At 71.6% G+C, this 57,671-nt stretch carries 53 protein-coding genes, 1 tRNA gene and 1 pseudogene (1 of these 55 running past the window's edge); 37 read left to right on the forward strand and 18 right to left on the reverse strand.

Annotation, left to right across the window (positions count from 1 at the left end; translation table 11 throughout):
• The 5 genes from AB0K92_RS24155 to AB0K92_RS24175 all read right to left on the reverse strand — a co-directional run.
• The coding region (locus AB0K92_RS24155; protein ID WP_365926024.1) for a hypothetical protein at positions 1-281 on the reverse strand (281 nt) is incomplete at its 3' end.
• A 292-nt stretch (positions 282-573) separates the two neighbouring features.
• On the reverse strand, positions 574-1,683 hold the full coding sequence (locus tag AB0K92_RS24160; protein ID WP_365926026.1) for an ATP-binding protein: 1,110 nt from the start codon (positions 1,681-1,683) through the stop codon (positions 574-576).
• Complete coding sequence (locus tag AB0K92_RS24165; protein WP_043504074.1) at positions 1,680-2,420, reverse strand: response regulator transcription factor; 741 nt, start codon at positions 2,418-2,420, stop codon at positions 1,680-1,682. The genes AB0K92_RS24160 and AB0K92_RS24165 overlap by 4 nt, the downstream gene beginning before the upstream one ends.
• 123 nt (positions 2,421-2,543) lie before the next feature.
• Entirely contained in the window at positions 2,544-3,221 is a 678-nt protein-coding gene (locus AB0K92_RS24170; RefSeq protein ID WP_365926028.1) for a spermidine synthase, read from the reverse strand.
• A 99-nt stretch (positions 3,222-3,320) separates the two neighbouring features.
• Positions 3,321-3,812 (reverse strand): MarR family transcriptional regulator, encoded by a 492-nt coding sequence (locus AB0K92_RS24175; RefSeq protein ID WP_365926030.1) that lies wholly within the window; start codon positions 3,810-3,812, stop codon positions 3,321-3,323.
• Positions 3,813-4,047: 235 nt separating this feature from the next.
• On the opposite strand from AB0K92_RS24175, the gene AB0K92_RS24180 reads away from it, so the two are divergent.
• Complete coding sequence (locus tag AB0K92_RS24180) at positions 4,048-4,869, forward strand: lysozyme (RefSeq protein ID WP_365926032.1); 822 nt, start codon at positions 4,048-4,050, stop codon at positions 4,867-4,869.
• Between the two features lie 63 nt (positions 4,870-4,932).
• On the opposite strand, the gene lon is transcribed toward AB0K92_RS24180, so the two are convergent.
• Positions 4,933-7,392 (reverse strand): endopeptidase La, encoded by a 2,460-nt coding sequence (lon, locus tag AB0K92_RS24185; RefSeq protein ID WP_365926034.1) that lies wholly within the window; start codon positions 7,390-7,392, stop codon positions 4,933-4,935.
• A gap of 410 nt (positions 7,393-7,802) precedes the next feature.
• Positions 7,803-8,591: a hypothetical protein gene (locus tag AB0K92_RS24190; RefSeq protein WP_365926036.1), complete on the reverse strand. Its 789-nt coding sequence runs from the start codon at positions 8,589-8,591 to the stop codon at positions 7,803-7,805.
• Between the two features lie 368 nt (positions 8,592-8,959).
• Between AB0K92_RS24190 and AB0K92_RS24195 the strand changes: the two genes are divergently transcribed.
• From AB0K92_RS24195 to AB0K92_RS24220, 6 genes are all read left to right on the forward strand, one after another.
• On the forward strand, positions 8,960-11,983 hold the full coding sequence (locus tag AB0K92_RS24195) for a nitrate- and nitrite sensing domain-containing protein (protein ID WP_365926038.1): 3,024 nt from the start codon (positions 8,960-8,962) through the stop codon (positions 11,981-11,983).
• The gene (locus tag AB0K92_RS24200; protein ID WP_166002275.1) at positions 11,980-12,483 is read left to right on the forward strand and encodes a roadblock/LC7 domain-containing protein; all 504 of its coding nucleotides are present in this window, start codon (positions 11,980-11,982) and stop codon (positions 12,481-12,483) included. Before AB0K92_RS24195 ends, AB0K92_RS24200 begins: the two co-directional genes overlap by 4 nt.
• Positions 12,480-12,902, forward strand: a complete 423-nt coding sequence (locus tag AB0K92_RS24205; RefSeq protein ID WP_166002276.1) for a DUF742 domain-containing protein — start codon at positions 12,480-12,482, stop codon at positions 12,900-12,902. The genes AB0K92_RS24200 and AB0K92_RS24205 overlap by 4 nt, the downstream gene beginning before the upstream one ends.
• A complete protein-coding gene (locus AB0K92_RS24210) occupies positions 12,883-13,521 on the forward strand; it encodes an ATP/GTP-binding protein (RefSeq protein ID WP_365758006.1) in 639 nt (212 codons plus the stop codon). Before AB0K92_RS24205 ends, AB0K92_RS24210 begins: the two co-directional genes overlap by 20 nt.
• Before the next feature lie 25 nt (positions 13,522-13,546).
• Positions 13,547-14,806 carry a styrene monooxygenase/indole monooxygenase family protein gene (locus tag AB0K92_RS24215; RefSeq protein ID WP_365926039.1) on the forward strand — a complete coding sequence of 420 codons (1,260 nt, stop codon included), beginning with the start codon at positions 13,547-13,549 and terminating at the stop codon, positions 14,804-14,806.
• A gap of 304 nt (positions 14,807-15,110) precedes the next feature.
• A complete protein-coding gene (locus AB0K92_RS24220) occupies positions 15,111-15,371 on the forward strand; it encodes a hypothetical protein (RefSeq protein ID WP_365926041.1) in 261 nt (86 codons plus the stop codon).
• A gap of 12 nt (positions 15,372-15,383) precedes the next feature.
• Here the strand turns inward: AB0K92_RS24220 and AB0K92_RS24225 are convergent, their stop codons facing one another.
• The 4 genes from AB0K92_RS24225 to AB0K92_RS24240 all read right to left on the reverse strand — a co-directional run bounded on the left by AB0K92_RS24225 (position 15,384) and on the right by AB0K92_RS24240 (position 18,575).
• Positions 15,384-16,499: a C40 family peptidase gene (locus tag AB0K92_RS24225; protein WP_365926043.1), complete on the reverse strand. Its 1,116-nt coding sequence runs from the start codon at positions 16,497-16,499 to the stop codon at positions 15,384-15,386.
• Positions 16,500-16,602: 103 nt separating this feature from the next.
• Positions 16,603-16,917 carry a hypothetical protein gene (locus tag AB0K92_RS24230; protein WP_365926045.1) on the reverse strand — a complete coding sequence of 105 codons (315 nt, stop codon included), beginning with the start codon at positions 16,915-16,917 and terminating at the stop codon, positions 16,603-16,605.
• 10 nt (positions 16,918-16,927) lie between these two features.
• Positions 16,928-17,584 (reverse strand): helix-turn-helix domain-containing protein, encoded by a 657-nt coding sequence (locus AB0K92_RS24235; protein ID WP_365926047.1) that lies wholly within the window; start codon positions 17,582-17,584, stop codon positions 16,928-16,930.
• A gap of 52 nt (positions 17,585-17,636) precedes the next feature.
• Positions 17,637-18,575 carry a diiron oxygenase gene (locus AB0K92_RS24240; RefSeq protein ID WP_166002283.1) on the reverse strand — a complete coding sequence of 313 codons (939 nt, stop codon included), beginning with the start codon at positions 18,573-18,575 and terminating at the stop codon, positions 17,637-17,639.
• A 146-nt stretch (positions 18,576-18,721) separates the two neighbouring features.
• Here AB0K92_RS24240 and AB0K92_RS24245 point away from each other — a divergent pair.
• Both AB0K92_RS24245 and AB0K92_RS24250 read left to right on the forward strand, forming a co-directional pair.
• Positions 18,722-19,832 (forward strand): annotated as a pseudogene (locus tag AB0K92_RS24245) (ferritin-like domain-containing protein).
• Between the two features lie 81 nt (positions 19,833-19,913).
• Positions 19,914-20,510, forward strand: a complete 597-nt coding sequence (locus tag AB0K92_RS24250; RefSeq protein ID WP_365926049.1) for a Uma2 family endonuclease — start codon at positions 19,914-19,916, stop codon at positions 20,508-20,510.
• Here AB0K92_RS24250 and AB0K92_RS24255 read toward each other — a convergent pair.
• The 4 genes from AB0K92_RS24255 to AB0K92_RS24270 form a co-directional block, all read right to left on the reverse strand.
• The gene (locus AB0K92_RS24255; RefSeq protein ID WP_365926051.1) at positions 20,488-21,984 is read right to left on the reverse strand and encodes a penicillin-binding transpeptidase domain-containing protein; all 1,497 of its coding nucleotides are present in this window, start codon (positions 21,982-21,984) and stop codon (positions 20,488-20,490) included. The two genes, AB0K92_RS24250 and AB0K92_RS24255, sit on opposite strands and share 23 nt — an antisense overlap.
• Entirely contained in the window at positions 21,981-23,357 is a 1,377-nt protein-coding gene (locus AB0K92_RS24260; protein ID WP_365926053.1) for an FtsW/RodA/SpoVE family cell cycle protein, read from the reverse strand. Before AB0K92_RS24260 ends, AB0K92_RS24255 begins: the two co-directional genes overlap by 4 nt.
• 231 nt (positions 23,358-23,588) lie before the next feature.
• Complete coding sequence (locus AB0K92_RS24265; RefSeq protein ID WP_365926055.1) at positions 23,589-24,863, reverse strand: ATP-binding protein; 1,275 nt, start codon at positions 24,861-24,863, stop codon at positions 23,589-23,591.
• Positions 24,863-25,591: a hypothetical protein gene (locus AB0K92_RS24270; protein ID WP_365926057.1), complete on the reverse strand. Its 729-nt coding sequence runs from the start codon at positions 25,589-25,591 to the stop codon at positions 24,863-24,865. The genes AB0K92_RS24265 and AB0K92_RS24270 overlap by 1 nt, the downstream gene beginning before the upstream one ends.
• A 171-nt stretch (positions 25,592-25,762) precedes the next feature.
• Here AB0K92_RS24270 and AB0K92_RS24275 point away from each other — a divergent pair, with 171 nt between their 5' ends.
• The gene (locus tag AB0K92_RS24275; protein WP_365926059.1) at positions 25,763-26,569 is read left to right on the forward strand and encodes a nuclease-related domain-containing protein; all 807 of its coding nucleotides are present in this window, start codon (positions 25,763-25,765) and stop codon (positions 26,567-26,569) included.
• A gap of 280 nt (positions 26,570-26,849) precedes the next feature.
• On the opposite strand, the gene ligD is transcribed toward AB0K92_RS24275, so the two are convergent.
• Positions 26,850-27,731 (reverse strand): non-homologous end-joining DNA ligase, encoded by an 882-nt coding sequence (ligD, locus tag AB0K92_RS24280; RefSeq protein ID WP_365926061.1) that lies wholly within the window; start codon positions 27,729-27,731, stop codon positions 26,850-26,852.
• A 76-nt stretch (positions 27,732-27,807) separates the two neighbouring features.
• Between ligD and AB0K92_RS24285 the strand changes: the two genes are divergently transcribed.
• Positions 27,808-28,830, forward strand: a complete 1,023-nt coding sequence (locus AB0K92_RS24285; RefSeq protein WP_365926063.1) for a Ku protein — start codon at positions 27,808-27,810, stop codon at positions 28,828-28,830.
• Positions 28,831-28,952: 122 nt separating this feature from the next.
• Here the strand turns inward: AB0K92_RS24285 and AB0K92_RS24290 are convergent.
• Positions 28,953-29,024 (reverse strand) — tRNA-Arg (locus AB0K92_RS24290).
• Between the two features lie 161 nt (positions 29,025-29,185).
• On the opposite strand from AB0K92_RS24290, the gene AB0K92_RS24295 reads away from it, so the two are divergent.
• The 26 genes from AB0K92_RS24295 (at position 29,186) to AB0K92_RS24420 (ending at position 57,324) form a co-directional block, all read left to right on the forward strand.
• On the forward strand, positions 29,186-29,689 hold the full coding sequence (locus AB0K92_RS24295; protein WP_365926065.1) for a response regulator: 504 nt from the start codon (positions 29,186-29,188) through the stop codon (positions 29,687-29,689).
• 91 nt (positions 29,690-29,780) lie between these two features.
• A complete protein-coding gene (gene nrtL / locus AB0K92_RS24300) occupies positions 29,781-30,758 on the forward strand; it encodes an ArgS-related anticodon-binding protein NrtL (RefSeq protein ID WP_365926067.1) in 978 nt (325 codons plus the stop codon).
• 17 nt (positions 30,759-30,775) lie between these two features.
• The gene (lysA, locus tag AB0K92_RS24305; RefSeq protein WP_365926069.1) at positions 30,776-32,167 is read left to right on the forward strand and encodes a diaminopimelate decarboxylase; all 1,392 of its coding nucleotides are present in this window, start codon (positions 30,776-30,778) and stop codon (positions 32,165-32,167) included.
• 150 nt (positions 32,168-32,317) lie between these two features.
• On the forward strand, positions 32,318-33,610 hold the full coding sequence (locus AB0K92_RS24310) for a homoserine dehydrogenase (RefSeq protein ID WP_166002294.1): 1,293 nt from the start codon (positions 32,318-32,320) through the stop codon (positions 33,608-33,610).
• A 6-nt stretch (positions 33,611-33,616) separates the two neighbouring features.
• The gene (gene thrC / locus AB0K92_RS24315; RefSeq protein ID WP_166002295.1) at positions 33,617-34,675 is read left to right on the forward strand and encodes a threonine synthase; all 1,059 of its coding nucleotides are present in this window, start codon (positions 33,617-33,619) and stop codon (positions 34,673-34,675) included.
• 584 nt (positions 34,676-35,259) lie between these two features.
• A complete protein-coding gene (gene thrB / locus AB0K92_RS24320) occupies positions 35,260-36,255 on the forward strand; it encodes a homoserine kinase (RefSeq protein ID WP_365926071.1) in 996 nt (331 codons plus the stop codon).
• A 422-nt stretch (positions 36,256-36,677) separates the two neighbouring features.
• Complete coding sequence (gene rho / locus AB0K92_RS24325) at positions 36,678-38,711, forward strand: transcription termination factor Rho (protein ID WP_365926073.1); 2,034 nt, start codon at positions 36,678-36,680, stop codon at positions 38,709-38,711.
• Between the two features lie 136 nt (positions 38,712-38,847).
• Complete coding sequence (locus AB0K92_RS24330) at positions 38,848-40,668, forward strand: trypsin-like serine protease (RefSeq protein WP_365926075.1); 1,821 nt, start codon at positions 38,848-38,850, stop codon at positions 40,666-40,668.
• Positions 40,669-40,892: 224 nt separating this feature from the next.
• Positions 40,893-42,029 carry an LCP family protein gene (locus AB0K92_RS24335; RefSeq protein ID WP_365926077.1) on the forward strand — a complete coding sequence of 379 codons (1,137 nt, stop codon included), beginning with the start codon at positions 40,893-40,895 and terminating at the stop codon, positions 42,027-42,029.
• Between the two features lie 195 nt (positions 42,030-42,224).
• A complete protein-coding gene (gene rpmE, locus AB0K92_RS24340) occupies positions 42,225-42,449 on the forward strand; it encodes a 50S ribosomal protein L31 (RefSeq protein WP_030944953.1) in 225 nt (74 codons plus the stop codon).
• A gap of 107 nt (positions 42,450-42,556) precedes the next feature.
• Positions 42,557-43,624, forward strand: a complete 1,068-nt coding sequence (prfA, locus tag AB0K92_RS24345) for a peptide chain release factor 1 (RefSeq protein WP_166002299.1) — start codon at positions 42,557-42,559, stop codon at positions 43,622-43,624.
• A 36-nt stretch (positions 43,625-43,660) separates the two neighbouring features.
• Entirely contained in the window at positions 43,661-44,506 is an 846-nt protein-coding gene (prmC, locus tag AB0K92_RS24350; protein WP_166002300.1) for a peptide chain release factor N(5)-glutamine methyltransferase, read from the forward strand.
• A 51-nt stretch (positions 44,507-44,557) separates the two neighbouring features.
• A complete protein-coding gene (locus tag AB0K92_RS24355; RefSeq protein WP_365926079.1) occupies positions 44,558-45,205 on the forward strand; it encodes an L-threonylcarbamoyladenylate synthase in 648 nt (215 codons plus the stop codon).
• Positions 45,202-45,867: a protein-tyrosine-phosphatase gene (locus AB0K92_RS24360; RefSeq protein WP_166002302.1), complete on the forward strand. Its 666-nt coding sequence runs from the start codon at positions 45,202-45,204 to the stop codon at positions 45,865-45,867. Before AB0K92_RS24355 ends, AB0K92_RS24360 begins: the two co-directional genes overlap by 4 nt.
• Before the next feature lie 68 nt (positions 45,868-45,935).
• Positions 45,936-47,174, forward strand: a complete 1,239-nt coding sequence (gene glyA / locus AB0K92_RS24365; protein WP_365926081.1) for a serine hydroxymethyltransferase — start codon at positions 45,936-45,938, stop codon at positions 47,172-47,174.
• A 129-nt stretch (positions 47,175-47,303) separates the two neighbouring features.
• Positions 47,304-48,608 carry an MraY family glycosyltransferase gene (locus tag AB0K92_RS24370; RefSeq protein ID WP_365926083.1) on the forward strand — a complete coding sequence of 435 codons (1,305 nt, stop codon included), beginning with the start codon at positions 47,304-47,306 and terminating at the stop codon, positions 48,606-48,608.
• A 286-nt stretch (positions 48,609-48,894) separates the two neighbouring features.
• Positions 48,895-49,332: a hypothetical protein gene (locus AB0K92_RS24375; protein ID WP_365926085.1), complete on the forward strand. Its 438-nt coding sequence runs from the start codon at positions 48,895-48,897 to the stop codon at positions 49,330-49,332.
• A gap of 225 nt (positions 49,333-49,557) precedes the next feature.
• Positions 49,558-50,379, forward strand: a complete 822-nt coding sequence (atpB, locus tag AB0K92_RS24380) for a F0F1 ATP synthase subunit A (RefSeq protein ID WP_365926087.1) — start codon at positions 49,558-49,560, stop codon at positions 50,377-50,379.
• 76 nt (positions 50,380-50,455) lie between these two features.
• Positions 50,456-50,692, forward strand: a complete 237-nt coding sequence (gene atpE / locus AB0K92_RS24385; RefSeq protein WP_093768138.1) for an ATP synthase F0 subunit C — start codon at positions 50,456-50,458, stop codon at positions 50,690-50,692.
• Between the two features lie 41 nt (positions 50,693-50,733).
• Positions 50,734-51,282, forward strand: a complete 549-nt coding sequence (locus AB0K92_RS24390; protein ID WP_365926089.1) for a F0F1 ATP synthase subunit B — start codon at positions 50,734-50,736, stop codon at positions 51,280-51,282.
• Positions 51,279-52,094, forward strand: coding sequence for a F0F1 ATP synthase subunit delta (locus AB0K92_RS24395; protein WP_365926091.1), 816 nt, complete (start codon positions 51,279-51,281; stop codon positions 52,092-52,094). Before AB0K92_RS24390 ends, AB0K92_RS24395 begins: the two co-directional genes overlap by 4 nt.
• 146 nt (positions 52,095-52,240) lie before the next feature.
• Complete coding sequence (gene atpA / locus AB0K92_RS24400; RefSeq protein WP_365926093.1) at positions 52,241-53,848, forward strand: F0F1 ATP synthase subunit alpha; 1,608 nt, start codon at positions 52,241-52,243, stop codon at positions 53,846-53,848.
• A 21-nt stretch (positions 53,849-53,869) separates the two neighbouring features.
• The gene (locus tag AB0K92_RS24405; RefSeq protein WP_166002310.1) at positions 53,870-54,787 is read left to right on the forward strand and encodes a F0F1 ATP synthase subunit gamma; all 918 of its coding nucleotides are present in this window, start codon (positions 53,870-53,872) and stop codon (positions 54,785-54,787) included.
• Positions 54,787-56,223, forward strand: coding sequence for a F0F1 ATP synthase subunit beta (gene atpD / locus AB0K92_RS24410; RefSeq protein WP_166002311.1), 1,437 nt, complete (start codon positions 54,787-54,789; stop codon positions 56,221-56,223). Before AB0K92_RS24405 ends, atpD begins: the two co-directional genes overlap by 1 nt.
• A 117-nt stretch (positions 56,224-56,340) precedes the next feature.
• Entirely contained in the window at positions 56,341-56,715 is a 375-nt protein-coding gene (locus AB0K92_RS24415) for a F0F1 ATP synthase subunit epsilon (protein ID WP_166002312.1), read from the forward strand.
• Positions 56,716-56,877: 162 nt separating this feature from the next.
• Entirely contained in the window at positions 56,878-57,324 is a 447-nt protein-coding gene (locus AB0K92_RS24420; RefSeq protein ID WP_166002313.1) for a DUF2550 domain-containing protein, read from the forward strand.
• 34 nt (positions 57,325-57,358) lie between these two features.
• Here the strand turns inward: AB0K92_RS24420 and AB0K92_RS24425 are convergent, their stop codons facing one another.
• Positions 57,359-57,671: the end of a glycoside hydrolase family 18 chitinase gene (locus AB0K92_RS24425; RefSeq protein WP_365926096.1), read on the reverse strand. Its footprint extends 1,526 nt past the window's final position; only the last 313 of its 1,839 coding nucleotides appear in the window; its start codon lies off the right edge, out of view — the gene reads right to left on this strand; its stop codon occupies positions 57,359-57,361.

A 57,671-nucleotide genomic window follows, 5' to 3' on the forward strand; every position in this document is an offset into this window, starting at 1 on the left:
GCGGCGGCCGCGGGCGCGGCCGGCGTCTGAGCGGTGGGGGTGGTCTCCGCGGCCCCCGCGGCCGCGGTACCCGCCGGAGCCGGGGCGCCAGCGGCCCCCGGCTTGTAATCGGCGAAGAAGTCCCACCAGGCGCGGTCTACGGAATTCGGGTCCTGGAGGTACTGCTGATAGATCTCGTCGACGAGCCACTCGTTGGCACCGAACGCGGCAGCGGGGTTCTTGCCCGCTTGGTCGGTGTCGGTGGAGATGCTCGATGCGTTACTGGGGGACTGTGGCGACACGGCGGCAACCGCCCTCTTCCGCTTCACAAGGTGATGGACAGCGGGAATAAAGGCTACGCCTCCATGACGGCGAAGGTCAGGCCAGGCCCGTTCATCGTCGCGTAAGTCACATCGGGAAGCGTGTTTCGCGGTTGATAATGGCGGGAAACAAGCGTGGTTCCCGTCTGTGACCAGCCACAACGGGTACGACGAGCCGGACCCGGCGCGGCACGAGGCGCGGGCCCTTGCCTGATCACACGTGTCCGGCAGCGCGAACGTCCGTGGATCTTGTGGCTCCGCTTCGAACTTTACGTCAACTCGGCCCGGATGGCAGTCCCGGAAGAGTGACAAGAATCCGGCAACCCCGCTCGGATTCGGCCACTCCGATCCGCCCGCCGTGCAGATCCACCGCCCAGCGCGCGATCGCCAGACCCAGACCCGTGCCGCCGTCGCTGCCCGGGCCGTGCGGCCGGCTCACCGCACCCCGGTTGAACCGCTCGAACACCCGGTGCCACTCCGAACGCGGGATGCCCGGACCCTCGTCCAGCACCTCCAGCTCCAGCGACTCCGGCTGCGCCCCGCGCCGCGCCTTCACCGTCACCCGGCCGTGCGGCGGGCTGTGCTTGACCGCGTTGTCGATGAGGTTGGCGACGACCTGGTGGATGCGCTCGGGGTCCGCGTGCGCGGTGAGCTCCGGCGGGGAGACGTCGAGGTGCAGATGGACGTCCGTCCGCGTGTGGCTGCCGGAGCCGGAGGCGATGCCCGCGCGGGCGGAGGCCACCATGTTGGCCTCCTTCAGCACGCCCGAGAGATACGGCCACACCTCGAACCGCCGCTTCTTCAGCGGGACCACGCCGTTGTCGAGGCGGGACAGGTCCAGCAGCGTCTCGACCAGCCGCCCCAGCCGCTCGGTCTGCTTCAGCGCCGTCCGCATGGTCTCCGGGTCGGCCTCGGTGACGCCGTCGACGATGTTCTCCAGCACCCCGCGCAGCCCCGCGATGGGGGTGCGCAGCTCGTGCGAGACGTTGGCGACCAGCTCCTTGCGCTGGCGGTCCTGGGCCTCCAGCTCGTCGGCCATGACGTTGATCGTCTGGGCCAGGTCGCCGAGTTCGTCGCGCCGGTTCTCGCTCACCCGGCGGCTGTAGTCGCCGTGCGAGATGGAACGGGCCACCGCGTTCATCTCGTCCAGCGGAGAGGTGAGCGAGTGCGCCACGAACTGCGTGATCAGCAGGGTGGCGATCATCGAGAAGACGGTGATGAAGCGCAGCTCGGTCTCGGTGCGCATGGCCACCATCATCAACCCGGTGGTGATCAGCACCGAGATGACGACCAGCGCCCCCAGCTTGGTCTTGATCGAGAACGGGCGTACGCCGCCCCAGGGTTCGCCGGGGCTCCTCCGTGCGGCTCTCCGCCCGTCGCTCATGGCGTCGGCGTCTCCAGGGCGTAGCCCACGCCGTGCACCGTGCGGATCCGCTCGGCGCCGATCTTCCGGCGCAGCGCCTTGATGTGGCTGTCGACCGTGCGGGTGCCGGAGGCGTCCGCCCAGTCCCACACCTCGGCGAGCAGCTGCTCACGGGAGAGCACCGCGCGCGGGGTGTTCGCCAGGCACACCAGCAGGTCGAACTCGGTGGGCGTGAGGTGCACGTCCTCCGACTTCACCCGGACCCGGCGCTGGGCGTGGTCGATCTCCAGTTCGCCCAGGCGCAGGATGCCGCTGCGCGGGGTGGAGGCGGCCAGCGCGGCCCGCTCCACCCGGCGCAGCAGGACGTGCACCCGGGCCGCCAGCTCCCGCATGGAGAACGGCTTGGTCATGTAGTCGTCGGCGCCCACGCCGAGCCCGACCAGCATGTCGGTCTCGTCGTCGCGCGCGGTGAGCATCAGGACCGGGACGGGCCGCTGGGCCTGGACCCGGCGGCACACCTCCAGGCCGTCGAAGCCCGGCAGCATGATGTCGAGGATCAGCAGGTCGGGCTGCCAGGCCTCCGCCGTGTCGACCGCCGCCGGACCGTCACCGGCCGTTTGCACCAGGAATCCCTCGGCGCGCAGGCGGGCCGCGATGGCGTCGACGATCGTCGCGTCGTCCTCGACCACCAGGACCCGGCGCTGTGCGCCCGGGGTGGTCGTCGCCGTGCCGTTGTGGGAGGTGTGTGTCTGCTCCATCGCCCGCCCCAAAAGTGTGCTTTCCGGAATCAGTGGGGTGATCCCTTGTCTGCGCATGACTGCGATTGACGCTTGAATGATCCGCGTCAGGCATGCAGCGTACGGGGAGTCACCGCGCCTTTGCTATCCAGGTCGGACGCCGAGGTGCACGACGTCCGGAACGCCCCGGGCAACGGGGATCTCTTCGGTACGCACATGCTGGAATCCGGCATTCCGCAAGGTTTCTTCGAATTCCGGGGAGGGCTCGGCGGACCACACCGCGAGCACTCCGCCGGGGCTCAACACCCTTGTGCAGCTTGCCAGTCCGGCCGGTGCGTACAGCCCCTCGTTGCCGTCCGTGACGGTCCATCCTGGCCCGTTGTCGATGTCCAGGCACAGCGCGTCGTACGTGGCGGATGTCTCATTGACGAAGGTGACCAGATCGGCTTCCACGATCTCCGTGCGCGGATCGGCCAGCGCCGCCCGGGACAGTTCGGCGAGCGGGCCGCCGCGGTGCCAGTCGATGACGGCGGGCTCGCGCTCCACCACCGTGATCCGTCCCCAGCGGTCGTTCGCGGCGGCGTGTGCGAGCGAGAAGCCGACCCCCAGCCCGCCGATCAGCACCCGCGGCGCGGGCCGCGCGTCGAGCGCGCCCAGGGCGGCGTCGATCAGCCGCCGCTCCGAACGGCCGTCGGAGGTGTCCATCAGGAAGCAGCCGTTCGCGATGATCTGCAGCAGGTCACCGTGCCGGCGCAGCACGACCTCCCCGTAGGGGCCCTCGCGGCGGTCCAGCACCTCAGGAATCTCGTAAGCGGTGGACATCCGTCCATCCTGGCACTTCGCTGACGGGCCGTCGGCCGAATAACGGCCGGGGCTACGAACGGCCCAGGACCGGGGCCGCGACCGGGGCCACGACCGGGCCTACTTCTCCATGCCCTGGTTCAGCTGCCGCAGCAGCCGGGCCAGCTCCGCCACCTCGCGGCGGTCCCAGTGGGCGAGCTGGCTGACGTAGCGGGCGCGGCGGGCCTCGCGCACCCGCTGGACCCGGCGGCTGCCCTCCTCGGTGAGATGGACCAGCCAGGCGCGGCCGTCGGCGGGGTCCGGCTCGCGGGCCACCAGGCCCAGGTCCTCCAGGGCGCGCAACTGGCGGGACATGGTGGCCTTGCCGACGCCGATGTAGGCCGCCAGCTCGGTGGCGCGCTGCCGGCCGCACTCGTCCAGCCGGACCAGCAGGCCGTACGCCGCGGACTCCAGGTCGGGATGGACCGCGCGGGCCATCTCGCCCTGCTTGGCGCGGGCCCGGCGCATCAGCACCGTCAGCTCCCGCTCCAGGGCCAGGTACTCCTGGTCCACACCACTCGGCGACGTCCCGGATTCGCCCGCGTGTCCGCCGCCGTTTCCGTCCTCGTGCACGTCAGCACCCCTGATCCGGTTTCCCGATCCTGAAAGTTCCTGCCAAAGGCCACCATCGCCGCAGCTCCGTCAGTATTTCGCAGGCGTAGACCAACGGCGGCAACCGGGCCCTCTTCCCTCCCGCACGTCTACGTGCGTAGCTTCTTCAGCGCGCAACTACTGGCATGTGCACGCCAGCCGCATCTCCCTGCACCGAGCACCCCTCGACGAGTTCCCCAGTCCTCGGAGGCACGTCATGCCCGTGCACAGATCCGGAACGACCCGCCGCCGGCGCCGCCTCGTCCTCGCCGGCCTCCTGCTCACCGCCCTCCTCCCGCTCCTCGCCGTCCCCGCGTCCGCCGCCGACGCCCCCGCCCGCGGCACGGCGTACATGGGCATGGGCGTCCCCGCCCACGACGGCGTCCACGGCAGGCCCACCCCCCGCGGCGCCGTCCAGACCGAAGGCGTCGACGTCAGCAGCCACCAGGGCAACGTCGCCTGGACGACCCTGTGGAACAGCGGCGTGAAGTGGGCCTACGTGAAAGCCACGGAGGGCACGTACTACAAGAACCCGTACTTCGCGCAGCAGTACAACGGCTCGTACACCGTGGGCATGATCCGCGGCGCCTACCACTTCGCCACGCCCGACACCACCACCGGCGCCGCCCAGGCCCACTACTTCGTGGACAACGGCGGCGGCTGGTCCCGCGACGGCAGGACCCTCCCCGGCGCCCTCGACATCGAGTGGAACCCCTACGGCGCCGCCTGCTACGGCAAGTCCCAGACCGCGATGGTCTCCTGGATCCGCGACTTCCTGAACACCTACAAGGCCCGCACCGGCCGCGACGCCGTCATCTACACCGCCACCAGCTGGTGGAAGCAGTGCACCGGCAACTACGCGGGCTTCGCCCAGTACAACCCCCTGTGGATCGCGCGGTACGCGTCGACGGTGGGGGAGCTGCCGGCCGGCTGGGCGTACTACACGATGTGGCAGTACACCTCGACCGGGCCGACCGTGGGCGACCACGACTGGTTCAACGGCGCGCTGGACCGCGTGCAGGCGCTCGCGTACGGCTGACGCGCGGCGGAAGGCCCGGACCTCCCTCACGGGGGCCGGGCCCTCCTGGTCCGGTGGCGTCCGTCACGCCGCCACCGGCACCTCTGAACCGGCGGCACCGGCGGAACCGGCGGAACCGGCGGAGCCGGCGGTGCCGGTCGCCGGGGCCAGGGCCAGCTCCAGGACCTGGCGGACGTCCGTGACGGTGTGGACGTCCAGCTTCTCCAGCACCTCGGCCGGGACGTCGTCCAGGTCGGGCTCGTTGCGCTTGGGGATGATCACCGTGGTGACCCCCGCGCGGTGAGCGGCCAGCAGCTTCTGCTTGACGCCGCCGATGGGCAGCACACGGCCGGTCAGGGAGACCTCGCCGGTCATCGCCACGTCGGTGCGGACCAGGCGGCCCGACAGCAGGGACGCCAGGGCCGTCGTCATCGTGATGCCCGCGCTCGGGCCGTCCTTGGGGACCGCGCCCGCCGGGAAGTGGATGTGCACGCCCCGGTCCTTCAGGTCGGCCACCGGCAGTTCCAGCTCGGCGCCGTGGGAGCGCAGGAACGACAGGGCGATCTGCGCGCTCTCCTTCATCACGTCGCCCAGCTGGCCGGTCAGGGTCAGGCCCGCCGCGCCGGTCTCCGGGTCGGCCAGCGACGCCTCCACGTAGAGGACGTCACCGCCCGCGCCGGTCACCGCGAGGCCGGTCGCGACGCCCGGGACGGACGTACGGCGCTCGGCCGGGTCCTGCGCCGACTCCGGCACGTGGTGCGGCCGGCCGATCAGGTCGCGCAGATGGGCGTCGGTGACGGTGAACGGCAGCTCCCGCTCGCCCAGTTCGTGCTGGGCGGCGACCTTGCGCAGCAGCCGGGCGATCGACCGCTCCAGGTTCCGCACGCCCGCCTCGCGGGTGTACTCGCCGGCCAGCTTGCGCAGCGCGCTCTCGTCGATGGTCACCTCGTCCGCGTCGAGCCCGGCGCGCTCCCGCTGCCGCGGTACCAGGTGGTCGCGGGCGATGACGATCTTCTCGTCCTCGGTGTAGCCGTCCAGGCGGACCAGCTCCATGCGGTCGAGCAGGGCCTCCGGGATGGACTCCAGGACGTTGGCCGTCGCCAGGAAGACGACGTCCGACAGATCGAGTTCGACCTCCAGGTAGTGGTCGCGGAAGGTGTGGTTCTGGGCGGGGTCGAGGACTTCGAGGAGCGCCGCGGCCGGGTCGCCGCGGAAGTCGGAGCCCACCTTGTCGATCTCGTCCAGCAGGACGACCGGGTTCATCGAGCCGGCCTCCTTGATGGCGCGGACGATCCGGCCGGGCAGCGCGCCGACGTACGTACGGCGGTGGCCGCGGATCTCCGCCTCGTCACGGACGCCGCCGAGGGCGACCCGGACGAACTTGCGGCCCATGGCGTGCGCCACACTTTCGCCCAGACTGGTCTTTCCGACACCTGGCGGCCCGACCAGGGCGAGCACGGCACCGCCGCGCCGGCCGCCGACGACACCCAGGCCGCGCTCGGCGCGGCGCTTGCGCACCGCCAGGTACTCGGTGATGCGCTCCTTGACGTCCTCCAGACCGGCGTGTTCGGCGTCCAGGACGGCCTTGGCGCCCTGGATGTCGTACGCGTCCTCGGTCCGCTCGTTCCACGGCAGTTCGAGGACGGTGTCCAGCCAGGTGCGGATCCAGGAGCCCTCGGGGGACTGGTCGGAGGCCCGCTCCAGCTTGTCGACCTCCTTGAGGGCGGCCTCACGGACCTTCTCGGGCAGGTCGGCGGCCTCGACGCGGGCGCGGTAGTCGTCGGACTCCTCGCCCTCCTTCTCGCCGTTCAGCTCCCGCAGCTCCTTGCGGACCGCCTCCAGCTGGCGGCGCAGCAGGAACTCGCGCTGCTGCTTGTCGACGCCTTCCTGGACGTCCTTGGCGATGGTCTCGGCGACCTCCTGCTCGGCGAGGTGGTCGCGCAGCTGCTGGGTGGCGAGCTTGAGGCGGGCGACCGGGTCGGCGGTCTCCAGCAGCTCGACCTTCTGCTCGGTGGTGAGGAACGGGGAGTAGCCGGAGTTGTCGGCGAGCGCCGAGACGTCGTCGATGGCCTGCACCCGGTCGACCACCTGCCAGGCGCCGCGCTTCTTCAGCCAGGCGGTGGCGAGGGCCTTGTACTCCTTGACCAGCTCGGTCACGTGCCCCGGCAGCGGGTCCGGCACGCTCTCGTCGATCCGCGTGCCCTCCACCCACAGGGCGGCGCCCGGCCCGGTCGTCCCGGCGCCGATCTTCACCCGGCCCCGGCCGCGGATGAGGGCGCCCGGGTCACCGTCGGCGAGCCGGCCGACCTGTTCCACGGTGCCGAGGACGCCGGTGTTCGCGTAGGTGCCGTCGACGCGGGGGACGAGGAGCACCTTCGGCTTGCCCGGCTCCGACCGCGCGGCCGCCTGAGCGGCCTCCACCGCGGCCCGTACATCCGCGTCGTTGAGGTCCAGCGGAACCACCATCCCGGGCAGCACGACCTCGTCGTCGAGCGGCAGCACAGGCAGGGTGAGCGGCGTGAACGCCGTGGACTCAGCAGCCATGATCTCCCCTTCGGCAGTCAAGTTGAGTTATGCCGACTCAATGCTCGGGGGGGGCGCGAATGTTCCCCGGCGGTTGTTCGCTGTCAGCGATCACCGGACGCGGGTGCGGTTCCCGCTGATCAGGGCGGGTGCGAGTCCCTCCTGTCCCGATTCCCTGGGAGAGCCCGGCAGGGCTCGGCGGGAGAGCGAACGGGCGCGCGGCGCGGCGTCGTCCAGGGAATGGCAGATGTGCGCCGCGGTGGGGTTGTGGGAGGCGCCGACGCCGACCTCGGGGAGGAAGCCGGCGGACGGCGGACGGTGGGCAGGAGCCGGTCGTGCGGCTGCGGCGGACGCTGGAGCCGCCGCCGGCGGTGCGTCCCGGAGGGTGGGGGCCGGAGGGTGGGGGCCGGGCCGGCCGGGGCGGGCGTGGTTCACAGCTCCACGAACGCCACCGTCGCATCGTCGTGACGCTTGCCGCGGATCAGCGGGGCGGGCTGGTCACGGTCCGCGTGCTCCAGCGCCCGCACCCGCTCGACCAGCCACTGGGCGCCGTTCTTGCGGACGGTGGTGTGCAGGTCGGTCCAGTCGCCCTCACGGAACGTCTCCGTCCAGCGGGCCGCGCCGTCGGTGAGGGCGGTCAGGGCGGTGACCGAGGCGCGCGGGGCCGTGCCGGTGACCGCGCGGTCGGCGACGGCCGGGTCCGCGGCGGCGGTGAAGAAGCCGCCCTCCCGGTTGCGCAAGGTGGCGTCGATCACGGTGTCGGAGGCGAGGGCCGCACGGGGAAGGCGGGCGAGACGGTCGTCGAGGACCGCGGTGACCGCCCCGTCCGGCGATTCCAGCAGCAGAACGGAGTCGCAGAGCACCAGATAGTCGACGGCCGTCTCCGTCCAGCGGGCCAGAACCACCGTCGCCTGCGGGGTGCGCGGGTGAGAAAGGTCACAGGTTGAGCCGTGGGCCCGAGAGGTACGGGCGATCGCGCGGGCCAGCACCCCGGACAGCGGAACATCCGGGAGCGAAACGGTCAGTTCGGTCAGCGCCCCGCCGAGGCGCGCGGTGTACCAGGGGACGGAATGCAGACAGCCGGTGCCTCCTCGGGGCGGCGTCACGCCGTCCAGGACCACCAGGCAACCGCCCTGTCCGGACGCGGGAAGGCAGACACCGGCGAAGTCCTCGTTGGGACGCGCCGGATCGCCGGGCACCGTGACAAGTTCCGTACGCATCCCGTCAGTCTGCACGAGCCCTTCACAAGGTCCGCGAAAGAGCGGCATCGGTCGCCGGATACCCGAACCGTCGCAGGTCAGGAGCCGGGTTTGGGAGGGAATGGCGCACTCCGGGAAGACGTGGCGGCGAATACTGCCAAAGCCTGCGGCCGACGTCCAACCGGCCTGCCGCACAGGGCCGTCGCACACGCCAGAGGAACTTGCCCGCCAACTCCCGTCCGATGTTCACTCCTTCGGGTGGCGGGTCAGGCGATGCACGCCCCCTGCCCACCGGCACTGGGAGGGTCGGGAACTGTACCGGGAGTACGCGCCAGTTGACGGCGCGTCACCCGGGTCCACGGGTACACGAGTCAGGAATGCGAGCACCGGTGCAGAAGAAGCGGCCTCGGCGCACAGGCAAGCAGACGGCCCCGCAGGGGGCAGCGGAGCACACCCCCGTCGGGAAGGGTCGCCCCACCCACGTACGCAACCGCCTCATCGTGGCCGTCGCCGTCGTGGCCGCCGCCATCGCCGGCGCGGGCGCCCCGTCGGTGCTCGCGGCGGCCGGACAGGCGAGCGACACCCAGGAGTTGGTGACGCTCTCGGAGCAGACCCGCGACGCCCTCGCGCTCGCCCACGCGCTCGCCGACGAGCGCGACGAGGTCATCGCGTACGTCGCGGCCGGGCGCCCCAAGTCCAAGGCGCCCTCCGAGCAGCGCAGCGCCCGGGTCGACCGGCAGGTCGAGGAGTTGCGCGGCGACACCGACACCCCGGCGCGGCTGCTGAAGGACCTCGACGGCATCGCCGCCGTGCGCAGAGCGGCGCTCACCGGCAAGAGCACCGCTCTCGAAGCGCACCAGGCGTACTCCGACGCGATCGCCGAACTCCACCGGCTCGCCGAGGACCTGGCCCAGCAGCTCCCGCCCCGCGCGGGCGCCGGAGCGTACGCCCTCGCCGAGCTCGACACCGCCGTCCAGCAGGCCGCCGCCACCCGCGGCCTGCTGCTCGCCGCGCTCAGCGTGCCCCGCTCCACCCAGACGGTCATCGACCCCGTCACCGGACTGCCCGCCACGGCCGGCACCTCCTCCGAGGCGGACACCAAGGCGCGCACCGCCCTCACCGCCGCCGCCCAGCAGGCCCGGCTGCGCTCCGACGCGGCCCTCGCCGACTTCCGCGAGACCGCCCCGAAGACCGCCCGCGCCTCCTACGACTCCACGGTCACCGGCCCCGAGGTCAACTCCGCCGAGAAGTACCTCGCGAGCCTCACCGACCAGCCGTCCCTCTCCGACCGCGAGCTGGCCACCGACGCCGCGAAGCTGAACGCCGCGCTCTCCGCCCGCGTCGACGCGATGCGCGGCGTCGAGGCCGCGCTCTACGACCGCCGCGTCAAGGACCTGGAGGCGCTGCGCGACGACGACGTCACCGCGCTGGAGATCCGGATCGGCATCCTCGGCGCGCTGCTGCTGCTCGCCGTCGGCGTCGCCACCGCCATGGCACGCTCCCTCACCCGCCCGCTCGCCGTGCTGCGCATCGGCTCCGCCCGGCTCGCCGAGGCCGCCGACCCGGCCGCCGAGGAGCCCGTGAAGTTCACCGGGCGCAACGACGAGTTCGCCCGCGTCGTCCGCTCCGTCAACGCCCTGCACGCGCAGGCCGTCACCCTGCACGAGCGGGTCGCCACGCTGGAGGCCGACCGCAAGCACCTGGTCGGCCAGCGCCAGAAGATGGCCGACGCCCGCGAGGAACTGCGCGCGGAACTGGAGCAGTCGACGGCCCAGCTGGAGCGGCTGCGCACCAGCATCGGCTCCACCTTCGTCAACCTGGCGCTGCGCACGCTCGGCCTGGTCGAGCGTCAGCTCGCGGTCATCGAGCAGCTGGAGGAGCGCGAGCAGGACCCGGACCGGCTCTCCACCCTGTTCAAGCTCGACCACTTCGCCACCGTGATGCGCCGGCACAGCGAGAACCTGCTCGTCCTGGCCGGCACCGAGCACATCCAGCACCACCCCGGCCCGGTCCCGCTGGTCGACGTCGTCCGCGCCGCCGTCAGCGAGATCGAGCGGTACGAGCGGGTGCGGATCTCCGCGCTGCCGCCGCACGCGCACATCGCCGGGTTCGCCGCCGACGACCTCTCCCACCTGCTGGCCGAGCTGATGGAGAACGCCACCTCGTTCTCCCCGCCCGACGTGCCCGTCGAGGTCTCCGGCTGGCTGCTGGAGAACGGCGAGGTCATGATCTCCGTCCAGGACGGCGGCATCGGCATGACCGAGGACCGCATGTCCCGGCTCAACGCCCGGCTCGCCGACTTCGACCCCGAGGCCGCGTACGACCAGGAGGGCGAGGACGGGCTCGGACTCGGGCTGTACGTCGTGGCCCGGCTCGCCCACCGCCTCGGGGTGCGGGTCCAGCTGCGGGAGCAGAAGCAGGGCGGGGTCGCGGCGGTCGTGGTGCTGCCGCAGCCGCTGCTCGCCGAGGGCGGCCCGGCCGCCGTGCCCAGCGCGTCCCCCTCCATGGAGGGCACCGCCTCCTTCTCCCTGCCCGGCGCCGACGCCGAGGCCAACTCCAACGTCCTGCCCGGCCGCACCCACCAGCACGACCCGCTGGTCGCCCTCGCCGAGAAGGCCGTACGGCAGAAGGCCGCGGCGGAGGGAACGGCCGACGGCACGACCGACGGCACGGCCCGGAAGACCGCCGAGGACTCCGCCGCCGAGCCCGCCGAGCACCTCGCCGCCGAGGCGTCCCGGCCCGAACCGGCCGAGCGGACGCGCCCCGAGGCGGACACGGCCGTACGGCCGGAGGAACCGGCCGGGACCGCCGTACCCGCACAGGAGCAGGGACAGGAGCCGGAGGCCGGGCCGCAGTCGCAGCCGGAGGCCGGGCGCGCGCCCGCCGGCGCCGATACGGCGACGGGGGACCACCCCGCCCCGCAGACCACGTCCGAGACCACCATGGAGCTGCTGCTCCCGGAGACCGCGCCCACGAAGCCCGGCTCCAGGCAGCCCGGTTCCGCGGAGCCCGGCCCCGCGGCCGGGGAGCCGCCGGCCGCGGGCCCGGAACCGGCCGCCCCCGCCGACCCGTACGCCATCGGCCCCGACACCCACGACCGCACCCCCGACGAGGGCGAGGAACAGCTCACCGACAAGGGGCTGCCCAAGCGCACGCCGAGGATCAGCGCGCCCGCGTCGGTGCCCCGGCCGCGGACCGGCGGCGTGGACGCCGAGGCACTGCGCCGCAGGCTGGGCGGCTTCCGTCGGGGGGCGGAAGCCGGTCGCCGCGACGTCGAGGCGGAGATCGCCGAGCAGACGACCGAGACCCGGTCGCCGGACGTACCCGCACAGCACCGCACCAGCTCCACTGGACCCGCACACGCACACGCCGAAGAAGCCACGGGGGGCACAGTCGAGGAGGCAAGCAGTTGACCGCGCCCAGTACCTTCGGACTGAGCAGTGAAGCCCGCAATCTGCACTGGCTGCTGACCAACCTCGTCGAGGAGGTGCCCGGCATCCTCTCCGTCGCGGTGGTCTCCTCCGACGGACTGCTCCTGCTCTCCTCCGACCCGGGCCGCAACGAGGCCGCCCGGGCCGCGCGGGAGGGACGCCCCGCAGGTCCCCGCGGTTCCTCCGCCGACCTGGCCACCATCGTCTCCGGCATCGGCAGCCTGACCGTCGGCGCCGCCCGGCTGATGGACTTCGGCGGGGTGAAGCACACGATGGTGGCGATGGACGAGGGCAGCCTGTTCGTGATGTCGATCAGCGACGGTTCGCTGCTCGGTGTGCACGGCTCCGCGGACTGCGACATGAGCGTCGTGGCGTACCACATGGCGCTCTTCGTCGGCCGCGCCGGCCATGTGCTCACCCCCGAACTCCGTAGCGAACTGCGGAAATCCCTGGAGTCCGAGTCGACGGGGAGTGCCCGATGAGCGCCACACCCAAGCCGCATCTCCCGGTGCGCGGCGGCGACCGCAAACCCGCCCGCGTCCGCCCCTACTCGCTCACCGGCGGCCGGACCCGCTTCGGGCACGTCCTGCTGGTCGAGACCTTCGTGGCCACCACGACCGCGCTGGACGCCGCCGAGGAGCGCAGGGAACTGACGAACGGTTCCCTCACCACCCGGGTGATGCCGGAGATGAGGGCCATCGTCGAACTGTGCCGCCGTATGCGTACGGTGGCCGAGATCGCCGCGCTGCTGAAGATGCCGCTCGGCGTGGTCCGCGTGCTCCTGAGCGACCTCGCGGACCAGGGAAAGATCCGGGTGTACGGAACCGGTACCGGGCACGGCACGGGCCGCCCGAACCGAGCGCTGCTGGAAAGGGTGCTGAGTGGACTCCGCCGTCTCTGATGCCGCTCACGGTGTCTCCCCGCTCCTCGAACCCGAGGGGCCCGAACAGCCCTGGCAGACGGACCGCACCCGCGCCCCGATCGCCACGAAGATCGTGGTGGCGGGCGGTTTCGGCGTCGGCAAGACCACGCTGGTCACCTCCGTCTCGGAGATCACCCCGCTGCAGACCGAGGCCCTGATGACCGAGGCGAGCGAGGAGACCGACGACCTCTCCGCCACGCCCGGCAAGCTGACCACCACCGTGGCCATGGACTTCGGCCGCATCACGCTCGACGACGACCTGGTGCTCTACCTGTTCGGCACGCCGGGCCAGCAGCGGTTCTGGTTCATGTGGGACGACATCGTGCGCGGCGCGATCGGTGCCGTCGTGATGGCCGACACCCGCCGGCTGAAGGACTGCTTCCCGGTCCTGGACTACTTCGAGAGCTCCGGCCTGCCGTACGTCGTCGCCGTCAACCACTTCGACGGCAGCGAGCTGTACGACCCGGAGGACGTTCGCGAGGCCCTCACGATTCCCGCGCACATACCTGTCATGATCATGGATGCGCGCCGCCGGATCTCGGTCATCGAGACCCTTCTGTCCCTCGTGGGCCACGCGCTCGACGAAACCCCCGAGTAGTCCCGAGTAGGAGACGTAACCCCGCATGCGGAAGATACTCGTCGTCGGAGCCGGCCAGTCCGGACTCCAGCTCGCCCTCGGCCTCCAGTCGCACGGGTACGAGGTCACCCTGATGTCCAACCGGACGGCGGACGAGATCCGCTCCGGCCGGGTCATGTCGACGCAGTGCATGTTCCACACGGCACTCCAGCACGAGCGCGACCTCCAGCTGAACTTCTGGGAGTCCCAGGCCCCGAAGATCGAAGGACTCGGCGTCTCGGTGGCCGCCCCCGGCTCGCACGACCCGGGCCCGACCCAGCGGGCGATCGACTGGGTCGGCAAGCTCGACGGTTACGCCCAGTCGGTCGACCAGCGGGTGAAGATGGCCGGCTGGATGGAGACCTTCGCGCAGCGCGGCGGCCAGCTCGTCATCCACGGCGCGGCCGTCGGCGACCTCGACTACTTCTCCCGCGCCTACGACCTGGTGCTCGTCGCGGCCGGCAAGGGCGAGCTGGTGCAGATGTTCGCCCGCGACCCCGAGCGCTCCCCGTACAGCGAGCCGCAGCGCGCCCTCGCGGTGGCCTACGTGCACGGCCTCGGCCCGCGCCCGGAGCACCCGGACTACGACGCGGTCCGCTGCAACCTGGTGCCCGGCGTCGGCGAGCTGTTCGTCATGCCGACGCTCACCACCTCCGGCCGCGCCGACATCCTGTTCTGGGAGGGCATACCCGGCGGCCCGCTGGACGTCTTCCAGGGCGTCAAGGACCCGGCGGAGCACCTCTCCCTGACCCTGGAACTCATGGAGAAGTTCACGCCCTGGGAGTACGCGCGGGCCACCAAGGTCGAGCTGACCGACGCGGGCGGCACCCTGGCCGGCCGCTACGCGCCGACCGTGCGCAACCCCATCGGCCGCCTGCCGGGCGGCGGTCTGGTCCTCGGCGTCGCCGACGTGGTCGTCGCCAACGACCCGATCACCGGGCAGGGTTCCAACTCGGCGTCCAAGTGCGCGGCGGCGTACCTCGCGTCCATCCTGGAGCACGGCGACAAGCCGTTCGACGAGGAGTGGATGCGGGCCACGTTCGACCGCTACTGGGCCACCGCCCAGCACGTCACCAAGTGGACCAACACGATGCTCGCCCCGCCGCCGGAGCACGTCCTGAACCTCATCGGCGCCGCGGGACAGCTCCAGCCGGTGGCCGACCGCTTCGCCAACGGATTCAACAACCCGGCCGACTTCGAGAACTTCTTCTACGAGCCGGAGAAGACCGCCGCCTACCTCGCGGAGGTCACCGGGGCCGGAGCCTGACGAGCGCTCGCGCGCCGTACGGTCCGCCCGCGCCCCGACAGGCGGCGGGGGCGGACCGGAACTGGGCTGGTGGAGTCGGGGCGGGGACTGCGGCTCGTACGGCGGGGCCACCCAGGGGGCGATCCAGCATAGGGACCTGCCGCGGCCGCGCCGCGCCTCGGGCGCGCGGGCGCCCGGCGCAGGGCTCGTGCACGGCGGCAGGCGGGTTCCCCTCACCGGGAGGACGGTGGGAACCATGAACGTGCCGGCGTTTCGCCGAGCGGCGACCGCGGCGGCGTCCGCGTGTGTCGTCGCGATCGGGATCATGACGGCGCCCGAGGCCGCTGCCGCACCGGACACGGCCCCCGCGCAGGGGTGCTACCACCGCGACGGCTACCCGCCCGGCGGCGGCCGCAACATCGGCGGCTCACCGCCCAAGTACAAGTCCGGCGCGCGGGTGAAGTGGGAGATGCCCGCCGGGTACGGGGACTACGACTTCATGGTCCAGGCGTGCAACCGCGGTGGCTCCGGCCAGCGTTCGCACTGCACCAACTGGTCGCCGCAGCTCTACCTCAACGCGCGGTGACGCCCCGCGCCCTCACCGCTCGGCATCCGGACGCACCGCTCCCAGGATCGGGTTGTTCGCGATCGGTGACAGCTTGATCCGCTCGCCGGGTCGCGGCGCGTGGACGACCTGCCCGTCGCCCGCGTACAGCGCCACGTGCGTGGCGTCCGGGTGGTAGACCACCAGGTCGCCGGGGCGCAGCTCGGTGAGCGGGACCCTGGGCAGGCGGGCCCACTGCTCCTGGCTGGTGCGCGGTACGGGGACGCCCGCGGCGGCCCAGGCCTCGGAGGTGAGGCCCGAGCAGTCGTACGTACGCGGCCCCTCCGCGCCCCACTCGTAGGGCTTGCCGAGCTGGCGCAGGGCGTAGTCGAGGGCGCGGTCGCCCCGGCCGGACGGCTTGGCGTCGTCATCGAGGCCGTCACCGAGATCGTCGCCGAGGCCGTCACCAGGATCGTCGCCGAGGCCGTCGCCGAGACCGTCACCGAGGGCGCCGGAGGCGACCAGTTCCCGCTGGGCCTTCTCGACGCTCCGCTCCTCGAACTCGGCGAGCGCCGCGAGCCGGCCGGGGGTGAGGGAGGCCAGCAGCGCCTCGACGGCGTCGAGGCGGCGGCGGACGTCGTCGCGCTGCCGCCGGTGGCGTTCGGCGAGCGTGAGCCGGGTGTCGAGGGCCGCGCGGGCCTTGCGGGCCAGTTCGTCCGCCTTGCGTTCGGTGCCGGTGAGGCGGCCCACGGCCTCGGCGCGTTCCCGGGCCAGCCGGCCGATCACATGCCCCTGGTCGACGGCGTGCTGCGGATCGCCGGCCAGGAGCAGGCGCACGTACGGGGAGATGCCGGTGCTCTGGTACTGCTGGCGGGCGAGCCGGCCGGCGGCGCGCCGGCTGTCGTGCAGGGACAGGCGGACGCGGCTGAGCGCGCGGTCGAGCCGCTCGACCTCGGCGCGCTGCGCGCGCAGCTTCTCCTCGGTGGCGTTGTACGTCTCGGTCGCCTTTTCGGCCTCCCGGTACAGCCGCTGAAGGTCCGTCAGCAGCTCGGCGACGCCGCGGTCCCGGCCCGGACCGGGCTCGGGCGCGGCGGCCGCCGGGGCGGGCACGAGGGCGGCGTGGGCGGCCACGGCCGCCGTACAGATTAGACGCAGAAGCCTTCCTGACACGTCATCACCTCCGGTGCGGGGCGGTGTCTCCGCGCCGCACCGTGAGCATCCGGCGCCTTCGCGCGGGCCGCGCGCCGGGCGTGCTCGGGATGGCGTAACCGCGTCACCCGTCGGCGTCGTCCCGGTTGCCGCCCGGCGTGGCACCGGGACCGGGGCGGCGGGCCGGCTTCGTCCACGGCCACTTCGGCCGGTCGCGCTCCCGCTCGCCGCCGGGGTCGTGGACGTACTTCCAGCGGTGGGTCAGCCGGCCCTGGCCGAGGGACACCCGGCGGTAGATCAGCACGGCCGGCGGCCCGCCCGCCGGGTCAGGGACGGGGATGCGGTACGTCTTGGGCGGATGCCCGGTGATCCCCAGCAGCACGGGCAGCGTGCGGCCGTCCATCGGCCCGCCCTCGAAGGGGGTGTCTTCGCTCTTCACGGCACCAGTGTCAGCCATCCGCCGAGGTGAGCGCGTGCACGATCGCCGCCGTCTGCTCGTCCCGGGCGGCGGTCACCGACAGCACCGCGAGGAACTGGTCGACCAGCCAGTCCCGCAGCTCCTCGGCGGGCGGCTGCTTGTCCTCGTCCAGCCACATCAGGGACGCCGCCTCGACCGCGGTGATCCACATCCGGACGGTCATCCGCAGCCGCCTGCCGGGCGCGGCGACGTCCAGGTGGCGATAGATGTGCTCGGCCGCGGCCCGCCGTACGCCGTCCACTATCGCGTTGGTGCGGGAGGTCTCCACCACGCTGCCGCCCTGCAGGAGGGCGGCGAAACCCGCGTCGTGCTCGTCGACGAAGGCCAGATAGCGGTCGAGGGCCCGGGACAGCCGGGGCAGCAGGGGCCCCTGGCGCGGCTCGTCGAAGCAGCCCCGCAGCGCCTCGGCGGCGGAGCGCAGCGCGGCCTCGTACAGCTGCTGCTTGCCGCCGGGGAAGTAGCGGTACACCAGCGGCCGGGAGACCCCGGCGGCCTCCGCCACGTCGTCCAGCGAGACGTCCTCGGGGGCCCGGTGCGCGAACAGGGAGAGCGCGGCGTCGAGCAACTGGCTGCGGCGTTCCTCGACGCTGAGCCGGCGGTAGGTGCGGGCGGGGGCCTGAGGGGTCATGACCGGCAGCGTAACCGGCGGCCCCCGCCGGGGTCCGGGCAGCGTACGGCGTTCAGGCCAGCAGGCCCGAGGACTTCCACAGGCGGCGGCCCACGCCCCGCAGGACGCCGATGTCGTCCAGGAAGTCGGTCAGCCGCTTGGCGCCGGTCTGCATGATCTCCCTGCGGTGGCCGCTGGCCTTGACCTGGGCCATGGCCTCGCGCTTGTCGAGCCCGACGTTGGTGTACACCTCGGGGTTGACGAAGGCGACGGAGAAGACGCGGGCGAACTCGCCTGAGGTGACCCGGGTGAACTCCTGGGACCACTTCGGCGCGGTCACCATCTGGCGCCGCAGCTCCTCACGGGCGTACCGCACATGGCGGGCCTCCTCGACGACGTGGATGCGCGTGACGCCCCGGATCAGGGGCTGCACCCGCTCGTCGGGGAAGGTGAGGCGCTGCATCCAGTCCAGGACCTCCTCGCCGAGCAGGGTCGCGGTGAACGAGCCGGGCGTGGTGGAGATGGTCTTGAACAGGCGGCCGAGGTGCTGGTGGGTGCGGCTGACCGGGTACCAGGGCGTCCCGCCCCGGGCGATCAGCCGGGCGAACATCTTCGAGTGCCGGCACTCGTCCTCGATCTCGGTCAGCGCGTAGCGCACGTGCGCGCTCGTCGCCGCCTTGTCGTAGATGTGCCGCACGAGCAGCTGCATCAGGATGATCTCGAACCAGATGCCCAGTGAGGCGAGCGCCGCCGACTCGTGCCGGGACAGCAGGATCCGCTGCTCCTCGCTCATCCGCTTCCACAGCGGGGTGTCGTACAGCGACACCAGCTCCGGCGGCCAGAACCACTTGCCCTCCTCGAAGGGCGCGTCCCAGTCGAGTTCCTCGTCCGGGTCGAAGGAGTGCTTGGCGGAAGAGTCGAGCAGCCGCTCGGCCACCTGCTCCCGGTCCTTGAGCAGGCCGAGCGCGTCGCGCAGCCCTTCGACCGCGTCGGCTTCCGTCAGGGTCGTCATGGCAGTCCCAGTCCCATCTCGTCGTACGGAGCGGTGTTGGCGGTTACCCGTGGGTCACTGCTTATGAGACTGCCTGTCAGCAAGCCCGTCAATCCCCTGCGCGCGACTTGTTGACCGCGCGTCTACCGCGCGGGAACCTGCCGGACATGCCGACCTCCGACCAGTACGTCACACCGCCGGACGGCCCCCGCTGGGCCGTCCCCGCCACCGGCGCCGCCCGCTTCACCTGGGAATACGACGACGGACGGGACCGCCTCCTCGCCCTCTACCAGAAGGGCAAGGACAAGCAGTGGGACGGAACGAAACGCATCGACTGGGACTTACCGGTCGACCCCTACGACCCCCTCGGCACCCGACGAGGCCCTGGCCCTCTACGGCACCCCTTACTGGCCCAAACTCACCGGCAAGGACCGCGCCGAACTGCGCCGGCACTACGCCTCCTGGCAGTTCAGCCAGTTCCTGCACGGCGAACAGGGCGCGATGATCTGCGCCGCGCGGATCGTGGAGTCCGTCCCCGACCTCGACGCCAAGTTCTACTCGGCCACCCAGACCATGGACGAGGCCCGCCACGCCGAGATATACGGCCGCTTCCTGCACGAGAAGATCGGCCTCCTCTACCCCGTCGACGACAGCCTCAAGTCCCTCCTCGGCGACACCCTGAACGACAGCCGCTGGGACATGCCGTACCTGGGCATGCAGGTGCTCATCGAAGGCCTCGCCCTCGCCGCCTTCGGCATGATCCGCGACACCACCACCAAGGAACTCCCGAAGCAGATCCTCGCCTACGTCATGCAGGACGAGGCCCGCCACGTCGCCTTCGGCCGCATGGCCCTGCGCGACTACTACCGGCAGCTCACCGACGCCGAACTGCGCGAACGCGAGGAGTTCGTCATCGAGGGCTGCTACGCCATGCGCGACCGGCTGCGCGGCGAGGAGGTCCTGGAGAACTTCGGCATCCCCCGGGCGGAGGCGGAACGCTACAGCGAGCAGTCCGAGTACCTCGCCCTCTTCCGCAAGCTCCTCTTCAGCCGCATCGTCCCCTGCGTCAAGGACATCGGCCTGTGGGGCAGGCGCCTCCAGCAGGCCTACGTCGACATGGGCGTCCTCGAACTGGGCGACGCGAGCCTGGACCTGCTCATGACCCAGGACGAGGAGATCGCCGACCGCCTGGACGCGCAGCGGTTCGCGGCGGAGGAGCGGGAGCGGGTGGCGGAGGTGACGGAGACGATCGAGCAGGGTCAACGCCCGGCCGATTGATCACACGATCGACGGGCGAATCGGCATATGCGCCTGGGTACGCTGATCCTGCCAGGCAGACTCCGTCGCATGGGAGCAATCATGAGCGCCGCGCGTGACTACGGGCTGGACGACGACTACCAGTGGCCGCGCCCGCCGCAGGGCGGCTGGACGGCGGACGACCTGGACCGGCTCCCCAACCTTCCTCCGCACACGGAGCTGATCGACGGGAGCCTGGTTCTCGTGAGCCCGCAGACGTTCTTCCACATGCGGACGCTTCGGCTCCTGGAGGCCGTCCTGCTGAAGCAGGTGCCGGACGAGTTCGACGTCTACCGGGAGTTCACCGTCACGCTCGACAGGCACAACCGCCCGGAGCCCGATGTCCTGGTGGTCCGCGCCGGCGCTGACACCGGGCCAAGGGCCACGCGGCTCCTTCCCGAAGACGTCGTTCTCGCGATCGAGGTCGTCTCCGAGGACTCGGTGGCGCGGGACCGGGAGATCAAGCCCTTGAAGTACGCCAAGGCCGGCATCGGCCACTTCTGGCGAGTCGAGGAGAACGACGGCCTCCCCGTGGTCTACGTCTACGAGCTGGACCCGGCCACCGCCGCCTATACGCCGACCGGCATCTTCCACGACAAGCTCGAACTCACCGTCCCGTTCCCCATCGAGATCGACCTCACCGCCAGCGACCGCCGATAGACCGAGGGCCGCCCTCTCCGGTGGCGAGCACCGCCTCCATCACCGCCCTGGCGATCGGTGCCGCCATCCCGCCGCCGGTGATGTCGCCCCGGTCGGCCGACGCGTCCTCCACCACCACGGCCACCGCCACCTTCGGCTCCAGGTCCCGCGCGCCCTGCGCCCACGAGACGAACCACGCGTACGGCATACCGGAGTTGCCGACGCCGTGCTGCGCGGTACCCGTCTTGCCGCCCACGATCGCGCCGGGGATCGCCGCGTTCCTGCCCGTGCCCTCCTCGACCACCCCCCGCATCAGCGCGCGCATCCGGACCGCGGTCGACGGGTGCATCGCCTGCCGGACCGGGCGCGGCCCGGCGGACTGCACGGTCGCCCCGTGCGCCGTCGTCGTCCGCTCCACCAGATAGGGCTCCCGCAGCTGCCCGCCGTTGGCCACCGCCGCCGCCACCATCGCCATCTGCAACGGCGTCGCCCGGGTGTTGTACTGCCCGATCGAGGACAGCGCGAGCTGCGCCTTGTCGACGGTGGTGTCGAAGGTGCTCGGCGCGACCGAGTACGGGATGCGCAGATCCGTGTCGTTGAAGCCGAACGCCTCCGCCGCGGCCGCCATGTCCGCCACCCCGACATCCGCGCCGAGCTTGGCGAACACCGTGTTGCACGACCGCTCGAAGGCCACCCGCAGCGGCGCGTTCTCGCACCCCTCGTTCCCGTTGGTCAGCCTCGTCGTCGTACCCGGCAGGGTGTACGGGTCGGGTGAGTCGGTCGGACGGTCGAGGTCCCTGACCGCCCCCGCGTCCAGCGCCGCCGCCGCCGTCACCACCTTGAAGGTCGAGCCCGGCGGATACGTCTGCCGCACCGCCCGGTTCAGCATCGGCTTGTTCGGGTCCTCGTTCAGCTGCGCCCAGGACCGGCCCACCGTCACGCCGTTGCCGGACAGCGACTCCGGGTCGTAGGACGGTGTCGAGACCAGGGCCAGGATCCGCCCGGTCGCGGGCTCCAGCGCGGCCACCGCGCCCCTGCGCGCCCCGAGCCCGGTGTACGCCGCCCGCTGGGCCGCCGCGTTGAGGGTGGTGACCACGTCGCCGCCCGGGGTGCGCGCCCGGGTGAGGTCGTTGATCAGGGCCAGCGGCGACAGCATCGGATCGGTGCCGGAGAGGATGCCGTCCTCGGCGTGCTCCAGCAGCGAGGAGCCGTACACCTGGGAGGCGAAGCCGGTGACCGGGGCGTACAGCGGGCCGTCGGTGTACGTCCGCTCGTAGCGCAGCCGGCCCCCGGTGTCCTTGGAGCCGGTGACCGGCCGGCCGCCCACGAGGATGTCCCCGCGCGGCTGGGCGTACCGGGCGATGGCCTGGCGGCGGTTGGCGGGGTTGTCGTCGAGGGCGGGGGCCTGGAAGACCTGGACGCGGGCCGCGTTGACCAGCAGGGCCACCAGGAGCAGGGCGCAGAAGGCGGCGGCGTGCCGGATGTGCCGGGTCACGGGCCCACCTGCCCGTCGTACTGCTTGCGCGCCGCGTGGCTCACCCGGATCAGCAGCGCCACGATCGCCCAGTTGGTGACGACCGAGGAGCCGCCCTGGGCGAGGAACGGCATCGCCATGCCGGTCAGCGGGATCAGCCCGGTCACCCCGCCCGCGATCACGAACACCTGGAGCGCCACGATGGAGGCGAGACCGACGGCGAGCAGCCGGCCGAACGGGTCGCGCAGCGCGAGACCGGCGCGGTAGCCGCGTTCCACCAGCAGCGCGTAGAGCAGGAAGATCGCGGTGAGTCCGGCGAGGCCCAGTTCCTCGCCCGCCGTGGCCAGGATGAAGTCCGACTTCACGGCGAAGCCGATCAGGACCGAGTGGCCGAGGCCCAGACCGGTGCCCAGCACACCGCCCGCGGCGAAGGCGAACAGCGACTGCGCGACCTGGTTCGGGCCCTGACCTGCGTCGATGGTGGCGAACGGGTGCAGCCAGTCCTCGATCCGGCCGTGCACGTGCGGCTCCAGCCGGGCCACGGCGACCGCGCCCAGCACCGCCAGCAGCAGACCGACCGCGATCCAGCCGGTGCGGCCGGTGGCGACGTAGAGCATGACGACGAACAGGCCGAAGAACAGCAGCGAGGTGCCGAGGTCGCGTTCCAGGACCAGCACGCCCACGCTGAGCAGCCAGATCGCGAGGACCGGTCCGAGGACCCGGCCGGTGGGCAGCTGCAGCAGCCAGATCCGGCGGCCGGTGTACGCCAGCGCGTTGCGGTTGGCGGCCAGGTACGCGGCGAAGAACACCGCCAGCAGCACCTTCGCGAACTCGCCCGGCTGGATGGAGAACCCGGCGATCCGGATCCAGATGCGGGCCCCGTTCACCGCCGGGAAGAAGATCGGCAGGGTGAGCAGGGCGAGCGCGACGGCCACGCACACGTACGCGTAGCGCTGGAGGAAGCGGTGGTCGCGCAGGAAGAAGACCACACCGATGAACAGGGCCACCCCGAGCGTGGACCAGACGAGCTGGGCGGGCGCCGCCCGGTCCGCCGGGGTCTCCAGGTCGAGGCGGTAGATCAGGACCAGGCCGAGGCCGTTGAGCAGCACCCCGATGGGCAGCAGCAGCGGATCGGCGTAAGGGGCGCGCAGCCGCACCGCCAGATGGGCGAGGAGGGCGAGCACCCCGAGCCCGGCGCCGTAGCCGGCGGCGCCCGGCGGGAGGGCGCCGTGCCGGGCCAGGCCGACCGCGCAGTAGCCGCACACCGGGAGCAGGACGGCCACGACGATGAGCGAGAGTTCGATGCCACGGCGCCGGGGGAGGCGTAGCGCGGGAGCGGGCACGTCCGCGGCCACGGCGGTTCCGGTCCCGGTGCCGGTTCCTGCCTTCGTCATGCCCGGAACCTACCCAGACAGTCCGGCTCGTCGTGCCTCATCCCGATGTGCCCCGCGCCAGGAGGGACCACAGGGGACATCGGTGACCTCCATACGGGCGTACGGGGCGGCGGGACGGCGGGTGGCGGGACGGCGAGCTTCCGGGCGGGGCCGGGGGCGGGCGCGGGGTTGACTCACCGCCACCCTAGGAGCGGGGCGGGCCCGCCGCGCGTCGCGTTGCGCCAGGCGAGGTCACGCCCCGCCCCGCGGCCCCGCGGCGGTCCGGCGCGGCGGCGTGGCGGGCAGCGTCAGGGTGGCCACCGCCCCGCCGTCGGGCGCGTTGGCGAAGCTCAGGCGGGCGCCCAGCACCTCCGCCTGGCCGAGCGCGATGGTCAGCCCGAGACCGTGCCCGCGGGCACCGCCCTCGGTGCGGAACCGCTGGGGGCCGTGCGCCACCAGGTACTCGGGATAGCCGTCCCCGTGGTCCCGTACCGTCACCACCGGCCCGTCCACGGTCAGCACCACCGGCGCCCGCCCGTGCCGGTGCGCGTTCGCCACCAGGTTGCCCAGCACCCGCTCCAGCCGCCGCCGGTCGGTCTCCACCCGCGCGTCCCGCACCAGCCGCACCTCGGTCTCGGTGCCGGACGCCCGCACCACCCGCCGGGCCAGCGCCCCCAGCTCCTCGCTGTCCAGCTCCAGCCGCTCGCGCCCGGTGTCCAGCCGGGAGATCTCCAGCAGGTCCTCGGTGAGCGTGCGCAGCGCCGCCACCCGGTCGCGCACCAGCTCCGTCGGCCGCCCCGGCGGCAGCAGCTCGGCCGCCGCGTGCAGGCCGGTCAGCGGGGTGCGCAGCTCGTGCGCCACATCCGCGGTGAACCGCTGCTCGGCCAGCAGCTTGCCCTGCAGCGACGCCGCCATGGAGTCCAGCGCGGCGGCCACCGCCGCCACCTCGTCCTGCGGGCGGCCCGGATCGCCGGCGCGCCGGTCGTGCACCCGCGCGTCGAGGTCGCCGGCGCTGATCCGCCGCGCGACCCGCGCCGTCGCGTGCAGCCGCCGCGTCACCCGGGTCACCGCGAACGCGCCGACCAGCAGCGTCGCCCCGATCGCCAGCGCCGAGGACCCCACGATGGCCCGGTCGAGGCCGTCGATGGTGCGGGCCTGCTGCGCGTAGTCGACGGCCACGGCGAGCGCGTGCCCGCCCTCGGCGGGGCCCGCCGCCCACATCGTGGGCCGGCCCCGGTGGTCGGCGACCATCGTGCCGCGCTGCCCGTCGGCCGCCAGCTCGCGCAGCGGCTCCGGCAGCTCCCCGGGATCGATCCCCGCGCCCGCCGACAGCGGATCGCCCGCCTCGTACGCCTCCGTCGCGTCCGCCAGCCGGGCCAGCGCCAGGTCGCGGGCCTCGCCGACGGTCTGGTTGGTCACCGACACATGCACCAGCGCGCCGAGCAGCGCGGCGAGGGCGCAGCACATCACCGTGATGAACAGCGCCGCCTTCACGGCCAGCGCACCGGCCCACTGCGGAAGCCTCATCACCGGCTCTCCGCGGGGGAGGGCACCCGGCTGCTTGTCGCGGACGGCCCCCGCCCGCCGGTGCGCAGCATCTCGTCATGGGTGAGCAGCATCGCCCGCTGCTCCGGGTCCCAGCTCCACTGGAGCCGGTACTCGTACCCCTTCACCTCCGACGGCGACCGGATGATCACCGACCGCCCGGCCAGCTCGACCCCGCTGACGGCGTCGTCCCACAGCATGACCCGCACCAGCCGCCCGTTCTCCACGGTGTAGACCCGCACGGCGGTCAGCTCGCCCGGCAGCTGCCGGAAGCCCAGCGTCAGGTCGTCGTGCCCGTCGCCGGTCAGATCCCGGTAGTACGGCGCGAGCACCGGGCACCCGCCCCGTCCCGGCCCCGCGGCGCACTCGGCCATCCGCGCGCCCGTCTCACGGAAGCGCGCCCCGGAACCCTCGTAGTCCCTCGGATGCGCGTCGATCTCGGCCCGTACGACGGCCACCGGATCCACCGTGTGCACGTTCCCGCCGGGCACCCGCACCCCCTTGACCACCTCCCGCTCCACCTCGCCGATCTCGTAGGCGGGACTGGACGCGGGCGGCAGCGCCGGCCACAGCAGGGCCGGGCCCTCGGCGGTCGGCGTGGGCCCCGCGCTCCGCAGCCCGCCGGCGTCCCCGCAGGCCGTGGCGGTGCCGCCGGTGGCCAGCAACAGGGCGGCGACGGCCAAGGCGCGGGCACGGACGCGGACGGGCACGGCACTCCGGTGATCAGGCTGACCAGGGACGCGTACACCTTATTCGTACGGACGTCCTTTTTGCGCGCCGCGAGCGGCCCGCGACGGCCGGCGAGCGGCGGACCCCGCGCGGCAGCCGGGTTCTTGCCCCCGCGGCACCCCTCCTGTTCCCATGGACGAGGGGTGATGTGCATGAGCGGAACCGGCGCACTGCGCGTCATACCGACCCGGCGCCACGGCCGGGAACGCCTCTACGTCTGCCTCCCGGACGGCGCGAACATCGCCTGGTACGACCGTGAGACGGCACGCGTCAACCTGCTGAGCGAGGACCGCAGAGAGGCCGTCCTGGCCGCCCTGCGCCCCTTCGTCACCGGCCCGGTCACGGTCGGCCCGCCCCCGGTCCCCACCCCCGCCGAACTGGCCCGGCTCACCCTCCACCCCGACGACGACCTCGCCCCCAACCGCCCCGGCGAGGCCCTGCTCGTCTCCGTCGACCGCGACCCGCCCCACCCCCTGCGCCCCGATCCGAGACGCCGCGCCCTGGAGGCCGAGCAGGCCATCGGCGCCGCGCTCGACGCCCTGGACGGGGCCGGCTGGCACACCCTGCACTCCGTGCCCCTGCCCGGCGGCGACCGCGTCCACCACCTGCTGATCGGGCCCGGCGGCCTGTTCGCCGTCCACGCCCTCCACGCCCGCAGGCAGCGCGTCCACGTCGCCGACCCCATGGTCACCGTCGGCCGTCGCGAGCCCGTCCCCCTCCTGCGCCTGCTCCGCGCCGAGGCCTCCCGCGCCTCCCACGCCCTCACCGCCGAGGTCCGCCCCGTCCTCGCGCTCCTCGCCCCCACCCGGCTGAACGTCCCCGGCCCGGTCCGCGGCGTCCGCGTCCTCACCGACACGGACATCGACGCCCTGGGCCGTCTGGGAGGCGTACTGAAACCGGCGGACGTGGAGGCCCTGCACGCGATGGCCCGGGACCGCCGGACGTGGACACGGGTGTGAGCGACGGGGGGCGCGCCCCGCACGCCGACCGGGAGGGTGCCCCGTACGGCGCCGGACCCGCGACAGCCCGCTCACGGTGACGGACCCCGACAACCCCCTCGTGGCGGCGGAGCTGCGACAGCCCTCTCACGGCGGCGGACCCCCGACCGCCCTGACGCGGGGACGGAGTCACACGAACCGGGTCACGGCGACGGAGTCACACGAGCTGGGTCACGGCGACGGAGTCACACGGGCCGGGCACGGTGACGCCGGGCACGGGGACGGAGTCACATGAGCCGGGTCAGGGCAGCGGCGCCGCGTGGTCCGGATCGAGGAGCGGGGCGAGCAGATCGCCGAAGTCCTGCACCCGCGGGGCGATGTCCGGCGCGCGGAAGGCCAGCTGGGCGGGGTCCCCGCAGGCCTCGACCTCCTCCCAGGTGACCGGCGCGGAGACCCACGGCTCGGGGCGCGCCCGCAGGGTGTACGGGGTCGCCGTCGTCTTGCGGGCGGCGTTCTGGCTCCAGTCGACGAACACCTTGCCCGGCCGCAGGCTGCGCGTCATGCGGTGGACGACCAGCCGCGGCATGGCGCGCTCCGCCTCCACGGCGAGCGCCTTGGCGTACTCGGACGTCTGCTCGGAGGACGCCCCGCGCACCGCCGCGAGCAGATGCAGCCCCTTGGACCCGGAGGTCTTCGCGTACGCCTCGATGCCGTCCTCGGCCAGCCGCTCCCGCAGCCACAGGGCGACCTCGCAGCAGTGCACGACGGTCGCGGGCGCCCCCGGATCCAGATCGAAGACGACCCGGTCGGCCTCGTCGGGAGTCTCGGCCAGCCACTGATGGGTGTGGAACTCGGCGACCAGGTTGGCCGCCCACATCAGGCTCGCCAGATCCTGCACCAGCACCATCCGCGCCGGCCCCTCCGACCGGTGCACCTCGGCGGTCATGACCCAGTCGGGGGTACCGGGCGGCACGTTCTTGGTGAAGAAGAGCTGCCCGTCCGGGCCGTCGGGGTAGCGCAGGAAGGACACCGGCCGGTCCCGCAGATGGGGGAGGAGGACGTCGGCGGTGGTGGCGTAGTAGTGCAGCACCTCGCCCTTGGTGAAGCCGGACGCCGGGTACAGCACCTTCTCCAGGTTGCTCAGCGCGAGCCTCCGGCCCTCCACCTCTGTGATCGGCGTCATACCATGAGAATCACACGAAACCGGGACATATCGCCCGGTAAGGCCGCCTGGCGGTGCCGCTTACCGGTTGGGAAAGGTGGGACGCGTGCGATCCATTTGGAACGGAGCCATCTCCTTCGGCCTGGTCAGCATCCCCATCAAGCTGGTGAACGCCACCGAGAGCCACTCGATCTCCTTCCGCCAGATCCACACGGAGGACGGCGGCCGCATCCGCTACCGCAAGGTCTGCGAACTGGAGGACCGCGAGGTCACCCAGTCGGAGATCGGCAAGGGGTACGAGGACGCCGACGGCACGATCATCCCGATCACCGACGAGGACCTGGCCCAGCTTCCGCTGCCCACCGCCAAGACGATCGAGATCGTCGCCTTCGTCCCGGCCGAGCGGATCGACCCGCTCCAGATGGACGCGGCGTACTACCTCGCCGCGAGCGGCGCCCCCGCCGCCAAGCCGTACACCCTCCTGAGGGAGGCGCTCAAGCGCAGCAACAAGGTGGCCATCGCCAAGTTCGCGCTGCGCGGCCGCGAACGCCTCGGCATGCTCCGCGTGGTCGACGACGTGATCGTCATGCACGGCCTGCTCTGGCCCGACGAGGTCCGCGCCCCCGAGGGCGTAGCCCCCGACACCGACGTCACCGTCCGCGACAAGGAACTCGACCTCGCGGACGCCCTCATGGACACCCTCGGCGAGGTCGACCTCGCCGACCTCCACGACGAGTACCGCGAGGCCGTCGAGGAGGTCATCGCCGCCAAGGCCGCCGGCGAGGCACCCCCCGAGGCCCCCGAGCCCGCCCGCAGCGGCAAGGTCCTCGACCTGATGGCCGCCCTGGAGAAGAGCGTCCGCGCCGCCCAGGAGTCCCGGGGCGAGGGCGCCGAGGTCAGACCCCTCACCTCCCGCCCGGCCCCGAAGCAGACGGACGCCAAGAAGTCCACCTCGACGGCCAAGAAGCCGGCGAAGAAGACCGCCACGAAGAAGACGACGACCAAGTCGACGACGGCCCAGACCTCGAAGAAGACGGCGTCCACCAAGAGCACCGCGACGAAGACCACGGCCAAGAAGACTCCGGCGAAGAAGACGACATCCCGCAAGCGCTCGGCATGAGCGCACGCCACGGAACGACGCACCACACGCCAAAGAGCGAGACCCAGCAACAACTGGATCCCGCTCTCCTGTATCGGCACTCGCCCTGGTCACATCTTTACACCCACATGTGACCCGACAAGTGCCCCCGGCAGGATTCGAACCTGCGCACACGGCTCCGGAGGCCGTTGCTCTATCCCCTGAGCTACGGGGGCGTGTCGGTCGCGGTGTCTCGCGGCGACGGGTAGAACACTACCAGCTCCGAGTGGGTGTTCATGAACGGGTTTCCCTGGGGTGGCGCGGGCCGGGTCGCCCGCAGGGGGTGGAAGTGGGGAAAACCGGGACGCGGTGGCCGGTCCGGACCTACTCTCGAGTTGTGCCAGGCGCGTCCGGCCGGATCCTTGTCGTGGACGACAACAAGGTCATCCGGCAGCTGATCAGGGTCAATCTCGAGCTGGAGGGCCTCGAGGTCGTGACCGCGGCCGATGGTGCCGAATGTCTGGAAGTCGTGCACCAGGTCCGGCCCGATGTCGTGACGCTCGACGTCGTGATGCCGAGACTCGACGGACTGCGGACCGCCGCCCTGCTGCGCGCCGACCCGCGCACCCGTGACCTTCCGCTCGCGATCGTCAGCGCCTGTACGCAGTACGAGGTCGACAGCGGTCTCGACATCGGCGTCGACGCCTTCCTCGCCAAGCCCTTCGAGCCGTCCCAGCTGGTGGGGATCGTGCGCAGGCTGATGGAGGGGAAGAAGGGCGGCGAGGGAGGGGCGGAGAGCGCGGGCGACGGGGCGGCGAGCGGACAGAGCGGCAGCGGCAGCGGCGGCGGTGGGCTGGTCACCGCTGAGGGAGGGGAGACCGCCGGGCGGCCCGGTAGTTGAGGCGCGGGGTCCGGCCGGCCTCGCCGTCCGCATGCCGGACCGGCGTAAACCGGCTCGCCCGTCCACCCCCCTCCTCCCCTACGCTTGTCCCGTGACCCCCGTCGAGCTCTCCCGCACCGTGCTGCGCGCGGTGCGCCGTGCTGTCGACGCGGGGGAGCTGAGGGTGACCGTTCCGGCGCGGGCCGTGGTGGGTCCGCCGGGGGCGGGGGGCTGGGGGGACTACGCGACGAACATCGCGCTGCAGCTGGCCCGCCCCGCCGGGCAGCCCCCGCTGCGGGTGGCCGAGGTGATCCGGCCGTATCTCGTGGACGCCGACGGCGTCGGCGCGGTGCGGATCACAGGGCCGGGGTTCCTGAACATCCGGCTGCGGGACTCGGTCGCCGTACGGCTCGTGCGGCGGATCCTCGCCGAGGGGACGCGGTACGGGCGCGGGGACGCCCTCGCCGGGCAGGTCGTCCGGCTTCGCATCCCCTACGACGTGCGCGCCGAAGTCCTCGCCGACGCGCTCGGCCGCATCGTCGCGTCGCAGGGCGGGCGGGCCGAGACCGGGCACGGCGAACCGGTGACGCTGCGGCCGGTGCCCGCGCCGGAGGACCCCGCGCCGCTCGGCGCCGACGCCGCCCGCTGGGCGCTGCTGCATCCCGCGCCGCACGACCGGCCCCGGATCACCGCCGACCACCTCGTCCAGCGGGAGAGCAACCCCCTCTTCCGCGTGCGCTACGCCCACGCCCGCACCCGGGCCCTCGGGCGCAACGCCGCCGACCTCGGATTCAGCGCCGAGCCGGGCCCCGTCGACGACGTGGACGGCTCCGGCGCACTCGTCGGGCTCCTCGCCGATCACCCCCGCGTCCTGTCCGCGGCCGCCACCCACCGTGCCCCGGACCGCCTCGCCCGGCATCTCGTCAGCGTCGCCGACGCCGTCCTGCCCGTCCTGCCCGCGGTGCTGCCGCGCGGTGCGGAGAAACCCTCGGCCGCCCACCGGGCCCGGCTCGCCCTCGCCGAAGCCGCCGGGACGGTGCTGGCCGGCGGCCTGTTCCTGCTCGGCATCGACGCACCCGAACACCTCTGAGAGAGCCACGACACGCCATGAGCCGTTCCGCACACCCCGCCGGGCCCCGTCACGCCGACGTCCTTCCCGAGGGTCACTACTCCGCCCCGCCGGCCGACCTCAACGCCCTCGACCCGAAGGTGTGGGCGCAGACCGTCACCCGCACCGAGGACGGCGTCGCCGCCGTCGGCGGGATCGATGTGAAGACCCTCGCCGAGGAGTTCGGCACCCCCGCCTACATCCTCGACGAGACCGACTTCCGGGCCCGCGCGCGGGCCTGGCGCAGCGCCTTCGGGCAGGACGCCGACGTGTTCTACGCGGGCAAGGCGTTCCTGTCCCGCGCCGTGGTGCGCTGGCTGCACGAGGAGGGGCTGAACCTGGACGTCTGCTCCGGCGGTGAGCTGGCGACCGCGCTGTCCGCCGGGATGCCCGCCGACCGGATCGCCTTCCACGGCAACAACAAGTCCCCCGCCGAGATCCGCCGGGCGATCGAGGCCGGGGTCGGGCGGATCGTGCTCGACTCCTTCCAGGAGATCGTCCGGGTCGCGCACATCGCGCAGGAACTGGGCAAGCGGCAGCGGGTGCAGATCCGTATCACCGTCGGCGTCGAGGCGCACACGCACGAGTTCATCGCGACCGCGCACGAGGACCAGAAGTTCGGCATCCCGCTCGCGGGCGGGCAGGCCGCCGAGGCCGTGCGGCGGGCTCTCCGGCTCGACGGGCTGGAGCTGATCGGCATCCACAGTCACATCGGCTCGCAGATCTTCGACATGTCCGGCTTCGAGGTCGCCGCCCACCGCGTGGTCGGACTGCTGAAGGACATCCGTGACGAGCACGGCGTCGAACTGCCCGAGATCGACCTCGGCGGCGGGCTCGGCATCGCGTACACCAGTGACGACGACCCCCGCGAGCCGCACGAGATCGCGAAGGCGCTCACCGAGATCGTGACGCGGGAGTGCGAGGCCGCCCGGCTGCGCACGCCGCGGATCTCCGTCGAGCCCGGGCGCGCCATCGTCGGCCCGACCGCCTTCACGCTCTACGAGGTCGGCACCGTCAAGCCGCTCGACGGGCTGCGGACGTACGTCTCCGTCGACGGCGGCATGTCCGACAACATCCGTACGGCGCTGTACGACGCCGAGTACAGCGTCGCTCTGGTCTCCCGCACCTCCGACGCCGAGCCGATGCTCGCCCGGGTCGTCGGCAAGCACTGCGAGAGCGGGGACATCGTCGTCCGGGACGCGTTCCTGCCGGCCGACCTCGCGCCCGGCGACCTGATCGCCGTGCCGGCGACCGGGGCGTACTGCCGCTCCATGGCCAGCAACTACAACCACGTACCGCGTCCCCCGGTCGTCGCCGTGCGGGACGGCGAGGCGCGGGTGATCGTCCGCCGGGAGACCGAGGACGATCTGCTCCGGCTCGACGTGGGCTGATCCCCGCGGGGGAGCCGTCGGCGGAAGATCTCCTGTCCGGCGCCCCTGCGAAAATGAAATAGACGTCTCACGATCCGGACCGGTGGCAGAAACTGCGGTCCGGTGAGTGAGACTGGTGCAACCGAAGACGGTATGAGGAAACGAGGTCGGATGATGCGTACGCGTCCGCTGAAGGTGGCGCTGCTGGGCTGTGGAGTGGTCGGCTCAGAGGTGGCGCGCATCATGACGACGCACGCCGACGACCTCGCCGCCCGCATCGGCGCACCGGTCGAGCTGGCCGGCGTGGCCGTGCGCCGGCCCGACCGGGTCCGTGAGGGCATCGACCCCACCCTCGTCACCACCGACGCGACCGCCCTGGTCAAACGCGGGGACATCGACGTCGTGGTCGAGGTCATCGGCGGTATCGAGCCCGCCCGCACCCTCATCGGCACCGCCTTCGAGCACGGCGCGTCCGTCGTCTCCGCCAACAAGGCCCTGCTCGCCCAGGACGGCGCCGCCCTGCACGCCGCCGCCGAGGAGCACGGCCGGGACCTCTACTACGAGGCCGCCGTCGCCGGCGCCATCCCGCTGATCCGGCCGCTGCGCGAGTCGCTCGCCGGCGACAAGATCAACCGGGTGATGGGCATCGTCAACGGCACGACGAACTTCATCCTCGACAAGATGGACTCCACCGGCGCCGGTTACCAGGAGGCGCTCGACGAGGCCACCGCGCTCGGGTACGCCGAGGCCGACCCGACCGCCGACGTCGAGGGCTTTGACGCCGCCGCCAAGGCCGCGATCCTCGCCGGCATCGCCTTCCACACCCGGGTCCGCCTCGACGACGTCTACCGCGAGGGCATGACCGAGGTGACCGCGGCGGACTTCGCCTCCGCCAAGGAGATGGGCTGCACCATCAAGCTGCTCGCCATCTGCGAGCGGGCCGCCGACGGGGAGTCCGTCACCGCGCGCGTGCACCCGGCGATGATCCCGCTGACCCACCCGCTCGCCTCCGTGCGCGGCGCGTACAACGCCGTGTTCGTCGAGTCCGACGCCGCCGGGCAGCTCATGTTCTACGGCCCCGGCGCGGGCGGCGCGCCCACCGCCTCCGCGGTCCTCGGCGACCTCGTCGCGGTCTGCCGCAACCGGCTCAGCGGCACCACCGGCCCCGGCGAGTCCGCGTACGCGGCGCTGCCCGTCTCGCCCATGGGCGAGGTCGTCACCCGGTACCACATCAGCCTCGACGTGGCCGACAAACCGGGCGTGCTCGCCCAGGTCGCGACGGTCTTCGCCGAGCACGGTGTCTCGATCGACACCGTCCGCCAGCAGGGCAAGGACGGAGAGGCCTCCCTCGTCGTCGTCACCCACCGCGCGTCCGACGCCGCCCTCACCGGGACCGTCGAGGCGCTGCGCAAGCTCGACACCGTGCGCGGTGTCGCCAGCATCATGCGGGTTGAAGGAGAGTAACCAGCAATGACCCACCAGTGGCGCGGAATCATCGAGGAGTACCGGGACCGGCTGCCGGTATCCGACACCACGCCGGTCGTGACGCTCCGCGAGGGCGGCACGCCCCTCGTGCCCGCGCAGGTGCTCTCCGAGCGCACGGGCTGCGAGGTCCACCTCAAGGTGGAGGGCGCGAACCCGACCGGGTCCTTCAAGGACCGCGGCATGACCATGGCCATCTCCAAGGCCAAGGAGGAGGGCGCGAAGGCCGTCATCTGCGCCTCCACCGGCAACACCTCCGCGAGCGCCGCCGCGTACGGCGTGCGCGCCGGCATGGTGTCGGCCGTGCTCGTCCCGCAGGGCAAGATCGCGCTCGGCAAGATGGGCCAGGCCCTCGTGCACGGCGCGAAGATCCTCCAGGTCGACGGCAACTTCGACGACTGTCTGACGCTGGCCCGCGCGCTCAGCGACAACTACCCGGTCGCGCTGGTCAATTCGGTCAACCCGGTGCGTATCGAGGGTCAGAAGACCGCCGCGTTCGAGATCGTGGACATGCTCGGCGACGCGCCCGACATCCACGTCCTGCCGGTCGGCAACGCGGGCAACATCACGGCCTACTGGAAGGGCTACAAGGAGTACGCCGCCGACGGCGTGTCGTCCCGTACGCCCCGGATGTGGGGGTTCCAGGCCTCCGGCTCCGCGCCCATCGTGCGCGGCGAGGTCGTCAAGGACCCGTCGACCATCGCCACCGCCATCCGGATCGGCAACCCCGCCTCCTGGCAGCACGCGCTGGCCGCCCGCGACGAGTCCGGCGGCCTCATCGACGAGGTGACGGACCGTGAGATCCTGCGCGCCTACCGCCTGTTGGCCGCGCAGGAGGGCGTCTTCGTGGAGCCCGCCTCCGCCGCCTCGGTGGCCGGTCTGCTCAAGGCCGCCGAGCAGGGCAAGGTCGACCCGGGCCAGCGGATCGTCTGCACCGTCACCGGCAACGGCCTGAAGGACCCCGACTGGGCCGTCGCCGGCGCCCCGCAGCCGGTCACCGTCCCGGTCGACGCGGCGACGGCGGCGGAGCGGCTCGGCCTGGTGTGAGCGCCGGGGTGCCCGGATGTGCTGTGGCCGGGTCTGGTGTGGCCGGCTTTGTTGCGGCAGGGTCTGTTGCGGCCGTGTCCGACGCGTCCTGATCGGGCGCGCCGGGACCTGGTGCGGCCCGATCCGGCCGCCCGGACCTGGTGGGTGGGGCCGGACCTGATGGGCTCGGGTCCGGTGCTCCGGGACCTGATGTGCTCGGGTCCGGTACGCCCGGATCCAGCGCGGCGGCACCCCGTCCACTCGACGCCGGCGCGTCCGACGCCGGCCCGCCCGGCGCCCTGGCGGCCGGCCGCGTGCCGGTGTCATCAGCGCCACGTCAGGCGTAAGACGGCGCTCGGCCGGGAAACGTCCCTGACGGAGGGTGCACAGGGGGCTTGCGACACGCATCGTGCGCCTCCTGTGCGCCCTATGTCGCCACAGAACCTTCCTTCGATAGGCTGTACCGAACCCGCCCGCCGCATATGCCGCGGTGCCGCGCCGTCTTCGTGATCAGCGGCCCCGCCGGTGGCCCCCAGCGGCCCCTGGGTTTCGTACGTCATCGAGTGTCTTCGACCATCACGCAGCTCAAGGAGAGTCAACGAGCGATGGCCGGTCCAGCGTTCCGCGCCGCCGCCGTCCGGGTGCGCGTCCCCGCCACCAGCGCCAATCTGGGCCCGGGCTTCGACGCCCTCGGCCTCGCGCTGGGTCTGTACGACGACGTGGTCGTCCGGGTGGCCGACTCCGGGCTGCACATCGACATCGCGGGCGAGGGAAGCGAGACACTTCCCCGCGACGAGCGGCATTTGCTCGTCCGCTCCCTGCGCGCCGCCTTCGACGTCCTCGGCGGACAGCCGCGCGGCCTTGAGATCGTCTGCGCGAACCGCATCCCGCACGGCCGCGGCCTCGGCTCCTCCTCCGCCGCCATCTGCGCCGGCATCGTCGCGGCGCGCGCCGTGACCATAGGCGGCGAGGCCCGTCTCGACGACGCGGCGCTGCTGGAACTGGCCACCGAGATCGAGGGCCACCCCGACAACGTCGCGGCCTGTCTGCTCGGCGGCTTCACCCTCTCCTGGATGGAGAACGGCGCCGCCCGGGCCATCAGGACGCACCCTGCGGATTCCATCGTTCCGGTGGTTTTCGTGCCCGGGAAGCCGGTCCTGACCGAGACCGCGCGCGGCCTGCTCCCGCGTACCGTGCCGCACGTCGACGCCGCCGCCAACGCCGGCCGCGCCGCGCTGCTCGTCGAGGCCCTGACCAGGCGGCCCGAGCTGCTGCTGCCCGCCACCGAGGACCGGCTGCACCAGGAGTACCGCGCCCCCGCCATGCCGGAGAGCGCCGCGCTGGTGGACCGGCTGCGGGCCGACGGCATCCCCGCCGTGATCTCCGGCGCCGGACCGACCGTGATGGCCCTCGCCGACGCCGAGACGGCCGACAAGGTGGAAGCGCTGGCCGGCGCGGACTGGGCGGCGAACCGGCTGGCCCTCGACCTGCACGGAGCCAGCGTGCTGCCGCTGGCCACCGGCGGCGCGAACGGCGGCACCGGCGGCGACACCAACGGCGGCGCGAACGGCGGCACCCATAGCGCTGACGTCGCGGACTGACAGCGGATCGAAAAGAGCGGGCGATTGCCGGATGTGGAGAGGGGGAATGTTTGTTGGATCCGGTAGTGTTAACCTCAAGTCTGCACCCGACCCCACCATGGCGAGGTGCCTCGTGTCCCCGTCCGGGACAGACATTCTTCCGGGAGCCCCCCAAGTCGCACTGTGTCTCGTACCTCGTATGCGGGCAGTACGTCGTACGTCGACACTGAGCGGCCCGCCGGGCACGCTCCGGAACCGGTGCGACCACGCCACGTGACACCAGGTGCCACGGCTCGAGGAAGCGCCATCACCAGATATCTCTTCCGCCGCTTAGCAGGCGGACCACCGCCCCGGCACGGTTCACACAGCAAGGACCGAAGCCGGACAGCACAACCGGTCGCCGAGCCAGACAGGCCGACGTCCGCTCCAGGGAAGGACCCTTCGTGAGCGACACCACCGATCTGATGGGCGCACGTGTCGAGGAGACCGCTGCCGCGCCCGCCACGGACGCCTCCGCGCCTGCCACCGGTGCCGGCTCCCGGCGGCGCCGCGGTACCGGCCTCGAGGGCATGGTGCTGGCCGAGCTGCAGCAGGTCGCATCCGGCCTCGGCATCAGGGGCACCGCGCGGATGCGCAAGAGCCAGCTGATCGAGGTCATCAAGGAGGCGCAGGCCGCCGGGGGAGCCCCCGCCAAGGCCGAGACCGCCACCGAGACCAAGCCGAAGCGCCGCGCCACCTCCAAGGCCCGTACGGGTGAGGAATCCCCCGCGCCGAAGAAGGCGGAGAAGTCCGAGGCCCCGGCCGAGAAGGCCGTGGCCCAGCAGCAGATCGAGATCCCCGGCCAGCCGTCCCCCAAGGTCTCGGCTTCGCTCGACCAGGGCGGTGCCCCCACCGAGGACGCGCCGGCCGAGCGCCGTCGCCGTCGCGCCACCGCCGAGGCCGGCGCCCCCGAGACGATCGCCGCCGAGGCGAAGAACGAGCCGAAGGCCGACACGTCCGCGCAGCAGCAGTCGCAGCCGCAGCAGGGCGAGGCCCGGGGTGACGCCGGTGAGGGCGGCGAGGGCCGCCGTCGCGACCGCCGCGAGCGCGGCCGGGACCGTGACCGCGACCGCCGCAAGGGCGACGACCAGCAGGGGCAGGGCGGGCAGCGCCAGCAGCAGAACCAGCAGCAGGGCGGCGCCGGTCGCCAGGACCGCGACCGCGACCGCCAGCAGCGGGCCGATGAGGACGGGGACGACTTCGAGGGCGGCCGCCGCGGCCGTCGCGGCCGCTACCGCGACCGCCGGGGCCGTCGCGGGCGCGACGAGATCGCCTCCGAGCCGCAGATCGCCGAGGACGACGTCCTGATCCCCGTCGCGGGCATCCTGGACATCCTCGACAACTACGCCTTCATCCGTACGTCGGGCTACCTGCCGGGCCCGAACGACGTGTACGTCTCCCTGGCCCAGGTCCGCAGGAACGGCCTGCGCAAGGGTGACCACGTCACCGGTGCGGTCCGCCAGCCGAAGGAAGGCGAGCGGCGCGAGAAGTTCAACGCGCTGGTCCGCCTGGACTCGGTGAACGGCATGGCGCCCGAACACGGCCGCGGGCGGCCGGAGTTCAACAAGCTGACGCCGCTGTACCCGCAGGACCGGCTCCGTCTGGAGACCGACCCGGGCGTGCTCACCACCCGCATCATCGACCTCGTGTCGCCGATCGGTAAGGGCCAGCGTGGTCTGATCGTGGCCCCGCCGAAGACCGGCAAGACCATGATCATGCAGGCGATCGCCAACGCGATCACGCACAACAACCCCGAGTGCCACCTGATGGTCGTCCTCGTCGACGAGCGTCCGGAAGAGGTCACCGACATGCAGCGGTCGGTCAAGGGCGAGGTCATCTCCTCGACCTTCGACCGTCCGGCCGAGGACCACACCACGGTCGCCGAGCTGGCCATCGAGCGCGCCAAGCGCCTGGTGGAGCTGGGCCACGACGTGGTCGTGCTGCTCGACTCGATCACCCGTCTGGGCCGCGCCTACAACCTGGCCGCGCCCGCCTCCGGCCGCATCCTGTCCGGTGGTGTCGACTCGACCGCGCTGTACCCGCCGAAGCGGTTCTTCGGCGCGGCGCGCAACATCGAGGACGGCGGCTCGCTGACCATCCTCGCCACCGCCCTGGTGGACACCGGGTCCCGCATGGACGAGGTGATCTTCGAGGAGTTCAAGGGCACCGGCAACATGGAGCTCAAGCTCGACCGGAAGCTCGCCGACAAGCGCATCTTCCCGGCGGTGGACGTCGACGCGTCCGGCACCCGCAAGGAGGAGATCCTGCTCGGTGCCGAAGAGCTGGGCATCGTCTGGAAGCTGCGCCGGGTGCTGCACGCGCTCGACCAGCAGCAGGCGATCGAGCTGCTGCTCGACAAGATGAAGCAGACCAAGTCGAACGTCGAGTTCCTGATGCAGATCCAGAAGACGACGCCGGCTCCGGGCAACGGCGACTAGTCGCTCCCGGACGGTCCACTCCAGGCCGGTCCCCGTCACCTCGGTGACGGGGACCGGCCTTTCGGCGCTGAGAGGAGGGGGCGCACCAGCGCATCAGCCCGCCCCTTCTCACTCATGCACCCCTGGGGGGACCTTCTTGTCCACGACCACATCCGGCCGTGGCCGGCACCGACGCCGGATACGCATCGCCCTGCCCGTCACCGCGGCCGGTGCCGCCGCCGCTGTCGCCGCCGCCCTGCTGACCGGCTCCGCGGACGCGTCGGGCGAGCCGCCGCTGCCCGCCGTCCAGCCCGTCACCAGCGCCCCGCCGGCCGCCGAGCTGGAGCGCCGGGTCGCCACCGCCATCGCCGCCGACGGCACCGCGGGCGGGCGCCCGGGCATGCCGGCGGACGGTTCCGAACCCGCGGGGCCGACCGTCGACGCGATGATCATCGGCGGGACGACCACCACCCTCACCTCCGCGCCGTGGATGGCGCAGCTCTGGTACGGCGACGACCGGGACACCGAGGACACCTCGGACGACGTCGGCTTCTTCTGCGGCGGCGCGGTGGTCGCCCCGACGAAGATCCTCACCGCCGCGCACTGCGTCGCCGGGTACGACTGGAAGAACCACGGCTCGGTCATCACCGGCACCGCGCAGCTGCCGTCCGTCGACGACCAGGGCAACATCACCGACCTGCACGGCGGCAGCCGCAGCGGCGTCCGGCGGCAGTGGCACCACCCGTCGTACAGCCCGGTGACCATCGACGGTGACATCGCGGTCCTCACCCTGTCGTACGCGGTCGGCGCGACGCCGATCCGGATGACGACGTCCGGCGACACCGCCTCCTACGCCGCCGGGACCAGCGCAAAGGTCTACGGCTGGGGCCGGATCAGCTCCACGAACGACGAGATGGCGCCGACGCTGAAGACGGCCACGCTGCCCGTGCAGTCCGACACCACCTGCGCGGCCACCTACGGCTCCGGCTTCGTCAAGGGCCACATGGTGTGCGCGGGCAAGCCCGCCACCGGCGGCGACAGCGGCACCACCACCGCCTGCAACGGCGACTCCGGCGGCCCGCTGGTGGTCGGCGGCCGGATCATCGGCATCGTCTCCTGGGGCGTGCGGGACTGTGTCGAGAAGGGCGCCTACAGCGTCTTCACCAAGGTCAGCGCCTATGTCGGCGCCGCCCGTCCCCGCCTGGACGACACGAACATCAGCGGCGACCACAGGGCCGACCTGTGGGTGCGTGACGCCGCCACCGGAACCGGCTACTCCAGGAACTCCACCGGCACGGCGTTCGCGGCCCGCGAGAGCTGGGGCGACCGGTCCGCGGCCGACCTGGTCCTCCAGACGGACCTCGACCGCGACGGCTACCAGGACCTCGTCCACCGCCGCCGCGGCGACGGCGATGTCTTCTGGTCCCACTACGTGCGGTCGGCCAACTCCTGGACCACCCAGCGGCTCGCCGACGACTGGGCCACCCGCACCCGCATCGTCACCCCGGGCGACGTCACCGGCGACTACCTGCCCGACCTGCTCTCCGTCGACTCGGCCGGCGTCCTGTGGATCTACCCGGGCAAGGGCAACGGCTCCTTCGCCGCCCGCCTCCAGGCCGGCACCGGCTGGAACCAGTACGACTCCGTGCGCGGCCACGGCGACTTCACCGGCGACGGCAAGACCGACCTGATCGCCCGCGCCAGGAGCGGCGGCGACGTGTACCTGTACAAGGGCACCGGCAAGGCGGGCACAGCGGCCTTCTCCGGCCGGATCAAGGTGCGCACCTGGAGCAGCACGACGTACGACGCCTTCGACGCGGTCGGCGACGTCACCGGCGACGGCCGGGCCGACTTCCTGGCCCGCACACCCGGCGGCACGCTCTACCTCTACAAGGGCACCGGCAAGGCCACCAGCGAGATCTTCGCCACACGGATCTCGGTCGGCACCGGCTTCGGGCAGTACGACATCTTCGGCTGAACCCGCAGGTGAGCGGCGAGACCGACCGCTCGGTCCGGCTACGCACCGTGCCCGCCCGCCCGCCGGGCGGGCACAGTGCGTCATGCAACCCTGTGCCCGGTTTCCCCGTCTGACCCGACGGGGTGACGATGGAGCGGTAGGGGTTCGTACGGTTTCGTACGCCGTACGACCGAGTCCGGCCGCCGCAGCAGGGGGTAACCGCACCAGGAGAGCCGAGGGAGCACATGTCCGCCGCAAGCACGCCGGAGCCCGGCATACCGGGCGGCGCCGGCACCAGTGGCCCGCGCCGCCGGGCCGGAGGCCGTCGCCGCAAGCCCCGCGAGAAGCGCCACAAGGCGCTGCTGATCACGGCCTGGACCGCGGCGGGCATCGTCGTCCTCGGCGGCACCGGCCTCGGGTACGTCTACTTCACGCTCAACGGCAACCTCGACAGCGTCGACATCGACCAGGCACTCGGCACCGACCGCCCGGCCAAGGCCGACAACGGCTCGCAGAACATCCTGGTCCTCGGTTCGGACACCCGCTCCGGCGGCAACAGGAAGCTCGGCGGCGGCACCGACGACGGCAGCGCCCGCTCCGACACCGCGATGATCGTCCACGTCTACGAGGGCCACGAGAAGGCCGCCGTGGTCTCCCTCCCGCGCGACACCCTCATCGACCGGCCCGCCTGCGCCGACACCGACGGCCACACCTACCCGGCGGCCTCCCAGGTGATGTTCAACTCGGCGTACTCCACCGGCGGCGCGGCCTGCGCCGTCAAGACCGTCGAGTCGCTGACCGGCCTGCGCATGGACCACTACCTGGAGGTCGACTTCAGCGGCTTCCGAAGGCTCATCGACGAGCTGGGCGGCGTCGAGGTCACCACCACCCGGGACATCGAGGACCCCGACAGCCACCTGACCCTGAAGGCCGGCCCGCACCGGCTCGACGGCGAGCAGGCCCTCGGCCTGGTCCGCACCCGGCACGGCGTCGGCGACGGCTCCGACCTCGGCCGCATCCAGCTCCAGCAGGCGTTCCTCAAGGCCCTCCTCGACCAGGTCAAGGACATCGACCTGTTCGGCGACCCGAAGCGGCTCTACGACCTCGCCGACACCGCCACGAAGACCGTGACGACCGACTCCGGCCTCGGCTCGGTGAACGCCCTGATGTCCTTCGCGAGCGGCCTCAGGGGCATCGGCGCCTCCGACATGACGATGGTCACCATGCCGGTCGTCTACGACCCGGCGGACCCCAACCGCGTCCTGCTGGAGAAGGCCAAGGCCCAGCAGGTCTGGACGGCGCTGAAGAACGACCGGCCGATCCCGCGGTCGGCCACGAAGGGAACGGCCACAGGGGAAGCCGCGGGCGTGGTGCGTGACTGAGGGCGCGGGGCTGTGCCGATATGCGGCTCCGCCGCGTGGGCGCGGGAAACCCACCACGACCCGCGGGGAACAAACGACGGCCACCCCCGGTTTTGGGTGATGGCCCCAGTCCTGGCAGACTGGTACGTCGGCCCCGGTTCACGCTCCCGCAGCCCGCGGCAGCGACCCGGCGCCCTCCCGAAACTAGGAGACACCTTGAAGCGCGACATCCACCCCGAGTACGTCGAGACGCAGGTCAGCTGCACCTGCGGCGCGTCGTTCACCACCCGCAGCACCATCGCGTCCGGCACCATCCGGGCCGAAGTCTGCTCCGAGTGCCACCCGTTCTACACGGGCAAGCAGAAGATCCTCGACACCGGTGGCCGTGTGGCCCGCTTCGAGGCCCGCTTCGGCAAGGCTGCCGCCGGCTCCAAGAAGTAGCGAGCCCCTCTTCGCCGGTCCACGGTCACGCCCCCTCCCGCGGGCGTGCCGGGACCGGCGTTTTTGGTCGCCGCCCACTTCACCCCCGTACGACACAGGAGCCACAGATGTTCGAGGCCGTCGAGGAGCTCGTCGCCGAGCACGCCGACCTGGAGAAGAAGCTCGCGGACCCGTCGGTCCACGCCGACCAGGCCAACGCGCGCAAGCTCAACAAGCGCTATGCCGAGCTGACCCCGATCGTCGCCACGTACCGCTCCTGGAAGCAGACCGGCGACGACGTCGACACCGCCCGCGAGTTCGCCGCCGACGACCCCGACTTCGCCGCCGAGGTCAAGGAGCTGGAGAAGCAGCGCGAGGAGCTGACCGAGAAGCTGCGCCTGCTGCTCGTCCCGCGCGACCCCAGCGACGACAAGGACGTCATCCTGGAGATCAAGGCCGGCGCGGGCGGCGACGAGTCCGCGCTGTTCGCCGGCGACCTGCTGCGCATGTACCTGCGCTACGCCGAGCGCGTCGGCTGGAAGACCGAGATCATCGACGCCACCGAGTCCGAGCTGGGCGGCTACAAGGACGTCCAGGTCGCCATCAAGGCCCGCGGGCAGATCGAGCCCGGCCAGGGCGTGTGGGCGCGGATGAAGTACGAGGGCGGCGTGCACCGGGTGCAGCGCGTGCCCGCGACCGAGTCCCAGGGCCGTATCCACACCTCCGCGGCCGGTGTCCTCGTGACCCCGGAGGCCGAGGAGGTCGACGTCGAGATCAACCCGAACGACCTGCGCATCGACGTCTACCGCTCCTCCGGACCGGGCGGCCAGTCGGTCAACACCACCGACTCCGCCGTGCGCATCACGCACATCCCGACCGGAGTCGTCGCCTCCTGCCAGAACGAGAAGAGCCAGCTCCAGAACAAGGAGCAGGCACTGCGTATCCTGCGCTCCAGGCTGCTCGCCATGGCACAGGAGGAGGCGGAGCGGGAGGCCGCGGACGCCCGCCGCAGCCAGGTCCGCACCGTCGACCGCTCCGAGAAGATCCGCACCTACAACTTCCCGGAGAACCGCATCTCGGACCACCGCGTCGGCTTCAAGGCCTACAACCTCGACCAGGTCCTGGACGGCGACCTCGACGCGGTGATCCAGGCCTGTGTCGACGCCGACTCGGCCGCCAAGCTCGCAGCCGCGTAAGGCGCGTACGAGCAAGTACCCACACGGAGGACGAGCGTGAACCTGCTGCTCGCGGAGGTGGCCCAGGCCACCCAGCGGCTGGCCGACGCCGGCGTGCCCTCGCCGCGCACCGACGCGGAGGAGCTCGCCGCGTTCGTGCACGGCGTGAAGCGGGGCGAGTTGCACTCCGTGAAGGACGCCGACTTCGACGCCCGCTACTGGGAGGTCGTCGCGCGCCGGGAACAGCGCGAGCCGCTCCAGCACATCACCGGCCGCGCCTTCTTCCGGTACCTGGAACTCCAGGTCGGCCCCGGCGTGTTCGTGCCGCGGCCGGAGACGGAGTCGGTCGTCGGCTGGGCCATAGACGCCGTACGCGCCATGGACGTCGTCGAGCCGTGCATCGTCGACCTGTGCACCGGCTCCGGCGCCATCGCGCTCGCCCTCGCCCAGGAGGTGCCGCGCTCGCGGGTGCACGCCGTGGAGCTGAGCGAGGACGCGCTGGTGTGGACCCGCAAGAACATGGAGGGCTCCCGCGTCGACCTGCGCCAGGGCGACGCGCTCACCGCCTTCCCCGACCTCGACGGACAGGTCGACCTGGTCATCTCCAACCCGCCGTACATCCCGCTCACCGAGTGGGAGTACGTCGCCCCGGAGGCGAGGGACTACGACCCCGAGATGGCCCTGTTCTCCGGCGAGGACGGCCTCGACCTGATCCGCGGTCTGGAACGCACCGCGCACCGGCTGCTGCGCCCCGGCGGCGTCGTCGTGATCGAGCACGCCGACACCCAGGGCGGCCAGGTGCCGTGGATCTTCACCGAGGAACGCGGGTGGGCCGACGCGGCCGACCACCCCGACCTCAACAACCGCCCCCGCTTCGCCACCGCCCGCAAGGCACTGCCGTGAGCACCACCCCGAAACTCTCCCTGAAGCACGTGTACGAGGAGGCCCGCTGATATGGCACGGCGATACGACACCAACGACGCGACCGACCGCGTGACCGGTCTGCGTGAGGCCGCGTCCGCCGTCCGCCGTGGCGAGCTGGTGGTCCTCCCGACCGACACGGTGTACGGCATCGGCGCCGACGCGTTCTCCAAGGAGGCCGTCGGCGACCTGCTGGAGGCCAAGGGCCGGGGCCGCAACATGCCCACCCCCGTGCTCATCGGCTCCCCGAACACCCTGCACGGCCTCGTCACGGACTTCTCCGAGCAGGCCTGGGAGCTGGTCGACGCGTTCTGGCCGGGCGCGCTCACGCTGGTCGCCAGGCACCAGCCGTCGCTCCAGTGGGACCTGGGCGACGCCCACGGCACGGTCGCCGTGCGGATGCCGCTGCACCCGGTCGCCATCGAGCTGCTGACCGAGGTCGGCCCCATGGCGGTCTCCTCCGCCAACCTCACCGGGCACCCGGCGCCGGAGGACTGCGACGCGGCCCAGGCGATGCTCGGCGACTCCGTCTCCGTCTACCTCGACGGCGGCCCCACCCCCGCCAACGTGCCGTCCTCCATCGTCGACGTCACCCGCGAGGTGCCGGTGCTGCTGCGCCAGGGCGCGCTGTCGGTGGACGAGCTGCGGAAGGTCGTACCCGACCTCGAGGTGGCGAATTGACAGCCCCTGAAGCGGGGCGTGGCATAGGCAGCGGGGAAGAGACGACGACCTTCGGCTTCCCGAGGGACACCTTCCGCATCCTCCACGTCAGCACCGGCAATGTGTGCCGCTCGCCGATCACCGAGCGGCTGACCCGGCACTTCGTGTCGCAGCGGCTCGGGGTGCTGGGCGGCGGGCTGATCGTGGAGAGCGCCGGCACCTGGGGCCACGAGGGCGCGCCCATGGAGGCCAACGCGGAGACCGTGCTGGCCGAGTTCGGCGCGGACGCCTCCGGGTTCGTCGGCCGCGAGCTGCTCGACGAGCACGTCATCATGGCCGACCTCGTCCTCACCGCCACCCGCGACCACCGTGCCCAGGTCATCTCCATGGGCCACTCCGCGGGCCTGCGCACCTTCACCCTCAAGGAGTTCACCCGCCTGGTGAAGGCCATCGATCCGGCCACCCTGCCGCCGCTGGAGGACGGCGTGGTCATGCGCGCCCGCGCCCTGGTGCGTGCCGCCGCGGCCCTGCGCGGCTGGCTCCTGGCCCCGACGGCCGAGGCGGACGAGGTGTACGACCCCTACGGCGCCCCCCTGACGTTCTTCCGCTCGGTGGGCGACGAGATACACCAGGCGCTGGACCCGGTGGTGACGGCGCTGACCGGAGTACCCGCGCGGACCTGACCGCGGGGCGGGACGGGCGCGGTGGGCCTACATTGGTCGTACGTCAGCGTCGACGACCGGAGCCCACCATGACGGTCATCCCTGCCCCAGAGACCGACGTCCTGCGCGCACAGGACCCCGAGCTGGCCGAGGTGCTGCTCGGGGAGCTGGACCGGCAGTCGACGACGCTCCAGCTGATCGCCGCGGAGAACTTCTCCTCGCCCGCCGTGCTGGCGGCGCTCGGCTCGCCGCTGGCCAACAAGTACGCGGAGGGGTATCCGGGCACCCGGTACCACGGGGGCTGCGAGTTCGTCGACGTGGCCGAGCGGATCGCCGTCGACCGGGCGAAGGCGCTGTTCGGGGCCGAGCACGCCAATGTGCAGGCCCACTCCGGGTCCTCCGCCGTGCTCGCCGCGTACGCCGCGCTGCTGCGCCCCGGCGACACCGTGCTCGCCCTCGGACTGCCGTACGGCGGCCACCTCACGCACGGTTCGCCCGCCAACTTCTCCGGCCGCTGGTTCGACTTCGCCGGCTACGGCGTCGACGGCGAGACGGGGCTCGTCGACTACGAGCAGGTGCGCGCCCTGGCCCGCTCCCACCGGCCCAAGGCGATCGTGTGCGGGTCCATCGCCTATCCCCGGCATCTCGACTACGCCCTCTTCCGTGAGATCGCCGACGAGGTCGGGGCGTATCTCATCGCCGACGCCGCGCACCCCATGGGCCTGGTCGCCGGGGGAGCGGCGCCGAATCCGGTGCCGTACGCCGACATCGTGTGCGCCACCACCCACAAGGTGCTGCGCGGCCCGCGCGGCGGGATGATCCTGTGCGGCGGCGAACTGGCCGAGCGCGTCGACCGGGCGGTCTTCCCGTTCACCCAGGGCGGCGCCCAGATGCACACCATCGCCGCGAAGGCGGTCGCCTTCGGCGAGGCGGCGACACCGGCGTTCACCGCGTACACCCATCAGGTGGTCGTCAATGCGAGGGTTCTCGCCCACGCGCTGGCCGCCCAGGGCCTGGTGATCACCACCGGCGGCACGGACACCCACCTGATCACCGCCGACCCCGCCCCGCTCGGCGTGGACGGCCGCACCGCCCGCGGCCTGCTCGCCGCGGCGGGGGTGAACCTGGACTGCTGCGCCCTGCCCCACGGCGACGTCCGCGGCCTGCGCCTGGGCACGGCCGCCGTGACCACCCAGGGCATGCGCGAGGCGGAGATGGACCGGATCGCCGCCCTGATGGGCACCGCGCTGCGCGCGCCCGCGCGGGCCGCGGCGGTGCGTGAGGAAGTGCGGGAGCTGACGGGCCGATTTCCGCCGTATCCGCACTGAGCGGGGGCCGGCGCTCTTCGTCGCACAGCCTGTCGTGCAACCATCGTCGCCACCCGTAAGTCCCCACACATATGCGTGCCTCGCTAGGGTGTGGGGCTGAGATGGCCAGCGAGACCTGTGGGGAAGCCCGTGCGTGAATACCTGCTGACGCTCTGCATCACGGCCGCGGTGACGTACCTGCTGACAGGGCCGGTGCGGAAGTTCGCGATCGTGGCCGGAGCGATGCCGGAGATCCGGGCCCGGGACGTGCACCGGGAACCGACTCCGCGGCTCGGCGGTATCGCCATGTTCTTCGGACTGTGCGCCGGCCTGCTGGTCGCCGACCACCTGACCAATCTCAACCAGGTCTTCGAGAAGTCCAACGAACCCCGCGCGCTGCTCTCGGGTGCCGCCCTGATCTGGCTGATCGGCGTCCTGGACGACAAGTTCGAGATCGACGCCCTGATCAAGCTGGGCGGCCAGATGATCGCCGCGGGCGTGATGGTCATGCAGGGTCTGACGATCCTGTGGCTGCCGGTGCCGGGCGTCGGCACGGTCGCGCTCACCCAGTGGCAGGGCACGCTCCTGACCGTCGCCCTGGTCGTCATCACCATCAACGCGGTCAACTTCGTCGACGGACTCGACGGCCTCGCGGCCGGCATGGTCTGCATCGCGTCCGCCGCGTTCTTCATGTACGCCTACCGCATCTGGTACTCGTACGGCATCGAGGCCGCCGCCCCCGCCACCCTGTTCGCGGCGATCCTGATGGGCATGTGCCTGGGCTTCCTGCCGCACAACATGCACCCCGCCCGGATCTTCATGGGCGACTCGGGCTCCATGCTGATCGGCCTGGTGCTGGCGGCCGGCGCGATCTCCGTCACCGGGCAGGTCGACCCCGACGTCATGAACCTGTTCTCCGGTTCCGAGCGCAACACCGTGCACCAGACGGTCCCCGTCTACATCCCGCTGCTGCTGCCGCTGACCATCATCGCCATCCCGGCCGCCGACCTGATCCTGGCGATCGTGCGCCGCACCTGGCGCGGCCAGTCGCCGTTCGCCGCGGACCGCGGGCACCTGCACCACCGGCTGCTGGAGATCGGCCACTCGCACAGCCGCGCGGTGCTGATCATGTACTTCTGGTCGGCGCTGATCGCCTTCGGCGCCCTGGCGTACTCCGTCAACAGTGCGTCCATGTGGATTGTGCTGGGCGTCGTGGTACTGAGCGCGATCGGTCTCGTCCTGCTGCTCCTGCCGCGCTTCACCCCGCGCGCCCCCGTCTGGGCCGAGCGCTTCGTGCCGCCGCGCTACCGGCGCCGCAAGACGGTCGTCGCCGCCTCACAGCCGCCGCTCACCGACGGGCCGGCCGAGCAGGAGCCGCGCACGCCCGTGGCCGCCGGGGTCTCCGGGGTCAACGGCGCGACGGCCGTCGGCCCCCGATCGCGGCTGTCAAGGTAAGAATCTGACTAGAGCATTGCCAACTCATGGGGGAACGAACCGCCCCAATACCAGACAAGTGGGCGCGCTTTTTGCACAGACGCGCAGGGTCACTCTCATGTGTGACAGCCAGCACACCCAGCAGGTAAAGACCTCATCAAATAGTTTGTGATACCGTTCACGAGAACCCCGGACAGAGCCGAAGGGCCGTAGTGCGACGGTCTTTTCGCGTGAGGTTCTCACTCACCCCGGGACTACGCTCGTCCATGACGACACCCCTGCCCCCTGTGAAAGCGGAGTTGCCGCCATGCCGTCCAACGACGTCCGGAACCTTGTGCAGTGTGCCGTGCCCACGGCCGCTGCCGGTGTGGTCGCCGTCGCCGTCAGCGGTGGAGTGGCCGGCGGCAAGGGTGCGCTGGGAGCCGCCGTCGGCGCGGTGCTGGCCATCCTGTTCATGGGGATCGGCCTCTACGTCCTGCAGTGGACGGCAAAAACGCTCCCGCAGCTGTTCCAGGCCATGGGGCTGATGCTCTATGTCGCTCAGCTCCTGCTGCTTCTGATCTTCGTCGCCCTCTTCAAGGACACCTCTCTCTTCAACGCCAAGGCGTTCGCGATCTCCCTGGTCGTCGCCACCGTCGTATGGATGGCGGCGCAGGCCCGCGCGTACATGAAGGCCAAGATCTTCTACGTCGATCCCGACTCCGCGAAGAGTGAGAAGCCCGAGAAGACGGGGCCGCCGTCGTGAGGGGTAGGGGCGGGATAAAGAGCAGTGGGAACTCCTGCTATCGTCCGGTGCCAACTGCGGCATCGCGGGCGCGGGCATCTGAGCTGACGCCTGTTCGATCGCGAGGCTCGATGCCCCTCAGCCGCCCCCACATCCGTAACACCAGTCCGGTGCCGATCCGCGGCTGCGCGCCGCGCCGACACAACGAGGTTGCCGAACCCATGCGTCACGTCGAAGGAGCCCGCGGTGAGTGCTGACCAGACCCAGCTCGCCTCATTCAGCTGGGATTGCCGCATCCTGTCCGACAACGGATGTGGTTTTCCGGCCCCTGGCCTGCACTCGTTCCTCTTCAAGCCGATCGCCACGGTCGGCGGGTTCGAGTTCAACAAGGTGATGCTGCTCGCGCTCATCACCACCGTCCTCGTCATCGGCTTCTTCTGGGCCGCCTTCGGCAAGGCCAAGGTGGTCCCCGGCAAGCTCCAGATGATCGGCGAGGCCGGCTACGACTTCGTGCGCCGCGGCATCGTCTACGAGACGCTCGGCAAGCGTGAGGGCGAGAAGTACGTCCCCCTCATGGTCTCGCTGTTCTTCTTCATCTGGATCATGAACATCTGGTCCGTGATCCCGCTCGCGCAGTTCCCGGTGTCGTCGATCATCGCCTACCCCATGGTGCTGGCCGCGATCGTCTACATCACCTGGGTCGCGCTGACCTTCAAGCGGCACGGGTTCATCGGCTTCTTCAAGAACGTCACCGGCTACGACAAGTCGCTGGGCGCGGTGCTGCCGCTGGTCATGGTCATCGAGTTCTTCTCGAACCTCCTCGTCCGGCCGTTCACGCACGCGGTGCGACTCTTCGCCAACATGTTCGCCGGCCACCTGATGCTGGTCATGTTCACCGTCGCCTCCTGGTACCTGCTCAACGGCGTGATGATCCCGGCGGCCGGCGTCTCCTTCGTCATGACCGTCGTCATGATCCTCTTCGAGCTCTTCGTGCAGGCCGTCCAGGCGTACGTCTTCGTACTGCTGGCCTGCTCCTACATCCAGGGCGCTCTGGCCGAGCACCACTGAGACCGCCCGCCCCGCAAGCCCCCAACCGTCCGGTGGCCAACCCCCGCCGGTCCATGAAAGAGAAGGAAGAATCAGCATGGCTGCCACTGAGACCCTCGCCGCTGTCTCCGGTTCGCTCGGCTCCATCGGCTACGGCCTCGCCGCCATCGGCCCCGGCATCGGCGTCGGCATCATCTTCGGTAACGGCACCCAGGCCCTGGCCCGCCAGCCCGAGGCCGCCGGCCTGATCCGTGCCAACCAGATCCTGGGCTTCGCCTTCTGTGAGGCTCTCGCCCTCATCGGCATCGTTATGCCGTTCGTGTTCGGTAAGTGATCTCCCTTCCTTACTGACACGCATCGACGAAAGGCACTGATGTGATCGCCAACCTGGTGCAGCTGGCGGCCGAGGAAGAGCAGAGCCCGCTCATTCCTCCGGGCCCCGAGCTGCTCGTCGGCACCATCGCCTTCGCCATCGTGTTCTTCTTCTTCTGGAAGAAGCTGCTTCCGAACATCAACAAGGTTCTGGAGGAGCGCCGCGCGGCGATCGAAGGCGGTATCGAAGAGGCCGAGGCCATGAAGGTCGAGGCCCAGAGCGTCCTTGAGCAGTACAAGGCCCAGCTCGCCGAGGCCCGGCACGAGGCCGCGCGTCTGCGCCAGGAGGCGCAGGAGCAGGGTGCCGTGCTCATCGCCGAGATGCGCGCGGAAGGCCAGCGGCAGCGCGAGGAGATCGTCGCCGCCGGTCACGCCCAGATCGAGGCCGACCGCAAGGCCGCCGCGTCCGCGCTGCGCCAGGACGTCGGCAAGCTGGCCACCGAGCTGGCCGGCAAGCTCGTCGGTGAGTCCCTCGAGGACCACGCCCGGCAGAGCCGCGTCATCGACCGCTTCCTCGACGAGCTCGAGGAGAAGGCCGAGGCGTCGCGATGAACGGAGCGAGCCGCGAGGCCCTGGCAGCCGCACGTGAGCGTCTCGACGCGCTGACGGACGCCACGTCCGTGAACGCCGCGCAGCTCGCCGACGAGCTGGCCGCGGTGACCGCGCTGCTCGACCGCGAGGTGTCGCTGCGCCGGGTCTTCACCGACCCGGCACAGGCCGGCGAGGCCAAGGCCCAGCTGGTCCAGCGGCTGCTCGGTGGCCAGGTCGGCGGCGAGACCGCGGACCTGCTGGCCGGCATGGTGCGCTCGCGCTGGTCGCAGTCCCGCGACCTGGTGGACGCGCTGGAGGAGCTGGCGAACACCGCCGACCTCACCGCCGCCCAGCAGGCGGGCACGCTCGACGACGTCGAGGACGAGCTGTTCCGGTTCGGCCGGATCGTCTCGGGCTCGACCGAGCTGCGCGCCGCGCTGACCGACCGCAAGGCCACCACGGCGGCCAAGAGCGAGCTGCTGCGCAGCCTGCTCGGCGGCCGGGCCAAGGCCACCACGGAGCGTCTGGTGACGCGCCTCGTGACCGCGCCGCGGGGACGTAGCCTGGAAGCGGGACTGGAGTCCCTGTCCAAGCTCGCCGCCGAGCGCCGGGACCGCATGGTCGCCGTCGTCACCTCGGCGGTGCCGCTGAGCGACCCGCAGAAGCAGCGCCTGGGCGACGCCCTCGCGAAGCTCTACGGCCGCCGGATGCACCTCAACCTCGACGTGGACCCGGCGGTCCTCGGCGGGATCCGGGTGCAGGTCGGTGACGAGGTCATCAACGGCTCTGTCGCGGACCGCATCGAGGACGCGCAGCGCCGGCTCGCCGGCTGACGCCACGCGGCAGCGGCGGCAACTGAACACGCAGTACTTACTTACGGCCCTGGTTGGGCCGTGCAGAGGATTCACCTCCTGTTGGGGGGAGTCCCCATCCCCCCAAAGTGAAACTTCGGGCCCAACAAGGAGAGCAGGGAACCCAGATGGCGGAGCTCACGATCCGGCCGGAGGAGATCCGGGACGCGCTGGAGAACTTTGTCCAGTCGTACAAGCCGGACGCGGCCTCGCGCGAGGAGGTCGGTACGGTCACCCTTGCCGGCGACGGCATCGCGAAGGTCGAGGGTCTCCCCTCGGCCATGGCCAACGAACTGCTGAAGTTCGAGGACGGCACCCTCGGCCTCGCGCTCAACCTGGAAGAGCGCGAGATCGGCGCCATCGTCCTCGGTGAGTTCAGCGGCATCGAGGAGGGTCAGCCGGTCACGCGCACCGGCGAGGTCCTCTCCGTCGCGGTGGGCGAGGGCTACCTCGGCCGCGTCGTCGACCCGCTCGGCAACCCGATCGACGGCCTCGGCGAGATCGAGACGTCCGGCCGCCGCGCCCTCGAGCTGCAGGCCCCCACGGTCATGCAGCGCAAGTCGGTGCACGAGCCGATGGAGACCGGCTACAAGGCCGTCGACGCGATGACCCCGATCGGCCGTGGTCAGCGTCAGCTGATCATCGGCGACCGCCAGACCGGCAAGACCGCCCTGGCCGTCGACACGATCATCAACCAGCGCGACAACTGGCGCACCGGCGACCCGAAGAAGCAGGTCCGCTGCATCTACGTCGCCATCGGCCAGAAGGGCTCCACCATCGCGTCGGTCCGCCGCGCGCTGGAGGAGAACGGCGCGCTGGAGTACACGACCATCGTCGCCGCCCCGGCGTCCGACCCGGCCGGCTTCAAGTACCTCGCCCCCTACACCGGCTCGGCCATCGGCCAGCAGTGGATGTACGAGGGCAAGCACGTCCTGATCATCTTCGACGACCTGTCGAAGCAGGCCGACGCCTACCGCGCCGTGTCCCTGCTGCTGCGCCGTCCGCCGGGCCGTGAGGCCTACCCGGGCGACGTCTTCTACCTGCACTCCCGCCTGCTGGAGCGCTGCGCCAAGCTCTCCGACGAGATGGGTGCCGGCTCGATGACCGGTCTGCCGATCGTCGAGACGAAGGCCAACGACGTCTCGGCGTTCATCCCGACCAACGTCATCTCCATCACCGACGGCCAGTGCTTCCTGGAGTCGGACCTGTTCAACGCCGGTCAGCGCCCCGCGCTGAACGTCGGTATCTCCGTCTCCCGAGTCGGTGGTTCCGCGCAGCACAAGGCGATGAAGCAGGTCTCCGGCCGACTGCGCGTGGACCTCGCCCAGTTCCGTGAGCTGGAGGCGTTCGCCGCCTTCGGTTCCGACCTGGACGCGGCCTCGAAGGCCCAGCTGGAGCGCGGTCAGCGCATGGTCGAGCTGCTGAAGCAGGACCAGTACCAGCCGATGTCCACCGAGGACCAGGTCGTGTCCGTGTGGGCCGGTACCACCGGCAAGATGGACGACGTGCCGGTCGCGGACATCCGCCGCTTCGAGAAGGAGCTGCTGGAGTACCTGCACCGCCAGGAGCAGGGCCTCATGACCTCCATCAAGGAGGGCGGCAAGATGTCGGACGACACGCTCCAGGCCATCGCCGACGCCATCGCGGAGTTCAAGAAGCAGTTCGAGACCTCGGACGGCAAGCTGCTCGGCGAGGACGCTCCGGCGGCCCCGAAGGCGACCAGCGCCTCCAAGTGACGTAAGGAAGGGACCTGACTCATGGGAGCCCAGCTCCGGGTCTACAAGCGTCGCATCCGATCCGTCACCGCGACCAAGAAGATCACCAAGGCGATGGAGATGATCGCCGCCTCGCGCGTCGTCAAGGCGCAGCGCAAGGTGGCGGCCTCCACGCCGTACGCGGAGGAACTGACCCGCGCGGTCACCGCCGTGGGCACCGGGAGCAACACCAAGCACCCGCTGACCACGGCGGCCGAGACGGTCACCCGGTCCGCGGTGCTGCTGCTGACCAGCGACCGCGGTCTCGCCGGCGCGTTCAACTCCAACGCCATCAAGGCGGCGGAGCAGCTGACCGAACGGCTGGAGCGCGAGGGCAAGCAGGTCGACACGTACATCGTCGGCCGGCGCGGTGTGGCCCACTACAACTTCCGCGAGCGCACGATCGCCCAGTCGTGGACCGGGTTCACCGACGAGCCGTCGTACTCGGACGCCAAGAAGGTCGCGGCTCCGCTGATCGAGGCCATCCAGAAGGACACGGCGGACGGCGGCGTGGACGAGCTCCACATCGTCTACACCGAGTTCGTCTCGATGATGACGCAGCAGGCGCTCGACAAGCGCATGCTGCCGCTCAGCCTCGACGAGGTCGCGCAGGAGTCGTCCGCCAAGGGCGAGATCCTGCCGCTGTACGACTTCGAGCCGTCGGCCGAGGACGTCCTCGACGCCCTGCTGCCGCGGTACGTCGAGAGCCGGATCTACAACGCGCTGCTCCAGTCGGCCGCTTCGAAGCACGCCGCCACGCGGCGCGCGATGAAGTCGGCTACCGACAACGCGGGCGAGCTGATCAACACGCTCTCCCGTCTTGCCAACGCGGCCCGCCAGGCCGAAATCACCCAGGAAATCAGCGAGATCGTCGGTGGCGCGAGCGCCCTGGCCGACGCGACCGCGGGGAGTGACAAGTAATGACCACCACTGCTCAGACGGCCACGGCGACGGGCCGCGTCGCGCGGGTCATCGGCCCGGTCGTCGACGTGGAGTTCCCCGTCGACGCGATGCCGGAGATCTACAACGCCCTGCACGTCGAGGTGGCCGACCCGGCCAACGCGGGCGAGAAGAAGACGCTGACCCTCGAGGTGGCCCAGCACCTGGGCGACGGCCTGGTCCGCGCCATCTCGATGCAGCCCACCGACGGTCTGGTCCGCCAGGCCCCGGTCGTCGACACCGGCGACGGCATCACCGTCCCGGTCGGCGACTTCACCAAGGGCAAGGTGTTCAACACCCTCGGTGAGGTGCTGAACGTCGACGAGAAGTACGAGGGCGAGCGCTGGTCCATCCACCGCAAGGCCCCGAACTTCGACGAGCTCGAGTCGAAGACCGAGATGTTCGAGACCGGCGTCAAGGTCATCGACCTGCTGACCCCGTACGTCAAGGGCGGCAAGATCGGTCTGTTCGGCGGCGCCGGCGTCGGCAAGACGGTGCTCATCCAGGAGATGATCTACCGCGTCGCCAACAACCACGACGGTGTGTCGGTGTTCGCCGGTGTCGGTGAGCGCACCCGTGAGGGCAACGACCTCATCGACGAGATGAGCGAGTCGGGCGTCATCGACAAGACCGCGCTGGTCTTCGGTCAGATGGACGAGCCCCCGGGCACCCGTCTGCGCGTGGCCCTGGCCGGTCTGACCATGGCGGAGTACTTCCGCGATGTGCAGAAGCAGGACGTGCTGTTCTTCATCGACAACATCTTCCGCTTCACCCAGGCCGGTTCCGAGGTGTCGACCCTGCTCGGCCGCATGCCCTCCGCGGTGGGCTACCAGCCGAACCTGGCCGACGAGATGGGTCTCCTCCAGGAGCGCATCACCTCGACCCGCGGTCACTCGATCACCTCGATGCAGGCGATCTACGTCCCCGCGGACGACCTGACCGACCCGGCCCCGGCCACCACCTTCGCCCACCTCGACGCGACGACGGTGCTGTCCCGTCCGATCTCCGAGAAGGGCATCTACCCGGCCGTGGACCCGCTGGACTCCACGTCCCGGATCCTGGACCCGCGCTACATCTCGCAGGACCACTACAACGCGGCCATGCGCGTGAAGAACATCCTGCAGAAGTACAAGGACCTCCAGGACATCATCGCGATCCTCGGTATCGACGAGCTGGGCGAGGAGGACAAGCTCGTCGTCCACCGTGCCCGTCGCGTGGAGCGCTTCCTGTCCCAGAACACCCACGTCGCCAAGCAGTTCACCGGCGTGGACGGTTCGGACGTGCCGCTGGACGAGTCGATCGCCGCGTTCAACGCGATCTGCGACGGCGAGTACGACCACTTCCCGGAGCAGGCGTTCTTCATGTGCGGTGGTCTCGAGGACCTGAAGAAGAACGCGAAGGAGCTGGGCGTCTCCTGACCCCAGTGCTTGTGTGACGCGTGAGGGGGCGGGCTCGTCCCGCCCCCTCTGTCACGCCCATTAGACTTGTACCTAACACCCGGCAGGAGAGCCGGGTGGTGACCCGAGGAGCCAACCTTGGCTGCTGAGCTGCACGTCGCGCTGGTCGCGGCCGACCGAGAGGTCTGGTCCGGCGAGGCCACCCTGGTCGTCGCGCGCACCACGTCCGGCGACATCGGCGTCATGCCCGGTCACCAGCCGCTGCTCGGTGTGCTGGAGTCGGGCCCGGTGACCATCCGTACGAGTGATGGTGGAACGGTCGTCGCCGCGGTGCACGGCGGTTTCATCTCGTTCGCGGACAACAAGCTGTCCCTGCTGGCCGAGGTCGCCGAGCTGTCGGACGAGATCGACGTCCAGCGTGCCCAGCAGGAGCTGGAGCGCGCGAAGGCGGAGGGCGACGAAGCCGCCCAGCGCCGCGCGGACGTCCGACTCCGTGCGGCGGCGGCGCGCTGACCCCGAGGGTCGCTCCCGGGCCGTCTAGGCTCTGGGGGAGCGCCGAGTAGTGACGTCACTCAGCCGCGGTCGGCACCGGAGCAATCCGGAGCCGGCCGCGGCTGAGGCAGATATAGAGGTTTTTTCCGTTCCGTTACCTAGGAGACGAGGAGGTCGGTGCCGATGGTCCTCGCTCTGACTGTGTGCGGAATCGTCGTCGCCGTGGTGGTGCTGGGGCTGTTCGTCTTCGGACTGCGCCGCAGGCTCATCCAGCGATCCGGCGGTACCTTCGACTGCTCCCTGCGCTGGGACGCCCCCGAGCAGGGCGACGCCGGCGGCAAGGGCTGGGCCTATGGTGTGGCCCGCTACAACGGCGACCGCGTCGAGTGGTTCCGGGTCTTCTCCTACGCCGTCCGGCCGCGCCGGGTGCTGGAGCGCTCGGCGATCGAGGTGCTGGGCCGCCGGCTGCCCGAGGGCGAGGAGGAGCTGGCGCTGCTGTCCGACGCGGTGGTGCTGGCGTGTACGCACCGGGGGACGCGGCTGGAGCTGGCCATGAGCGAAGACGCGCTGACCGGTTTTCTCGCGTGGCTTGAGGCAGCCCCGCCCGGTCAGCGCGTCAATGTCGCGTAGTTCTGTTTACGGCTTTCTGGTCACGGCCTGCTGACTACTTCAGGCCGTTGCTGATCGCGGAGACCAGCTCACCGTTGCTGGTGTCGCCGCTGAACTCCCAGAAGAAGGCGCCGCCGAGGCCCTGGTTCTTGGCCCAGGTCATCTTGGTGCCGATGGTGGCGGGGGTGTCGTAGGACCACCAGTTGGTGCCGCAGTGCGCGTAGGCGGTGCCGGCGATGGTGCCGGTGGCCGGGCAGGCGGTCTTGAGCACCTTGTAGTCCTCGATGCCCGCCTCGTAGGTGCCGGTGGCCGCGCCGGTGGCGGTGCCGCCGGGGGCGGACTGGGTGACGCCGGTCCAGCCGCGGCCG

This window comes from Streptomyces sp. NPDC052687 (genome assembly GCF_040678395.1).
In the GTDB taxonomy this organism is placed as follows: Bacteria; Actinomycetota; Actinomycetes; order Streptomycetales; family Streptomycetaceae; genus Streptomyces.

Coding starts and splice junctions, on each gene's coding strand:
- AB0K92_RS24275 (WP_365926059.1), top strand. CDS start 25,763: ATGAGCGGAACCGGCGCACTGCGCGTCATACCGACCCGGCGCCACGGC.
- AB0K92_RS24180 (WP_365926032.1), top strand. CDS start 4,048: ATGCCCGTGCACAGATCCGGAACGACCCGCCGCCGGCGCCGCCTCGTC.
- AB0K92_RS24220 (WP_365926041.1), top strand. CDS start 15,111: ATGACGGCGCCCGAGGCCGCTGCCGCACCGGACACGGCCCCCGCGCAG.
- AB0K92_RS24335 (WP_365926077.1), top strand. CDS start 40,893: ATGTCCGCCGCAAGCACGCCGGAGCCCGGCATACCGGGCGGCGCCGGC.
- AB0K92_RS24165 (WP_043504074.1), bottom strand. CDS start 2,420: ATGGAGCAGACACACACCTCCCACAACGGCACGGCGACGACCACCCCG.
- AB0K92_RS24355 (WP_365926079.1), top strand. CDS start 44,558: ATGGCACGGCGATACGACACCAACGACGCGACCGACCGCGTGACCGGT.
- AB0K92_RS24260 (WP_365926053.1), bottom strand. CDS start 23,357: ATGACGAAGGCAGGAACCGGCACCGGGACCGGAACCGCCGTGGCCGCG.
- AB0K92_RS24395 (WP_365926091.1), top strand. CDS start 51,279: ATGAACGGAGCGAGCCGCGAGGCCCTGGCAGCCGCACGTGAGCGTCTC.
- AB0K92_RS24215 (WP_365926039.1), top strand. CDS start 13,547: ATGCGGAAGATACTCGTCGTCGGAGCCGGCCAGTCCGGACTCCAGCTC.
- lon (WP_365926034.1), bottom strand. CDS start 7,392: ATGGCTGCTGAGTCCACGGCGTTCACGCCGCTCACCCTGCCTGTGCTG.
- AB0K92_RS24190 (WP_365926036.1), bottom strand. CDS start 8,591: ATGCGTACGGAACTTGTCACGGTGCCCGGCGATCCGGCGCGTCCCAAC.
- AB0K92_RS24250 (WP_365926049.1), top strand. CDS start 19,914: ATGAGCGCCGCGCGTGACTACGGGCTGGACGACGACTACCAGTGGCCG.
- lysA (WP_365926069.1), top strand. CDS start 30,776: ATGAGCCGTTCCGCACACCCCGCCGGGCCCCGTCACGCCGACGTCCTT.
- ligD (WP_365926061.1), bottom strand. CDS start 27,731: ATGACGCCGATCACAGAGGTGGAGGGCCGGAGGCTCGCGCTGAGCAAC.
- AB0K92_RS24420 (WP_166002313.1), top strand. CDS start 56,878: ATGGTCCTCGCTCTGACTGTGTGCGGAATCGTCGTCGCCGTGGTGGTG.
- AB0K92_RS24375 (WP_365926085.1), top strand. CDS start 48,895: ATGCCGTCCAACGACGTCCGGAACCTTGTGCAGTGTGCCGTGCCCACG.
- AB0K92_RS24405 (WP_166002310.1), top strand. CDS start 53,870: ATGGGAGCCCAGCTCCGGGTCTACAAGCGTCGCATCCGATCCGTCACC.
- AB0K92_RS24265 (WP_365926055.1), bottom strand. CDS start 24,863: ATGAGGCTTCCGCAGTGGGCCGGTGCGCTGGCCGTGAAGGCGGCGCTG.
- prfA (WP_166002299.1), top strand. CDS start 42,557: ATGTTCGAGGCCGTCGAGGAGCTCGTCGCCGAGCACGCCGACCTGGAG.
- glyA (WP_365926081.1), top strand. CDS start 45,936: ATGACGGTCATCCCTGCCCCAGAGACCGACGTCCTGCGCGCACAGGAC.
- AB0K92_RS24240 (WP_166002283.1), bottom strand. CDS start 18,575: ATGACGACCCTGACGGAAGCCGACGCGGTCGAAGGGCTGCGCGACGCG.
- AB0K92_RS24160 (WP_365926026.1), bottom strand. CDS start 1,683: ATGAGCGACGGGCGGAGAGCCGCACGGAGGAGCCCCGGCGAACCCTGG.
- thrB (WP_365926071.1), top strand. CDS start 35,260: ATGGCCGGTCCAGCGTTCCGCGCCGCCGCCGTCCGGGTGCGCGTCCCC.
- atpA (WP_365926093.1), top strand. CDS start 52,241: ATGGCGGAGCTCACGATCCGGCCGGAGGAGATCCGGGACGCGCTGGAG.
- atpD (WP_166002311.1), top strand. CDS start 54,787: ATGACCACCACTGCTCAGACGGCCACGGCGACGGGCCGCGTCGCGCGG.
- AB0K92_RS24205 (WP_166002276.1), top strand. CDS start 12,480: ATGAGCGCCACACCCAAGCCGCATCTCCCGGTGCGCGGCGGCGACCGC.
- AB0K92_RS24235 (WP_365926047.1), bottom strand. CDS start 17,584: ATGACCCCTCAGGCCCCCGCCCGCACCTACCGCCGGCTCAGCGTCGAG.
- AB0K92_RS24310 (WP_166002294.1), top strand. CDS start 32,318: ATGATGCGTACGCGTCCGCTGAAGGTGGCGCTGCTGGGCTGTGGAGTG.
- AB0K92_RS24170 (WP_365926028.1), bottom strand. CDS start 3,221: ATGTCCACCGCTTACGAGATTCCTGAGGTGCTGGACCGCCGCGAGGGC.
- thrC (WP_166002295.1), top strand. CDS start 33,617: ATGACCCACCAGTGGCGCGGAATCATCGAGGAGTACCGGGACCGGCTG.
- atpE (WP_093768138.1), top strand. CDS start 50,456: ATGGCTGCCACTGAGACCCTCGCCGCTGTCTCCGGTTCGCTCGGCTCC.